The sequence below is a fragment of the Sphingomonas sp. GC_Shp_6 genome (assembly GCF_026540835.1).
Taxonomy (GTDB): Bacteria; Pseudomonadota; Alphaproteobacteria; order Sphingomonadales; family Sphingomonadaceae; genus Sphingomonas.
The window spans coordinates 112587-170102 of record NZ_JALNUO010000005.1; the positions used below are offsets into that span (position 1 = coordinate 112587).

49 protein-coding genes and 1 pseudogene (1 of these 50 cut by a window edge) are annotated in these 57516 nt (G+C 68.5%); 20 read left to right on the forward strand and 30 right to left on the reverse strand.

What is annotated here, in order from left to right:
• The 6 genes from OXQ95_RS08650 to phoU all read left to right on the forward strand — a co-directional run.
• A protein-coding gene (locus tag OXQ95_RS08650) for a hypothetical protein (protein ID WP_267381199.1) crosses the window boundary here: on the forward strand, window positions 1-1608 show its 3' portion. 90 nt of this gene lie to the left of the window's left edge; only the last 1608 of its 1698 coding nucleotides appear in the window; its start codon lies off the left edge, out of view; its stop codon occupies window positions 1606-1608.
• Window positions 1609-1753: 145 nt separating this feature from the next.
• A complete protein-coding gene (gene pstS, locus OXQ95_RS08655) occupies window positions 1754-2788 on the forward strand; it encodes a phosphate ABC transporter substrate-binding protein PstS (RefSeq protein WP_242097182.1) in 1035 nt (344 codons plus the stop codon).
• A 63-nt stretch (window positions 2789-2851) separates the two neighbouring features.
• Window positions 2852-3808: a phosphate ABC transporter permease subunit PstC gene (gene pstC, locus OXQ95_RS08660; RefSeq protein WP_242097181.1), complete on the forward strand. Its 957-nt coding sequence runs from the start codon at window positions 2852-2854 to the stop codon at window positions 3806-3808.
• A gap of 5 nt (window positions 3809-3813) precedes the next feature.
• Entirely contained in the window at window positions 3814-4656 is an 843-nt protein-coding gene (gene pstA / locus OXQ95_RS08665; protein ID WP_242097180.1) for a phosphate ABC transporter permease PstA, read from the forward strand.
• Window positions 4653-5525, forward strand: a complete 873-nt coding sequence (locus OXQ95_RS08670) for a phosphate ABC transporter ATP-binding protein (RefSeq protein ID WP_242097179.1) — start codon at window positions 4653-4655, stop codon at window positions 5523-5525. Before pstA ends, OXQ95_RS08670 begins: the two co-directional genes overlap by 4 nt.
• Before the next feature lie 16 nt (window positions 5526-5541).
• Window positions 5542-6231: a phosphate signaling complex protein PhoU gene (phoU, locus tag OXQ95_RS08675; RefSeq protein WP_242097178.1), complete on the forward strand. Its 690-nt coding sequence runs from the start codon at window positions 5542-5544 to the stop codon at window positions 6229-6231.
• 21 nt (window positions 6232-6252) lie between these two features.
• On the opposite strand, the gene OXQ95_RS08680 is transcribed toward phoU, so the two are convergent.
• Entirely contained in the window at window positions 6253-7245 is a 993-nt protein-coding gene (locus OXQ95_RS08680; protein ID WP_267381200.1) for an inorganic phosphate transporter, read from the reverse strand.
• 6 nt (window positions 7246-7251) lie between these two features.
• Window positions 7252-8367: a DUF47 family protein gene (locus OXQ95_RS08685; protein WP_242097270.1), complete on the reverse strand. Its 1116-nt coding sequence runs from the start codon at window positions 8365-8367 to the stop codon at window positions 7252-7254.
• A 146-nt stretch (window positions 8368-8513) separates the two neighbouring features.
• On the opposite strand from OXQ95_RS08685, the gene OXQ95_RS08690 reads away from it, so the two are divergent.
• The gene (locus OXQ95_RS08690; RefSeq protein ID WP_242097176.1) at window positions 8514-8903 is read left to right on the forward strand and encodes a four-helix bundle copper-binding protein; all 390 of its coding nucleotides are present in this window, start codon (window positions 8514-8516) and stop codon (window positions 8901-8903) included.
• Window positions 8904-8931: 28 nt separating this feature from the next.
• On the opposite strand, the gene OXQ95_RS08695 is transcribed toward OXQ95_RS08690, so the two are convergent.
• The 7 genes from OXQ95_RS08695 to hppD form a co-directional block, all read right to left on the reverse strand.
• The gene (locus OXQ95_RS08695; RefSeq protein WP_267381201.1) at window positions 8932-10365 is read right to left on the reverse strand and encodes an efflux transporter outer membrane subunit; all 1434 of its coding nucleotides are present in this window, start codon (window positions 10363-10365) and stop codon (window positions 8932-8934) included.
• Window positions 10362-11534 carry an HlyD family secretion protein gene (locus OXQ95_RS08700; RefSeq protein WP_267381202.1) on the reverse strand — a complete coding sequence of 391 codons (1173 nt, stop codon included), beginning with the start codon at window positions 11532-11534 and terminating at the stop codon, window positions 10362-10364. Before OXQ95_RS08700 ends, OXQ95_RS08695 begins: the two co-directional genes overlap by 4 nt.
• Window positions 11535-11546: 12 nt before the next feature.
• Window positions 11547-13076 carry an MFS transporter gene (locus OXQ95_RS08705; protein ID WP_242097173.1) on the reverse strand — a complete coding sequence of 510 codons (1530 nt, stop codon included), beginning with the start codon at window positions 13074-13076 and terminating at the stop codon, window positions 11547-11549.
• 96 nt (window positions 13077-13172) lie between these two features.
• Complete coding sequence (locus OXQ95_RS08710; protein WP_267381203.1) at window positions 13173-14048, reverse strand: MBL fold metallo-hydrolase; 876 nt, start codon at window positions 14046-14048, stop codon at window positions 13173-13175.
• A 73-nt stretch (window positions 14049-14121) separates the two neighbouring features.
• Window positions 14122-14499 carry a Rieske (2Fe-2S) protein gene (locus OXQ95_RS08715; protein ID WP_267381204.1) on the reverse strand — a complete coding sequence of 126 codons (378 nt, stop codon included), beginning with the start codon at window positions 14497-14499 and terminating at the stop codon, window positions 14122-14124.
• Window positions 14496-15821: a homogentisate 1,2-dioxygenase gene (gene hmgA / locus OXQ95_RS08720; protein WP_267381205.1), complete on the reverse strand. Its 1326-nt coding sequence runs from the start codon at window positions 15819-15821 to the stop codon at window positions 14496-14498. Before hmgA ends, OXQ95_RS08715 begins: the two co-directional genes overlap by 4 nt.
• A gap of 186 nt (window positions 15822-16007) precedes the next feature.
• Window positions 16008-17072, reverse strand: coding sequence for a 4-hydroxyphenylpyruvate dioxygenase (gene hppD / locus OXQ95_RS08725; protein WP_267381206.1), 1065 nt, complete (start codon window positions 17070-17072; stop codon window positions 16008-16010).
• Window positions 17073-17154: 82 nt separating this feature from the next.
• Between hppD and OXQ95_RS08730 the strand changes: the two genes are divergently transcribed.
• A complete protein-coding gene (locus tag OXQ95_RS08730) occupies window positions 17155-17613 on the forward strand; it encodes a MarR family transcriptional regulator (RefSeq protein WP_267381207.1) in 459 nt (152 codons plus the stop codon).
• A gap of 16 nt (window positions 17614-17629) precedes the next feature.
• Window positions 17630-18100 (forward strand): annotated as a pseudogene (locus tag OXQ95_RS08735) (MaoC family dehydratase); the annotation flags it as partial.
• Here OXQ95_RS08735 and OXQ95_RS08740 read toward each other — a convergent pair.
• Both OXQ95_RS08740 and OXQ95_RS08745 read right to left on the reverse strand, forming a co-directional pair.
• Complete coding sequence (locus tag OXQ95_RS08740; protein WP_267381208.1) at window positions 18085-18990, reverse strand: alpha/beta fold hydrolase; 906 nt, start codon at window positions 18988-18990, stop codon at window positions 18085-18087. The pseudogene OXQ95_RS08735 and the gene OXQ95_RS08740 overlap by 16 nt on opposite strands.
• Window positions 18987-21194, reverse strand: coding sequence for a TonB-dependent receptor (locus OXQ95_RS08745; RefSeq protein ID WP_267381209.1), 2208 nt, complete (start codon window positions 21192-21194; stop codon window positions 18987-18989). Before OXQ95_RS08745 ends, OXQ95_RS08740 begins: the two co-directional genes overlap by 4 nt.
• A gap of 300 nt (window positions 21195-21494) precedes the next feature.
• Here OXQ95_RS08745 and OXQ95_RS08750 point away from each other — a divergent pair, with 300 nt between their 5' ends.
• From OXQ95_RS08750 to OXQ95_RS08765, 4 genes are all read left to right on the forward strand, one after another.
• Complete coding sequence (locus tag OXQ95_RS08750) at window positions 21495-23972, forward strand: TonB-dependent receptor (protein WP_242097165.1); 2478 nt, start codon at window positions 21495-21497, stop codon at window positions 23970-23972.
• Window positions 23973-24138: 166 nt separating this feature from the next.
• Window positions 24139-27111: a TonB-dependent receptor gene (locus OXQ95_RS08755; protein WP_267381210.1), complete on the forward strand. Its 2973-nt coding sequence runs from the start codon at window positions 24139-24141 to the stop codon at window positions 27109-27111.
• On the forward strand, window positions 27111-29576 hold the full coding sequence (gene galA, locus OXQ95_RS08760) for a beta-galactosidase GalA (protein WP_267381211.1): 2466 nt from the start codon (window positions 27111-27113) through the stop codon (window positions 29574-29576). The genes OXQ95_RS08755 and galA overlap by 1 nt, the downstream gene beginning before the upstream one ends.
• Before the next feature lie 24 nt (window positions 29577-29600).
• The gene (locus tag OXQ95_RS08765) at window positions 29601-31367 is read left to right on the forward strand and encodes a DUF885 family protein (protein ID WP_267381212.1); all 1767 of its coding nucleotides are present in this window, start codon (window positions 29601-29603) and stop codon (window positions 31365-31367) included.
• Between the two features lie 57 nt (window positions 31368-31424).
• Here OXQ95_RS08765 and OXQ95_RS08770 read toward each other — a convergent pair whose 3' ends face one another.
• Entirely contained in the window at window positions 31425-32618 is a 1194-nt protein-coding gene (locus tag OXQ95_RS08770; protein ID WP_267381213.1) for a Xaa-Pro peptidase family protein, read from the reverse strand.
• Window positions 32615-33859: an FAD-dependent oxidoreductase gene (locus tag OXQ95_RS08775; protein ID WP_267381214.1), complete on the reverse strand. Its 1245-nt coding sequence runs from the start codon at window positions 33857-33859 to the stop codon at window positions 32615-32617. The genes OXQ95_RS08770 and OXQ95_RS08775 overlap by 4 nt, the downstream gene beginning before the upstream one ends.
• Window positions 33860-33994: 135 nt before the next feature.
• Between OXQ95_RS08775 and OXQ95_RS08780 the strand changes: the two genes are divergently transcribed.
• The gene (locus OXQ95_RS08780) at window positions 33995-34639 is read left to right on the forward strand and encodes a GntR family transcriptional regulator (protein ID WP_267381215.1); all 645 of its coding nucleotides are present in this window, start codon (window positions 33995-33997) and stop codon (window positions 34637-34639) included.
• On the opposite strand, the gene OXQ95_RS08785 is transcribed toward OXQ95_RS08780, so the two are convergent.
• The 11 genes from OXQ95_RS08785 to OXQ95_RS08835 all read right to left on the reverse strand — a co-directional run bounded on the left by OXQ95_RS08785 (window position 34636) and on the right by OXQ95_RS08835 (window position 46578).
• Window positions 34636-36048: an amino acid permease gene (locus tag OXQ95_RS08785; protein ID WP_242097158.1), complete on the reverse strand. Its 1413-nt coding sequence runs from the start codon at window positions 36046-36048 to the stop codon at window positions 34636-34638. The genes OXQ95_RS08780 and OXQ95_RS08785 overlap by 4 nt on opposite strands.
• A 17-nt stretch (window positions 36049-36065) precedes the next feature.
• Window positions 36066-37064 (reverse strand): 4-hydroxyproline epimerase, encoded by a 999-nt coding sequence (locus OXQ95_RS08790; RefSeq protein ID WP_267381216.1) that lies wholly within the window; start codon window positions 37062-37064, stop codon window positions 36066-36068.
• Entirely contained in the window at window positions 37064-37987 is a 924-nt protein-coding gene (locus OXQ95_RS08795; protein ID WP_267381217.1) for a dihydrodipicolinate synthase family protein, read from the reverse strand. The genes OXQ95_RS08790 and OXQ95_RS08795 overlap by 1 nt, the downstream gene beginning before the upstream one ends.
• A gap of 70 nt (window positions 37988-38057) precedes the next feature.
• Window positions 38058-39029 carry an FAD:protein FMN transferase gene (locus OXQ95_RS08800; protein WP_267381218.1) on the reverse strand — a complete coding sequence of 324 codons (972 nt, stop codon included), beginning with the start codon at window positions 39027-39029 and terminating at the stop codon, window positions 38058-38060.
• A 10-nt stretch (window positions 39030-39039) separates the two neighbouring features.
• Window positions 39040-39879, reverse strand: coding sequence for a DUF4198 domain-containing protein (locus OXQ95_RS08805; protein ID WP_267381219.1), 840 nt, complete (start codon window positions 39877-39879; stop codon window positions 39040-39042).
• 11 nt (window positions 39880-39890) lie between these two features.
• On the reverse strand, window positions 39891-40370 hold the full coding sequence (locus OXQ95_RS08810; protein ID WP_267381220.1) for a DUF2271 domain-containing protein: 480 nt from the start codon (window positions 40368-40370) through the stop codon (window positions 39891-39893).
• Window positions 40371-40381: 11 nt separating this feature from the next.
• On the reverse strand, window positions 40382-41074 hold the full coding sequence (locus tag OXQ95_RS08815; protein WP_267381221.1) for a PepSY-associated TM helix domain-containing protein: 693 nt from the start codon (window positions 41072-41074) through the stop codon (window positions 40382-40384).
• Between the two features lie 30 nt (window positions 41075-41104).
• The gene (locus tag OXQ95_RS08820) at window positions 41105-41884 is read right to left on the reverse strand and encodes a M23 family metallopeptidase (RefSeq protein WP_267381252.1); all 780 of its coding nucleotides are present in this window, start codon (window positions 41882-41884) and stop codon (window positions 41105-41107) included.
• 59 nt (window positions 41885-41943) lie between these two features.
• Window positions 41944-42147 carry a DUF2093 domain-containing protein gene (locus OXQ95_RS08825; protein WP_242097151.1) on the reverse strand — a complete coding sequence of 68 codons (204 nt, stop codon included), beginning with the start codon at window positions 42145-42147 and terminating at the stop codon, window positions 41944-41946.
• Between the two features lie 21 nt (window positions 42148-42168).
• The gene (xseA, locus tag OXQ95_RS08830) at window positions 42169-43542 is read right to left on the reverse strand and encodes an exodeoxyribonuclease VII large subunit (RefSeq protein ID WP_267381222.1); all 1374 of its coding nucleotides are present in this window, start codon (window positions 43540-43542) and stop codon (window positions 42169-42171) included.
• 111 nt (window positions 43543-43653) lie between these two features.
• Entirely contained in the window at window positions 43654-46578 is a 2925-nt protein-coding gene (locus OXQ95_RS08835; RefSeq protein WP_267381223.1) for a TonB-dependent receptor, read from the reverse strand.
• Window positions 46579-46849: 271 nt separating this feature from the next.
• Between OXQ95_RS08835 and purD the strand changes: the two genes are divergently transcribed.
• Together purD and OXQ95_RS08845 are read left to right on the forward strand one after the other, a co-directional pair.
• Window positions 46850-48145 carry a phosphoribosylamine--glycine ligase gene (purD, locus tag OXQ95_RS08840; RefSeq protein ID WP_267381224.1) on the forward strand — a complete coding sequence of 432 codons (1296 nt, stop codon included), beginning with the start codon at window positions 46850-46852 and terminating at the stop codon, window positions 48143-48145.
• A 49-nt stretch (window positions 48146-48194) separates the two neighbouring features.
• The gene (locus OXQ95_RS08845) at window positions 48195-48806 is read left to right on the forward strand and encodes a hypothetical protein (RefSeq protein ID WP_267381225.1); all 612 of its coding nucleotides are present in this window, start codon (window positions 48195-48197) and stop codon (window positions 48804-48806) included.
• Window positions 48807-49148: 342 nt separating this feature from the next.
• Here OXQ95_RS08845 and OXQ95_RS08850 read toward each other — a convergent pair whose 3' ends face one another.
• The gene (locus tag OXQ95_RS08850; RefSeq protein ID WP_242097146.1) at window positions 49149-50450 is read right to left on the reverse strand and encodes a hemolysin family protein; all 1302 of its coding nucleotides are present in this window, start codon (window positions 50448-50450) and stop codon (window positions 49149-49151) included.
• A 110-nt stretch (window positions 50451-50560) separates the two neighbouring features.
• Here OXQ95_RS08850 and OXQ95_RS08855 point away from each other — a divergent pair, with 110 nt between their 5' ends.
• Window positions 50561-51238 carry an OmpA family protein gene (locus tag OXQ95_RS08855; RefSeq protein ID WP_242097145.1) on the forward strand — a complete coding sequence of 226 codons (678 nt, stop codon included), beginning with the start codon at window positions 50561-50563 and terminating at the stop codon, window positions 51236-51238.
• Between the two features lie 19 nt (window positions 51239-51257).
• Here OXQ95_RS08855 and OXQ95_RS08860 read toward each other — a convergent pair whose 3' ends face one another.
• Window positions 51258-51686, reverse strand: a complete 429-nt coding sequence (locus OXQ95_RS08860) for a nucleoside deaminase (protein WP_267381253.1) — start codon at window positions 51684-51686, stop codon at window positions 51258-51260.
• A 58-nt stretch (window positions 51687-51744) separates the two neighbouring features.
• Window positions 51745-51963, reverse strand: coding sequence for a hypothetical protein (locus OXQ95_RS08865; RefSeq protein WP_242097144.1), 219 nt, complete (start codon window positions 51961-51963; stop codon window positions 51745-51747).
• Between the two features lie 159 nt (window positions 51964-52122).
• Here OXQ95_RS08865 and rpmB point away from each other — a divergent pair, with 159 nt between their 5' ends.
• From rpmB to OXQ95_RS08880, 3 genes are all read left to right on the forward strand, one after another.
• Window positions 52123-52416: a 50S ribosomal protein L28 gene (rpmB, locus tag OXQ95_RS08870; RefSeq protein WP_242097143.1), complete on the forward strand. Its 294-nt coding sequence runs from the start codon at window positions 52123-52125 to the stop codon at window positions 52414-52416.
• Between the two features lie 203 nt (window positions 52417-52619).
• The gene (locus OXQ95_RS08875; protein WP_242097142.1) at window positions 52620-53018 is read left to right on the forward strand and encodes a glycine zipper 2TM domain-containing protein; all 399 of its coding nucleotides are present in this window, start codon (window positions 52620-52622) and stop codon (window positions 53016-53018) included.
• A 144-nt stretch (window positions 53019-53162) separates the two neighbouring features.
• Window positions 53163-53579 carry a response regulator gene (locus OXQ95_RS08880; protein WP_267381226.1) on the forward strand — a complete coding sequence of 139 codons (417 nt, stop codon included), beginning with the start codon at window positions 53163-53165 and terminating at the stop codon, window positions 53577-53579.
• Here the strand turns inward: OXQ95_RS08880 and phbB are convergent.
• The 3 genes from phbB to OXQ95_RS08895 are packed head-to-tail and all read right to left on the reverse strand — an operon-like array spanning window position 53554 to window position 57511.
• On the reverse strand, window positions 53554-54276 hold the full coding sequence (gene phbB / locus OXQ95_RS08885) for an acetoacetyl-CoA reductase (RefSeq protein WP_242097140.1): 723 nt from the start codon (window positions 54274-54276) through the stop codon (window positions 53554-53556). The two genes, OXQ95_RS08880 and phbB, sit on opposite strands and share 26 nt — an antisense overlap.
• A gap of 29 nt (window positions 54277-54305) precedes the next feature.
• Window positions 54306-55325, reverse strand: a complete 1020-nt coding sequence (gene hemH / locus OXQ95_RS08890) for a ferrochelatase (RefSeq protein WP_267381227.1) — start codon at window positions 55323-55325, stop codon at window positions 54306-54308.
• A complete protein-coding gene (locus tag OXQ95_RS08895) occupies window positions 55322-57511 on the reverse strand; it encodes a molybdopterin cofactor-binding domain-containing protein (protein WP_267381228.1) in 2190 nt (729 codons plus the stop codon). The genes hemH and OXQ95_RS08895 overlap by 4 nt, the downstream gene beginning before the upstream one ends.
• Window positions 57512-57516 lie beyond the last annotated feature (5 nt).

Below are 57516 nucleotides of genomic sequence, written 5' to 3' on the forward strand. Positions count from 1 at the left end.
CCGCACGCCGCACCCTCCGCCACCAAGGCGGAGATCGACGAACTGCGTTCCGAAATCGCGGACCTGCGCCAGCGCTTGTCCGAACAGACCGCGACCCAGAGCCAGGTCCAGGCGCAGGTCGCCACCGCCCAGGCACAGGCCGCGACCACCGAGACCGAGGTGGCCGCCATCTCCGCCAAGCAGGGCAGCGACACCGGAACCTCGCAGCTCGCCGCTGCGCAGGACGAGCTTCGCCGCCGCGTCGAGAAGGACGAGCATCCCGACCATATCGGCTACAAGGGCATCCAGCTGACGCCCGGCGGCTTCGTGGAACTGGCCGGCGTCTACCGCGACCACAACCAGGAAAGCGACATCGCCACCGGCTTCAACGCGATCCCGTTCGCGAACAGCCGCCTCGGCCATACCAGCGAAACGCGCTTCACCGCGCGCCAGAGCCGCGTGTCACTGCTCGCCGAGGGCAATGCGTCCAAGACCGTCCGCCTGTCGATGTACGGCGAGTTCGATTTCCAGGGCGCGGCACAGACCGCGAACTCGAACGAGAGCAACTCGTACAATCCGCGCATCCGCAACCTGTACGGCACGATCGACTGGGCGCTCGCGGGCGGCAGCGATCTGCACCTGCTCGCCGGTCAGAACTGGTCGCTGGTGACGATGAACGCAAAGGGCATCAGCCCGCGCAACGAAGTGCTGCCGCTGGGTATCGACGCGCAGTACGTGCCCGGCTTCGCCTGGACGCGCACGCCGCAGGTCCGCGTGACCGGCGACTTCATGGACAAGCATCTGTGGCTGGCGCTGTCGGCCGAAAACCCGCAGACCACCTTCTACACCACCGGCACGCCGGCCGGCACGACCGCGGGCTCCGTGGGCACTGCGGCCTCCCTGCCGGGCACCTTGGTGTACAACGGCACCGGGGCGTCGGGCTTCAACTCGGCCAACTCGCTGTCGATCAACCACATCCCGGACATCGTCGCCAAGGCGGCCTATGAGACCAAGATCGGCAAGCGCACGCTGCACATCGAGGGCTTCGGCCTCTATCGCGAGTTCAGCGACCGGGTCACCGGCGGCAACTACAACACGTCCGGCTTCTCGGGCGGCGGCAGCATCGCGATGCAGATCGTGCCCGGCGCGATCGACGCGCAATTCTCGGGCATGGCCGGCAAGGGCATCGGCCGCTACGGCAGCTCGCAGCTGCCCGACGTGACGTTCCGTCCCGACGGTTCGATCGCGCCGCTCGACGAATATATGCTGCTCGCCGGCATCATCACCCATCCGACCAAGAAGCTCGACGTGTTCGGCTTCGCGGGCGAAGAGGTCACGAGCCAGCGTTCGTACACGACGGCGGCCGGTCTGGCTTACGGCTATGGCAACCCGCTCTACACCAACACGGGCTGCCTGACCGAAGGTTCGAGCGTCTGCAACGGCAACACCCGCTCGATCCGCCAGGTCGAGGTCGGCTTCTGGCAGCGTCTCTATCAGGGTTCGTGGGGCCGTGCGCAGGTCGGCGCGCAGTATAGCCACACCTCGCGCCACACCTTCGCCGGCGTCGGCGGAGCGCCCGAGGCGGAGCAGGATATCGGCTTCCTCAGCTTCCGCTATTACCCGTTCTGATCGCATCGGGGCCGCTCTTCAGAGCGGCCCCTTTTTTTCAGGCTTCGGACGGCTGCCGCAAAAATCCGCTGTCTTAAAAGCGTAATCAAAGTGTCGCATTGCAGACCATCGCGCGATGTAGAGGTCGCCTCAAGGAGATAAAACAATGTTCAAGACCATCACCCTCGCGGTCGGCGGCCTCGCGCTGGCCGGCACCGCAATCGCCGCCGACCTGTCGGGCGCCGGCGCCACCTTCCCCGCGCCGCTCTATGCGCGCTGGGCGGAAATGTACGGCAAGATGGGCGGCGGTCGCCTCAACTATCAGGCGATAGGCTCGGGCGGCGGCATCAAGCAGATCAAGGCCAAGACGGTCGATTTCGGCGCTTCGGACAAGCCGCTGAAGCCCGCCGAACTCCAGTCGGCCGGCCTCTACCAGTTTCCGACGGTAGTCGGCGGCGTGGTGCCGATCATCAACCTGCCCGGCCTGCGCGCCGGCCGCCTGCGCCTGACCGGCGAGATCCTGGGCGACATGTATCTGGGCAAGGTGACGCGCTGGAACGATCCGCGCATCGTCAAGCTCAACCCGCAGCTCGGCATGCCCAACGTGCCCGTCACCGTCGTCCACCGTTCGGACGGGTCGGGCACCTCGTTCCTCTTCACCAGCTATCTGTCGATGAAGAACGGCGAGTTCGCCAGCAAGGTGGGCGCGAGCGACTCCGTGCAGTGGCCGACCGGCCTCGGCGGCAAGGGCAATGACGGCGTCTCGGCGTTCGTGAAGCAGACGGTCGGTTCGATCGGCTATGTCGAATATGCCTATGCCAAGCAGAACAACGCCTCCTACGCGCTGGTCGCGAACAAGGCGAACCGCTTCCCCGCCCCCGTCGCCGCCAGCTTCGGCGCGGCCGCCGCGGGCGCCAAATGGGCGCAGGCGCCGGGCAATTATCTGCTGCTGCTCGATCAGCCGGGTGCGAACGCCTGGCCGATCACCGGCGCGACGTTCATCCTGCTCTATCGCAACCAGACCGATCCGGCGAAGGGCGCCGCGGTGCTGAAGTTCTTCGACTGGGCCTATAAGTCGGGCGACCAGGCCGCAGCCTCGCTCGATTACGTGCCGCTGCCTGCCGCCGTGAAGGCGCAGATGCGCAAACAGTGGGTGACCTCGGTCACCGCGGACGGCAAGCCGGTCTACACCGCCAACTAAGGCGACCGGCATCGGGCGGGAACGCGTCGTTCCCGCCCGGGCCTCTTGAAGGATGATTTGAACGTGACGTCGACGATGGCCACCCGCCGCGCCTCCAGCGCTGCGACCAGCGAAAGTGCGGATGCCCTGTTCCGCTGGCTGTGCGCGGCGGCCGCCACGCTGCTGCTGTGCACGCTGACCGGCGTCGTCATCAGCCTTGCGATCGGCGGCTGGCCCGCGCTCAAGACGTTCGGCTTCGGCTTTCTCACGCACAGCGAATGGAACCCGGTCGACGAGATCTATGGCGCCGCCGGCCCGATCGTCGGCACGCTCGTGACGGCGATGCTCAGCCTCGCCATGGCGCTGCCGCTGGCGCTCGGCGTCGCGATCTTCCTCGTCGAATTCTGCCCGCCGCGGCTCGCACGGCCGATCGCGATCGCGGTCGAGCTGCTCGCGGGCATCCCCTCGATCGTCTATGGCATGTGGGGGCTGTTCGTCTTCGCACCCTGGTTCGCCGCGCATGTGCAGACGCCGCTGATGATGTCCGCCGCGCCCGGATCCTGGATCGAAAAGCTGGTGCAGGGCGTGCCCAACGGCGCCAACATCTTCACCGCCTCGGCGATCCTGGCGATCATGATCCTGCCCTATATGGCCGCGGTGTTCCGCGAGCTGATGCTCACCGTGCCGCCGGGCGTGCGCGAGGCGGGCTATGGCCTTGGCAGCACCTCGTTCGAGGTGATGAAGTCGATCACCGTGCCCTATGTCGGCCAGGGTATGATCGGCGTCATCATGCTGGGTCTCGGCCGCGCGCTGGGCGAGACGATGGCGGTGACGTTCATCATCGGCAATTCGCACGGCTTCCCGCATTCGCTCTTCGACAGCGGATCGACCATCGCCTCCACCATCGCCAACGAATTCGCCGAAGCGACCAGCGACATGCACACCTCCGCGCTGATCGCGATGGGACTGGTGCTGTTCTTCATCACCTTCGCGGTGCTCGCCACCGCCCGGGCGCTCCTCGCCCGCGCGCAGAGGATCTGACCGCCATGTCGCGCTTCTTCTGGCGTCGGTTCGTCAACGGCCTGTTCGTCGTGCTGTGCGGCGCGGCGACGCTCGTCGCGCTCACCGGCCTCGCGCTCATTCTGTGGTCGCTCACCACGCAGGGCATCGGCGGGATCAGCCTCCACCTCTTCACCATGGACCAGCCGTCGCCGGGGATGCCGGGCGGCCTGCGCAACGCGATCACCGGATCGATCGTCATGTGCCTGATGGCGATGGTGATCGCGGTGATCGTCGGCGTGATGGCGGGCACCTGGCTCGCCGAATATGGCGGCAAGACGCGCTATGGCTATGTCGTGCGCTTCATGAACGACGTGCTGCTGTCGGCGCCGTCGATCCTCGTCGGCCTGTTCGTCTACGAACTGCTCGTGCGCAACACACTGCACCATTTCTCCGGCATCGCCGGCGCCGTCGCCCTGGCGATCCTCGCCGTGCCCGTGGTCACGCGCACCACCGAAGACATCCTGCTGCTCCAGCCGAGCGCATTGCGCGAGGCGGGGATGGCGCTCGGCGCCACCCGCGCGTTCGTCACCCGGCGGATCGTGTGGCGCGCCGCGCGCGCCGGCCTGCTGACCGCGGCGCTGCTCGGCTTCGCGCGCATCTCGGGCGAGACCGCGCCGCTGCTCTTCACGTCGCTCGGCAACAATTTCTTCTCGCTCGACGTGACGCAGCCCATGGGCAGCCTGCCGACCACGATCTTCCAGTTCGCACTGTCCGCCTATGACGACTGGCGCCAGCTCGGTTGGGCCGGCGCGCTGCTGATCGCAGCCGCCGTCCTCCTCATCAACATCGTCGGGCGTGTCCTCGCCCGGGAGAAGACCCGCGCATGACCGATACGCTCGCACCCTCGTCCGAAGAGGCGAGCATCACGCAGCCGCCCGCCGACCGGCTGGTGCTGGAAACGCGCAACCTCGATTTCTTCTACGGCAAGACGCAGTCGCTGTTCGGGATCAACCTGGCGGTCGAGAAGAACCGGATCACCGCGCTGATCGGCCCCTCGGGCTGCGGCAAGTCGACGCTGCTGCGCTCGCTCAACCGCGTGTACGAACTCTATCCGAACCAGCACGCGGTCGGGCGGATCCTGCTTGCCGGCCAAGACGTGCTCGCCGACCGGGCGTCGATCGCACGGCTGAAGACGCGCGACGGCGACGAGGCCGGCATCGCCAGCGCCGCGATCGATCTCGCGCAATTGCGCGCGCGCGTCGGCATGGTGTTCCAGAAGCCCACGCCCTTCCCGATGTCGATCTACGACAATGTGGCGTTCGGCGTGCGGCTCCACCAGCGCACCTCGCGCACCGACATGGACGGCATCGTCGAGCGCGCGCTGAAACGCGCCGCGCTCTGGGACGAGGTGAAGGACAAGCTGACCGCTTCGGGACTCAGCCTGTCGGGCGGGCAGCAGCAGCGGCTGTGCGTCGCGCGCGGCATCGCGGTCGAGCCCGAGGTGCTGCTGCTCGACGAGCCGGCCTCCGCGCTCGATCCGATCTCCACCGCGCGGCTGGAGGAGACGTTGCTCGAGCTGAAGAACGACCTGACGATCGTGATCGTCACGCACAATCTCCAGCAGGCGGCGCGTCTGTCCGACCACACGGGGTTCATGTTCCTCGGCAAGATGGTCGAATTCGGACCCACCGCGGACATTTTCGCGCGGCCGCAGTTGAAGCGCACCCGCGACTATATCACCGGCCGCTTCGGCTGAGCGAGGATCATTTGCAATGACCGGCAACGATTTCACCGATCGGCACACCGTTTCGGCCTTCGACGACGAGCTGCGCGAGCTGCGCGGCCTGATCGCCGAGATGGGTGGCCTCGCCGAGGCTGCGCTCGCGCACGCGCTCGATGCGCTGGCCAAGGGAGACGTCGCGCTGGCCGAGCAGGTCGTCGCCGACGATCGGGCGATCGACGCGCTGGAGGCGCGGGTCGGCCAGCAGGTCGTGACGCTGATCGCCAAACGTGCGCCGCTGGCCGACGATCTGCGCGAGATCCTGGCCGCCTATCGCATCGCCGGCATCGTCGAGCGCACCGGCGATTACGCCAAGACCATCGCCAAGCGGATCCCGGCGATCGACCGCGCCGATGTCGGCGAGCCGATGCGCCTGCTCGCCGAATTGGGCCGCGCGGTGCTCGACATGATGCGCCAGGCGCTCAACGCCTTCGCCGCGCGCGACATCGAGGCTGCCCGTGCGGTCGGCGCGCGCGACCGGGAAGCGGACGATCTCTACAACCGTCTGTTCCTCGCCCTGCTGGCCGCGATGATGCAGGATCCCGCGATCATCCGCCCGTCGACGCATCTGCTGTTCGTCGGCAAGAGCCTGGAGCGCGTCGGCGATCAGGCGACGAACCTGGCGGAACTGGTCTATTTCGCGGCCACCGGCGAGGAACTGGCCGACCGCCACGCGGAATAGGCGCCGCCCTTCCCCCGCCGTTCAAAGCCACTCCGCCAGCCACCAGGTGGCGGCGCCGATCGCGGCGGCGGCGGGCAAGGTGAGCGTCCAGGCGACGAGGATCCCGCTCGCCACGTTCCAGCGCACCGCCGACAATCGCCGCGCCGACCCCACGCCGACGATCGCGCCGGTGATGGTGTGCGTCGACGACACCGGAATGCCGAAATGCGTGGCTGCGAACAGCGCGATCGCGCCGCCCGTCTCCGCGCAGAAGCCCTGGGGCGGCGTCAGCCGCGTGATCTTCGATCCCATGGTGTGGACGATGCGCCACCCGCCCGAGAGCGTGCCGAGCGCCATCGCCGCCTGGCAGGCGAGCATGACCCAGAGCGGCACATGGAAGGCGCCGTGCAGCATCCCCTGCGAATAGAGAAGGATGGCGATCACCCCCATCGTCTTTTGCGCATCGTTGCCGCCATGCCCCAGCGAATAGAGCGAGGCCGAGACGAGCTGGAGCCGGCGGAACCGCCGGTCTACCGCGAGTGGCGTCATCCGGATGCAGGCCCAGGCGACCGCAAGCACGAGGACCAAAGCGAGCGCCAGCCCCACCGCAGGCGAGACGACGATCGCGAGCACCGTCGGGATCACCCCGCCCCACATCACCGCGGCGAACCCCGCCTTGGCGACGCCTGCGCCGATCAGGCCGCCGATCAGCGCATGGCTGCTGCTGGAGGGGATGCCGAGTACCCAGGTGACGAGATTCCAGAGGATCGCACCCATCAGCGCGGCGAAGATCACCTGCGGATCGACCAGATCGGCGGCGATGATCCCGGTGCCGAGCGTCTGCGCGACCTTCAGCTTGAACACCGCGAAGGCGATGAAGTTGAAGAACGCCGCCCACAACACCGCGTGATGCGGCTTCAGCACGCGCGTCGACACCACGGTGGCGATCGAATTGGCGGCATCGTGCATGCCGTTCAGGAAATCGAACAACAGCGCCACGCCGATCAGCGCGACGAGCAGCGGCCACGCGATCATGGCCGATCACGCATGATCGATGACGAGCCCCTGGATCGCGTTGGCGATGTCCTCGAACCGGTCGATCGTCTTTTCGAGGCTGGCATAGATTTCGCGCCCGACGAGGAAGTCCATCGGATCGCCGCCGCGCGACTGGCGGAACAGCGCCTTCATGCCCGCATCGTGGATGTCGTCGGCATCGCCCTCGATCCGGATCAGCCGCGCGGTCAGATCGTGCAACCGCGCCGCATTGGGCCCGAGCGAGCGGAGCAGCGGGATCGCCTCGGCGGTGATCCGCGCCGCCTCCACCACGATCGCGGCCATGTCGCGCATCTGCGGCGTGAATTCCGTCACCTCATAGAGCGCCACCGCGTTGGCGGTGCCGTTCATCTGATCGATCGCATCGTCCATCACCCCGATCAGGTCGGTGATCGCGCTGCGGTCGAACGGCGTCACGAAGATGCGGCGCACGTCCTGGAGCACGTCGCGGGTGATGTCGTCGGCGGCATGTTCCTGCGCGACGATCGCGGCGATCTGCGTGGCGATCTCGCCCTCGCCATGGATCAGCCGGGCGAGCGCGGCGGCACCCGCCACCAGCGTCGCGGCATGCGCGTCGAACAGTTCGAAAAACCGCCCCTGTTTCGGCATCAACGCCTGAAACCAACCCAGCAACGGCACCCTCCTCGTCGCCTCCGTCCGTACCGCGGGAAGCACGCGCTCGGCCAGCGAAACAGGCATCGGCGGTTCGCGAAAGCCGGCGATCAGCCGCTTCAGATCGGGTTCGTCGACCGCATCGGCCGCATCCGGCAGCGAAAACCAGCGCGTCACGCGCTGGGCGCGCTCGGGCCAATCCGCCAGTTGCTCGACAAAGGCAAAGGGATAGACGGCAACGACAAGATCGCGGTCGCCCCGCGTGCGTCGCCGCTTCACATAGGTATATTCGCCGATCGCGGTCGGGCACGGGATGCCGCGGACGCCGGCCTCCTCATACGCCTCCTGCGCCGCCGCCTCGTGGGGCGCCAGACCGGCGATCGGATTGCCCTTGGGAAGCACCCACCGCCCCGTATCGCGCGAGGTGATGAGCATCACCTCGGCGCGGCCCTCCGCGTCAACCCGATAGGGTAAGGCACCGATTTGTCCTATGATTCTCGCTCCCGTCCGCCCGAACCTAGGTGCCGGGCGGACGCGCGTGAAGAGGATATACGCAATATCGGCGCATCGCGCGGCGCCGCGCGCAACCACGCCACGCCCCGGCCGTTCGGTCTGGGACGCAACGAGGAACAGCGACGATGTCGATCAAGAAGATGATGGCGCTCCATCCGAATGCCGGCGACGCGCCGGACGAAACCCGCGCCAAGGCGGCCAAGCATGCATTTTATTGCGCGCTGATGTGCACGTCGTGCGCGGACGCCTGCCTCGCCGAGCCGATGGACATGACGCAGTGCATCCGCACCTGCCTGGACTGCGCCGATATGTGCACCGCGACCGCGCGGCTGGTGGTGCGGCAGACCGGGCAGGACGTCGATATGCTGCGGGCGGCGCTCGAGGCCTGTATCCGCGCCTGCCATCTCTGCGCCGCCGAATGCAGCCAGCACGATCACCCGCATTGCAAACTCTGCGCCGAGATGTGCGCCGAATGCGCGGACGACTGCAAGGCGGCGCTCGCCGCCCTCGGCTGAGCGCGGAGTTCGGTCGGAGGCTAACCGGTCAGCGGGTGGTTGGGTCGGGAACCGCCTGCCACCCGCCGCCCAGCGCGCGGTAGAGGTCGATCAGGCGAAGCGCCATCTGCGCCTGCGCTTGCGCGACCGAATCCTCGCTGCGCAATACTCCTTCCTGCGCGGTGATCACATCCAGCAGCGTGGTGACGCCGTCGTGGTAGCGCTGATCCGCTGCCGCCAGCGCACGGGCATTGGCCTGCGAAGTGGCGACCGCGGCGGCGCGGCTGTGCTGCGCCTCGGCATAGGCGGTCAGCGCATTGTCCACGTCGTGCCAGGCCTGGAGCACGGTCTTGCGGAACTGGATCGCCGCCTCGCGCTGCTGCGACTGGCGGATACGCAGCGTGCCCTTCAGGCGGCCACCTTCGAAGATCGGCAGGTCGATCGACGGCCCGGCCATGAAGGCACGCGAATCGGCATCGAACAGCGATCCGAGATGCAGGCTCTCGAAGCCGAAATTGCCGGCCAGGCTGATGTCGGGATAGAAGGACGCGACCGCGACGCCGGTCTGCGCGGTGGCGGCATGCAGCCGCGCCTCTGCCTCGCGGATATCGGGTCGGCGGCGGGCGAGATCGGCGGGCAGCCCCACCGGAACGCTGGGCGGTACGAGCGGCTGCATCGCCGGTGCGTTCAGCTCGGCGGCCAGCGTGCGCGGCGGTTCGGCGAGCAAGAGTCCGATCGCGTTCACCAGCCGCGCCTGTTGCGCGTGGAGCGTGGGCAGATCCTGCGCGATGGCGAGACCCTGCGCATCGACCTGCGCCACCTCCAGCGTGGTCGCCACGCCGTCCGCGAACCGGCGCCGCACCAGCGCGCGCCGCTGGTCGGCGAGCGCGAGGTTGCGGTGCAGAATCCCCTCTTCCACCTGAAGCTGGCGGAGCTGGCAATAGGTCTGCGCCAGATCGGCGATGGCGGAAAGCGCAAGGCCATGGCGTGCCTCAACCGCCGCTTCGGTGTCGGCGCGCGCCGCCTCCACCGCGCGGCGGACGCGGCCGAACAGGTCCAGCTCCCACGCCGCGCTCAGCATCGTGCGGAACAGGTTGAACTCGAGCGGGGCCCCGGGCGCGGGCTCGGTCAGCGAGGCGGTGCCGTTGGGGCTGATCCGCTCGCGCTGATATTGGCCCTGCCCGTTCAGCCGCGGCAGCCCCTGCGACGCGGCGATGTCGCGCTCTCCGCGGGCCTGCGCGATCCGTTCGGCCGCCGCCTGGAGATCGAGATTCTGCTTGCCGAGCCGATCGACCAGGCTGCTCAGTTCGGGATCGCGGAACGAGTCCCACCAGCGTATGTCCACCGTGCCCGCCACGGTGCGGCTCGCCACGTCGGCGGCGGTCGTGCCGAACGCCGCGGGCGCGTCCACCTGGGGTCGCGTGAAGTTCGGCCCGACGGTGCAGCCGCCGAGCAGCAGCGCCGCCGCGATCCAGCGCCTCATGGCGCGGTCACCCGACCGGCCTGGTGCCGCTGCGCCGCGACGACGTCGTCGAGATTGGTGTCGACCCACACCTCGACCGACATGCCCGCGCGCAGCAGCCGGGCGAGCGGCTGGCCGCGGTCCACCACGATCTTCACCGGCAGACGCTGGACGATCTTGGTGAAATTGCCCGTCGAATTGCTCGGCGGCAGCGGCGAGAAGGTCGCGCCCGATGCGGCCGGCAGGCTGGCCACATGGCCGCGCAGATCGATGTCATACGCATCGACATGGATTCGGGCATATTGGCCGGGCCGCATGTGGCGCAACTCCAGCTCGCGATAATTGGCCATGACATACACGTCGCTGAGCGGCACCAGCATCAGGATCGGCGCACCGGGCGCCACGAAATTGCCGACCTGCACCGTGCGTTCCGACACGGTGCCCGTGATCGGCGCGACGATCCGCGTATAGCCGAGGTTGAGCTTGGCTTGGCGGAGCGACGCCAGATCCTGCTTCACGCGCGCTTCGGCCGCCGAACGATCCGCCACCAGCGCATCGAGCGTATGGCGTTGCGCGTCGAGCCCGGCGCGCGCCTGTTCGAGCGACGCGCGCTGCTGCACCACATCGGTATCGGCCTGCTGGTGCTGCTGGAACGTGCCCGCGCCGGTGCGCGCCAGATCGGCATAGCGCGCCGCATCCGCATCGGACAGGCCGAGCCGCGCGCCGTTGCTCGCCACCTGCGCGCGCGCCTGGCGGATCTGCGAGGGCTGGCGCGCGACCTGCGCCTCGGCCTGCGCCACGCGCGCGCGGTCCGCGGCGAGGTTCGCCGTGGCCTGATCGAGCGTGGTGCGCAGGTCGCGGTCGTCGATCGTCGCGAGCAACTGGCCCGCGCGGACCGGCTGGTTGTCGTCCACGTCGACGGTCGCGATCTGACCGCCGACGCGCGGCGCCACCATCGCGTAATGGCCCGTCACATAGGCGTCGTCGGTCTTCACATTCTCGTGCGGCAACAGGATGATGAGCAGCACGACGACGACGAAGACCGCGACGACGACGGCCGCCACGATCCACGGCCAGCGCGCCTTGGGCTTGGCCTCGTCCTTCTTGTCCTGACCTTGGGAGGAATCGTCCTGCTGGTCGTCATCCGACTTCGCGTCGGGCTTGTCGTCGTCGGGCCGTTCGTCAGCCATGCCTGTTCACCGTCATTGCTTGGCCAGCGCGATGCGCGGCGGATAGGTGCGAGTGGGGATCACCGCCAGCGCGATCATCAGCGCGATCGCGAGCAGGCCCATGATCGCATAGGTGTCGATCGTGGTCAGCGTCGTCACTTGGCGTTCGAGTTCACGGTCGAGCGCCGCATAGACCGTGCGCGCCGCCGGTCCTTGCGTGTCGCGGGGCAGGACGCCCAGCTGTTCGAGCACGAGCCGGTTCTGTCCGAGCAGGTCGGTCAGCCGCACCCGGTGCAGTTCGCCGCGCCACCGCCCGATCAGCGCGATCGCCCACACCCCGATCGCCTCCGCCACCGCGCGCGGCGTGTTGACCAGCGCGGAGCCGTAAGGCCCCTCCTCCGGCTTGATCGTGTTGGTCGCGATCATCAGCAGCGGCATCACGACGAAGGCGAAGCCCAAGGCCTGGAACGCCTCGCCCAGGATGAATTGCTGCGGGCCCCAGGCGCTCGTCACATGCGCATCGAGATAGCAGGCGAACAGGATGGAGGCGAAGCCCACCGCGTTGACCCAGCGCGCATCGACATGGCGGTGATCGAGCAGCACCGCGGTGAGCGGCAGCAGCACGATCTGCGACGCGGCGACGCCCAGGCTCAGCTGGTGGATCTGCACCGGCCGCAGCCCGCGCACCTGCTCGAGGAACGTCAGCGGCACCTGGCTCGCCGACAGCGACACGATCAGGAACACGATCAGCACGATCACCGGATAGGCGAAATTGCGCCGCGCCAGCAGATCGAAGCGCATCAGCGGCAGCGGGGCATAGCGTTCGACGATCACCAGCAGCGGCAGGCTGACGACGCTGACGAGCGCGAGGATGGCGATCAGCGGCGAATTGAACCAGTCGAACCGATCGCCCTGTTCCAGCACGATCGTCAGGCTGCCGAAGCCCGCCGCGACCAGCGCCACGCCCGTCCAGTCGAACCGGCGCAGCCGGTCATATTGCGGCGGCTCCTGCTCCATACCCCACCAGACGCACGCCGCCGCCAGCGTGCAGAAGGGCAGCGGCTGGAGGAAGATCCAGTGATAGTCGCGCAGCCCGTCGACCCACAGGGCGGCGAAGCTGGTCGCCAGATTGGGCGTCAGCGTCGCGGTCATCGCATAGACCGCCAGGCCGTAGAGCCGCACCTCGGGCCCGAGCACGCGAAGCGCCACCGTCATCAGCAGCGGGATCGTGAAGCCCGAGGCGAGCCCCTGGATCAGCCGCAGGATCAGCACCGGCGCCACCCCGCCGCCCAGCGCCATCAGCAGCGTCGGTACGAGGTTCATGAGAATCGCGAACAGCGCGAAGCGGCGGAAGGAAAAGGCGATGCCAAGCGAGGGCGCCATGCACATGCCGACCACCTGCCCGGTGACGAACAGCGTCCGCAGCCAGCTCGCCTGATCCATGCTGAGGCCCATGCCGCCAGCGACGTCGGGCAGGGCGATCGAAAGGACCTGGTCGTTCAGCTGTGCCGCGATCGCGGCGAGCACGATGCCGAGCAGCCCGATCCCTTGCCTGAAATCCATGTCGGGGTTCCGCCGCGGACGGAGCCCATCGCGCCTGCCCTGCCGCCGTGCCTGCCCCGCGGCCTTCGCACTTGCAACAGGAAGTGTCGGTTTTTGCTAGAGTTCGGGCTTCCACACATAAGCAGACCCGCGCTTTTCGATGCGGCCGATGCCGGGAAAGGGAAAATGCGGCGCAAAGACGCGCTCGTGGCTGGCGGCCAGCGTGGCGAGCGTCGTCTCGCGGCGGTCGCGGCCCGCGATCGGATCATTGTCGTAGCCGATGATCCAGCCGGGCTCGGCGAGCGACACGATCGCGCTGTGCGCGGTATCGCCGATGTCGATCAGCCGCTCCTTCCCCGAGACGATCTCATAGCCGACATGACCCGGCGTATGCCCCGCCAGCGGCACGGTGCGGATGCCGGGCACGACGACCGCGCCGGGTGTGAAGGTGCGCACGCGCGGGCCGATCGCGGCGGCGAGCGCCGCGTTCTCGGGCTTGCTGCGCAGCCATTCCCATTCGGCGGCGGCCATGTGGATCGTTGCACCCGCAAAGGCGGGCCGGCCATCGGCGGCGAGCAGGCCGCCGACATGGTCGCCGTGCGAATGGGTGATGAGCACGTCGGTCACGCGCGCGGGCGCAACGCCGGCCAGTGCCAGGCTGCGCGGCAACGCCCCGCCCACCTTGGGCCCCAGGCCGGTATCGATCAGCACGATGCGCCCCGGCATCTCGACCAGCAGCGCATCCACGCCCAGCGGCAGCGTGGCGGTGTCGGCGCCCGCTGCGCCCAGCACCTTGGCCACCGCCTGCGGACCGACATTCTTGCCGAACACGCTGCCGTCGTTCGGCACCGCATTCACCATGTCGCGCAGCGCCACGAGCTTGACCGCGCCCAGCGCGAACGACTTGGCGGCGGGGCCGGCGGGCACGGGCCCGGCGATCGCGGCGCCGCCGATCAGGAGCGCGAGTGCGAAATGGGGGCGAAAACGGGGCATCGGACATCCTCGATACGGAATGGATTGTCGCAGCCTTAATCCGGCCCGCGCCGGATCGCCAGCATGCCCCGCTTCATCCCTGGGTGACGATCATCCCGTCCACGATCCCCACTGGCCAGGACGCCAGCCGCTGCCCGCTGCACGGGCCGCCGACGCAGAGCCCGTCATCGATGCGGAACAGCGCCGAATGCCAGCTGCACGCGATCAGGCCGCCATCGGGCGTCAGATAGCCGTCCAGCGCTTGCGCGAGCGGCACGCCCATATGCGGGCAGCGATCGACATAGCCGACGACCGTGTCGCCGCGCCGCACGACGAAACCGTGGAACCGCCCGGCGCGCATCTGGAGCACGAAATTGCGCGCGGCGCCGTCCGCGATCAGCGCGAGCGGCCCGAGCGTGACGCCGGCGGGCGTCGCCGCCAGCCGCGCGACGGCCGCCTGCGGATCGCTCACCGCGGCAGCCGCGCCTTGGGGAAATCGGCCCAGACCGCATCATAGTCGAGCTGCGCATGGTCCAGCGCATAGGCCGTCGGCTTGTACGGCCAGCAGCTCTCCAGCATGAACGCCATCGTGCCGTCGATCTTGTGCGGCTTCAGCTCGGCCGCGCTCGCGCCCTGCCAGCTCGCCACGTCGGGGCCGTGACCCGACATCAGATTGTGCAGCGAGATGCCGCCCGGCCGGAATCCCTCGGCCTTGGCATCATAGGCGCCGGTGATGAGGCCCATCGCCTCGCTCATCACGTTGCGGTGGAACCAGGGCGGCCGGAACGTGTCCTCCGCCACCATCCAGCGCGGCGGAAAGACGACGAAATCGGCATTGGCGCGGCCCGGCACGTCGCTGGGCGAGGTCAGCAGCGTGAAGATCGAGGGATCGGGATGATCGAAGCTGACGCTGCCGATCGTGTTGAACCGCGCCAGATCGTAGCGCCACGGCGCCAGATTGCCGTGCCACGCCACCACGTCGAGCGGGCTGTGATCGAGCGTGGTGGTCCATAGCGAGCCCATGAATTTCTGCACGACCTCGGTCGGTTCGTCGCGATCCTCGAACCAGGCGACCGGCGTCTCGAAATCGCGCGGATTGGCAAGGCCGTTGGCGCCGATCGGGCCGAGATCGGGCAGGCGGAACAGGCTGCCGTGATTTTCCGCGACATAGCCCGTCGCCGCGCCATCGGGCAGCAGCGCGCGGAACCGCACGCCGCGTGGGACCAGCGCGATCTGGCCGGGCGATACCATCATCCGCCCGAGTTCGGTCCGCAATTCCAGCCGCCCCGCCTGAGGCACGAACAGCAACTCACCATCCGCGTTCATGAACACGCGCGCCGCCATATCGGCGTTCGCCGCATAGACGTGCAGCGCCACCCCCTCCAGATCGGCGGGATCGCGGTTGGCGAGCATCGTCGTCATGCCATCGATCAGATCGGTGCCGGGCGCCGCCGCGGCGACCGGATCCCAGCGCAGCCGGTTGGGCGCCAGCGGCGCGTCGGTCGTGCCGGGCGCGAACCGCTGAGCGCCGTCGTAGCGGACGAACGGCGGATGCTCGGCGGTGGGGCGCATGCGATACAGCCAGGACCGGCGGTTTTCGTGACGCGGCGCGGTGAAGGCGGTGCCCGAGAGCTGCTCGGTGTACAGGCCGAACGCGGGCCGCTGCGGGCTGTTGCGGCCGATCGGCAACGCGCCGGCCACCGCCTCGGTCGACACATGGTTGCCGAAGCCGGGCATATACCCGCCCGGGCCGGCGGTCTCCTGCGTGGCGGCGATCGTCTGGTGATTGGTCATGACATCCTCTTGCCCCACCTTGTCCGATCCCCGCCAGCGACCGCCGGCCCTTCGAAACTCTTCCCGGCGTCGCACCGCCATCGTCACGGCCCCATCGGTCGCGGCCAAGCCGCGCCCTATGGGGCGGCGGCGGGGCCACGCCGGCCGGGCTCGCTCGGGCGCCTGCGCGCCCGCATCGTCCGACGCTTACGCGTCGACCGTGATGACGCCGCGCCGGATCTGGTCCAGCTCGATCGATTCGTACAGCGCCTGGAAATTGCCGTTGCCGAAGCCTTCGTTGCCCTTGCGCTGGATGATCTCGAAGAAGATCGGCCCGAACATGTTCTCGGTAAAGATCTGGAGCAGCAGCCCCTCCTCGCCGACATTGCCGTCGATCAGGATACGGTTGCGGCGCAGGCGCTCCAGATCATGGCCATGGTTCGGCACGCGCTTGTCGACCAGCTCGTAATAGGTCTCGATCGTGTCTTGCAGCTTCACGCCGCGCGCGCGCAGCTTCTCGACCGTCTCGAAGATGTCGTCGGTGGTCAACGCCAGATGCTGGATGCCCTCGCCGTTGTAATCCTTGATGAATTCCTCGATCTGGCTCTTGTCGTCCTGGCTCTCGTTCAGCGGGATGCGGATCGCGCGGTCGGGCGCGATCATCGCCTGGCTGAAGAGGCCGGTCGCCTTGCCTTTGATGTCGAAATATTTCTGCTCTTCGAAGCCGAAGATCTGGCCGTAGAATTCGGCCCAGGTGCGCATCTGCCCCCGCTTCACGTTGTGCGTGAGGTGATCGAGCAGGTCGAGCCCGACATTGTTCGCGGCCTCCGCCTCGGCGGCGCCGGGCACCGCGTTCCAGTCGTCGTAGAGCGAGCCGGCCACGCCGTGGCGATCGACCAGATAGAGGATCGATCCGCCGATCCCCTCGAGCGCGGGAATGCCGTCGAGCGCGGCGCCGGCGGGTGCCGGCCGGGCGCCGCGCGCGATCGCCGCGTCATAGGCGGCCTGCGCATCCTGCACCCGGAACGCCATCGCGCTGGCAGACGGCCCGTGCGCCGCGTGGAACGCCGCGGCATGGCCGCCCGGCTCGCGGTTGAGCAGCAGGTTGATCCGGCCCTGCTTGTAGCGGGTGACCGCCCTGGTCGGGTGGGTGGAGGCGGCGACGAAGCCGAATTGTTCGAGCTGGGCGGCCATCCGATCGGGATCGGGCGAGGTGAATTCGCAGAATTCGAAGCCGTCCAGCCCCATCGGGTTCACGTCCATATGGTCCATCGCGCTGCCCGTCCGTGATTTGGTATCGAATGATACGAACCTGCGCCTTTGCGGTGATCGTGTCAACGGTTACTATCGCCGCATGACCGAACTCGTGCTCGACGATTTCCTGCCCTATCGCCTCTCGATCACCTCCAATCTGGTGAGCGATGCGATCGCGCGCGCCTATGACGTGCTGTTCCGGCTTTCGATCACCGAGTGGCGGCTCGTGGCGGTGGTCGCGGAGACGGGCGGGATCACCCAGGGCGAGATCGGCCAGCGCACCCGGATGGACAAGGTGACGGTCAGCCGCGCCGCGATCGCGCTGGTCGAGCGCGGGCTGCTCGCGCGCGAGGCGAACCCCAGCGATCGCCGGTCGCACCGGCTGGTGCTGACCGACGCCGGGCGCACGCTCTACGCCGCGATCGCGCCCAAGGCGATCGAGCTGGAGCGGCGCATCTTCGCCAGCTTCAGCCCCGACGAGCTGGCGGGCTTCACCGCGATGCTCCACCGGATCGAGGCGGTGACACTCGCGCTGGAGCCGCCCGTCCACCCGCGCTAGGAGCCGGCGAAAGGAGAGCATGATGGCCGGTTTGTGGTTCGAGGAATTCGCGGTCGGGCAGCGCTTCGTGCACGAGATCCGCCGCACCGTGACGGAGGGCGACAACATGCTGTTCTCCGCGATGACGTATAACCCGGCGCCGATCCATATCGATCACGCCTATGCCGCGACCACCGAGTTCGGCCGGCCGCTCGTCAATTCGCTCTTCACGCTGGGGCTGGTGATCGGGCTGAGCGTCCAGGATACGACCTTCGGCACGACCGTCGCCAATCTGGGGATGCGCGAGACGGTCTTTCCCCATCCCGTGTTCGCGGGCGACACGATCCGCGTGGAAACCATGGTCGCGGCGCTGCGCGAATCGTCGTCGCGGCCGGGCCAGGGGATCGTCACCTTCGTCCATACCGGGCTGAACCAGCAGGACGCGGTGGTGTGCCGCACCGAGCGCGCCGCGCTGATGATGGCCAGGCCCGCTCAGGCGGCGGGATAGACCGACCGGCGCCAGCCCGACCGGTCGAACCGCGTCCACCGATCCTCGGGCAGCGCGAGCCGGTCCGCCACCGCGAACCAGACGGCGGGGTTGAACGGCAGGCCGACATGGCTGCCGCGCACGCGGATATTGTCGGTGGTGGCGGAGACCGGCTCGACGCAGTTGCGCCACGCCACGATCCCGTCGCCATGGCTGTAGATCGCGGTGGAGGGCACGGGCGGCGGCGTGCGGCTTTCGGCCAGCATTGCGGCGACGAAGACGTCGTCGATCCGGTCGCCCGACACGCGTTCGTAGAGCCGCGCGATCGAGCTGGCATAGGGGTTGCCGGTGAAGGGCGACCCCAAGGTGACGATCTGCCGCACCGCCTCCGGCACCGCGCGCGCGAGCTGGCGCGCCATCACGCCGCCCAGACTCCAGCCGACCAGGCTCACCGGCCGCCCGGTCGCCGCGCGCAGCGCCTCCAGCCGTTCGAGCAGCCGTTCCGATTCGAGGCCGATCGAACGCCGACCGAAATTGCGGCCGAGCTCCCAGCCGCGCGCGTCATGGCCGAGCGCACGCAGATAGCGGCGGAGCGCCGCGGTCGCATTGTCGTTCGCGACGAACCCCGGCAGCACGAGTACGCCGTGGCCGTCGCCCCGCGGCGCGAGCGCCAGCCAGGGCGCGGCCATCGGCAGCGCGGCCATCTCGGCCAGGGCGCGCGGCCCTTCCGCCAGCGTGAGCCAGCGCGGCGGGGGTCCGATGGCGACGGGAGCGTGGAGCAGCGAAACGATATCCGGTGTAAAGCCAGGGCCGGCGGACGGCGGGCGACCATAACGGAAACGGTCGATCTGCGAAACCGCTCCCGAACCGCCGGCCGTTCGCCGCCGTGCCGCGCGACCCTGCGGCCTCACAGATCCTTGGTCAGCCCCACGAAGAAGCCGCGTCGCGCGCCATATTGCGGGGCGCCCACGCCGATGCCCGATCCGTCGCGGATCTCGTAGACGTGATCGCCGACATTGGCGACGTCGAACCGGATCGCGATCCCCGGCCGATCGAGCCGATAGCTGGTCGACAGGTTCACCACCGCATAGCCCGGCAGTGACCGGCCATTGGGCACTTCGCCATCGGCGCGCAGCCCCGAACCGTAGAGTGCGTCCGCGCCGAAGCGCAGCCCACGCAGCGCCCCGCCCTGGACCTTGTACGAAAAGCCGCCCGACGCGGTGTAGGTCTGGTCGTGATCGAGATAGATATAATGGTTGCGGATATAGTCGAGATCGTCCTGCGAGAAGCTGAACTGGCTCGACACGATGTCCTTGCCCTGGGCCTTGGCATAGGCGAAATTGGCATAGGCGAGCAGCCCGTGCGCGGTGTAGCTCGCATTGGCCTCGACGCCGTGGATCCGGCCGCGATTATAGTTGAACGGCGTCAGCACGATCGGCGCGCCGAACTGGCCCTCGTCGATCAGATAGTGCGAATAGCGCAGATAACCGTCGACACCGAACGAGAAGGCGCCCCCCAGCTTCTGCTGGAAGCCGAGATCGATATAATGCTGGCGCTCGGCGAACGGCGTGGTGTCGGTCAGCGAATTGGCCTGCGCGCTGGTGCCCTGGAAGCTGGCGACCGACGTCGTCGCGACCAGCTCGAACGGGGGCGGCGAGAAATAGCGCGCATAGCCCAGATGCACCGTCGTCCCCGCCTGGCTGTAGACCAGATTGGCGCGCGGGCTGAACTGCTGTTCGCAGCGATAGCCGCAATAATGGTCGAACCGGCCGCCGAAATTGAACGTCAGCACCGGCAGGAGCTTCAATTCGTCCTGCAGATAGACGCTTTCCGTCCACGAGGTCTGGCCGCCATCGTCGGCGAGCGCGAAGGGCTGGCCGGCCTGCGTGCCGTCATTGGCCACGGGAAACACCAAGGTGCTGGTGCGGCTGCTGCCGCGATCGCGGGTAACGACCGCGCCGCCGCGTACCGTGTTCGTGTCGTTCAGCTTATAGGCCGCATCCACCTGGCCGCCGATCGCGAAATCGGTCTTGTACGCCTGCTGCGCCTGGCCGTTGAACAGCAGTTCGCCCAGATCGTCGGGGCGGTAGCGCAGCGAGGAATAGCGCGCGAAGGCGGAGAGCTGATAGGTCAGCCGCTCGTGATCGTGGAGCAGCGCGATCTGGCCGAACGCGGTCTTCTCGATCTGGCGCTCGTTCAGCGAGTCGCTCGGATAGTCGCGGGTGCCGCCCACCGCGTAGGGCGGCGTGGTGGAGCCGGCAAAACCGTCGTTCAGCGCCGTCAGCCCGCGCGGGTTCGGGATCTGGAAATATTGGTTCGAATAGCCGCCCACGAACGAGATCCGGTGGCTGTCGTCGATCGTGTGGTCGATATAGGTGAAGGCCTGGAACTGGTCGGTCTGGTCGTGCAGCGGGGTGCGGCTGTCGTCCACGCCTTCGATGCCGCGGTCGCTGTGGCGATAATCGCCCGAGACGAAGAAATTGGTGTTGCCGCTATGGCCGCCATATTCGACGCTCGGCTGGATCGTGCCGTTCGATCCGCCATAGATCGACGCCGATCCGCCATCGGCGAACAGCCCGCTCTTCGTCGTGATGTCGATGATCCCCGCGGTGCGCAGGCCATATTGCGCCGGCAGCGCGCCGGTCAGCAGGTTGAACCGGTCGATGATCCGCGGGCTCAGCGTCTGGCCGAACACCGCGATGCCCTCGGGCAGGATCGTACCGTTGATTCGATATTGCAGATTGTTGTGATCGTCGCGCACGTGGAACTGGCCGAAGCCGTCCTGCACGACGCCGGGCAATTGCAGGATGATCTGGTTGAAGGGCTGGTTGTCGCCCCCGGGCAGCGCCTGGATCGTGTCGTTGGTGATCGTGTAGCTCGTGGCGCCCAGCGACGGCTGGATCGCGGCGCGCGCCTCGTCCAGCCGGCGTGCGGTGACGACGATGTCCGACGGCGCGTTCGGCGCGGCCCGGCCGGCCGTTCCATCGACGCGCCCCTGCCCCGATACCGCGCCGGTCTGCGCGGTCGCCGGGTCCGCGGTGGTGCTGACCTGGGCCGAAGCCGCGGCGGCGGACATGGCGAGCAGGCTTGCCGTCATGAAGAGGATCGGGCGCATGGCAACTCCTGTCGATGGAAGCCATGCCGTTAGATGCGATATTGTATCATCACCAGCGCGAACGCATCGTCGCCATCGGATTGGATCGGGCTGTCGCAACAATGTCACATCGTATGACGGAATCGACATGCGTGCCCGGCGGCCCGGCGCGGGCGATGCCCGATCCCGCTCTCGCCGGGCCTGCACATCGGTCCATCAAAGTTATAGTACCGTCACACTAGTTTCATCCGATTGTCATGATCGCTGCCTACCGAGCCGGAGCGCGAGCGAAACCGCCGTGCAAACCCGGGGGGACCAATCATGACCATTCGCGCTTCGGCGATCTCGATCGCCGCACTCACACTCGCGCTCGCCGCGCAGGCGCACGCCGATCCGATCGCCGCGCCCGCACGGGCCGCCGCCGCCGATCCGCAGACCGCCGTCTCGACCTTGGTCGCCGAACCGACCGCCGAGGATCAGGGCCTTGGCGACATCGTCGTCACCGCCACCAAGCGCGAGACGAACCTGCAAAAGACGCCGATCGCGATCGCGGTGCTGAGCAGCCAGGCGCTGGCGGACCGCCACGTCCAGAGCCTCTACGACCTCGCCGACGGCGCGGTGCCGTCGCTGCGCGTCGCGACGTTCGAGGCGCGCCAGACCGCGCTCACCGTCGGCATCCGCGGCATCGTGCCGCTCGACGCCAACCAGCCCGCGCGCGAACAGGGCGTCGGCATCTATATCGACGGCGTCTATCTCGGCCGTCAGCACGGCCTGAACGCCGCCCTGTTCGACGTCGACCGCATCGAGGTGTTGAAGGGCCCGCAAGGCACCTTGTTCGGCCGCAACACCGAAGGCGGCGCGCTCAGCATCGTGACCAAGGCGCCGTCGGGCGTGTTCGACCTGCGCGCGACCGGCGGGATCAGCAATTACGGCGGCTATAACGGCGATCTGCACATCGATCTGCCGGAAAAGAACAATATCAGCATCAAGGTGGACGGCGTCGTTCAATATCAGGGCCCGACCACGAAGAACCCGCTCGCGGGGCAGACCGGCTGGAATTACTTCGATCGCCGCGGCGGCCGCGTCGCGGTGCGCTGGAAGCCGATCGACCATTTCACCGCCGATTTCGCGTTCGACGCGGGTTATGACGCGAACAGCGCCTTCTACAGCCAGCTCCTGAACTACAACCCCAATGGCTGCGCCGCCGGTGCCGCTGCGGCCACCCCCAATTGCGTGCTGCCCGGCACGTCGCCCACCGCCTTCACCGGCACCGTCAAGACACTGTCGCCGCTGATCCAGGTGAACGGCACGTCGCGCATGGACGTGGCCGATATCGGCGTTCCGCAGCAGCCGAGCGTCGACAAGACCCGCGGCGTTTCGCTTCATCTGAGCTATCAGGCGGCGCCCTGGATCGAATTCCGCTCGATCACCGCCTATCGCACCGTCAGCTCGGTCCAGTACGACAACAGCGGCGGCGCGCATCGTCCGCCGGTCGTCGCCGCCAACTGCACGGGCACGGGCTGCAACTTCAGCCGCTACAGCCTGGCCGATCTCTACCAGCATCAGTTCAGCCAGGAATTCCAGGCGGTCGGCAGCGTGCCGCAGTTCGATTATGCCGCGGGCCTCTATTATTTCCAGGAACGCGCCAGCGACGATGCCGCGACGCCCAATTCCAACGCGTTCGATGCCACGCGCACGCTCGTCACCGTGCTCGATCCGTGCCGCGGCTCGGCCGGCTTCGGATCGCAGCCCGGCTGTCGCTCGATCGACCGCGCCAGCACCGCCGGCTCGCGCAGCTATGCCGCGTTCGGCCAGGGCACCTATACGCCCGGCGTGCTCGACGATGCGCTGCACGTGACGGTCGGCGGCCGCTTCACGCATGACGACAAGAACGGCAGCCTCTACATCGTCAACAACATCGCCCGACCCTACACCTATGCGGAAAAGACCAGCCGTTTCGATCCGCTGGCGATCGTCGCGTTCGACGCCGCGCCGGGGATCAATCTCTACGGCAAATATTCGACCGGTTACCGCGCCGGCGGCGCCAGCTCGCGGTCGGTGACGTACCGCCAGTTCGGTCCGGAAACGGTGAAGGCCTATGAGATCGGCGCGAAGACCGAATTTCTCGATCATCACGTCCGCCTGAACCTTGCGGGCTACATCATGGACCGCAAGGGCAGCCAGGTCGATTTCAGTTCGGTGTCGTTCGATGCGATCACCGGATCGAACCGCAACACGATCGAGACGATCAATGCCCCCGGCATCACCAAGATCCGCGGCGTCGAGGCCGATCTGACCGTCAACCCGGTCGAGGGCCTGACGCTGACCGGCTCCTATGCCTATACCTACACCAAGATCCCGCCGGTGCTGAACCCGTTCACCGGCTATGTGCAGAACGTCTATATCGTGTTCACCCCGCGCAACGCGGCCAGCGCGGCGCTCGACTATACGCGGCCGTTCGACGGCTTCGATCTGAAGCTGCACCTGGATGCGAATTACAGCCAGTCGACCCAGGCGTTCGACCAGTTCGCGACGCACAACGACGCATCGACGCTGGTGAACGGGCGCCTGTCCATCGCCAATTTCGATCTCGGCCGCGCAGGCGCCAAGCTGACCGTGTCGCTCTGGACGCGCAACATCTTCGACGAGCAGCACGTCTATCGCCGCGACCCGTCGAACAGCCTGGGCGCCCTGCCTGCCGCGGGCACCACGACCAGCAGCGTGAACAACATCCTCGGCGATTACGGCAATTTCAATGCGCCGCGCACCTTCGGCCTCGAGGCGACGGTGAAGATGTAAAAAGGTTGGGAGCGGACGGCGCGCAGGCGTCGTCCGCCACCCCATTCGGCGCGGATGTCACACGCCCGCAACCAATCGATCATACATCGTATATTATATTTGACATTTCATGTCCCGAGTGCTGCTTTGTCCGACAGAAAATGGGCATAAGCCAAAGGGGGACTGAATGAACAATGCGATCGCCATGCGTGCGCGTACGACCACCGCCATTGGTGCCGCCGTCGCTGCGCTGCTCTCGTCCGCGGCCTATGCGCAGGACACGCCGCCGACACTGCCCGTCGACCAGACCCAGGCGACCGCGCCCGCCGACGACGTGGTGGTGACCGGCACGCGCATCCGCCGCCCCGATCTCGCCAGCAACAGCCCGCTGACCGCAGTGAGCGCCGCCGAGATCAAACTGCAGGGCGCGACCACCGTCGAAAGCGTGCTGAACCGGCTGCCGCAGTTCACCGCCGATGCGAACGAAAACGTCTCGAACGGTTCGGACGGCACCGCCAACGTCAATCTGCGCAATCTCGGTTCCAACCGCGTGCTGACGCTCATCAACGGCCAGCGCATGCTGCCGCAGCAGGCTGTGGACATCAACTTCGTGCCTTCGGCACTGATCGAGCGGATCGACGTCGTCACCGGGGGCGCCTCGGCGGTCTATGGCTCCGACGCCTTGTCGGGCGTGGTCAACTTCGTGCTTCGCGACAATCTCGATGGCCTGCGCCTCGACGTTCAGAACAGCATCGACGATCACACCAACGGCAACAGCTACATCCGCAACATCATATCGCAGCGCGGGTTCGCCAATGCGGCCAGCCACACGGTCGACGGCGGCAAGCTCGACGTGAACATCGCAGGCGGGAAGAATTTCGCGGATGGCCGCGGCAACATCACTGCCTATGCCGGCTACCGGCATTTCAATCCGATCCTCCAGTCCGATCGCGACGTGTCGGCCTGCGCGCTCCAGAATGCCGACGATGCGGCAACCAACCTGTCCTGCGGCGGTTCGAGCAACACGCCTTACGGTACGTTCAACCTGCGCACCGGGCCAAACGCCGGCACCCGCGTGACGAACACGATGGATGGGACGAAGACATGGGTGCCCTACGACGCCAGCCAGTTCGCGTATAACTACTCGCCGACCAACTATTTCCAGCGTTCCGACCAGCGCATCACCGCCGGCGCCTTCGCCAAGTTCCAGATCGCGCCCATCGCCGAGGCTTATGGAAGCTTCATGTACATGCGCGATCACAGCTTCTCGCAGGTCGCACCGTCCGCGCTGTTTCTCGGCACGCAATTCCAGATCGGGTGCAACAACCCGCTGCTGAGTGCGAGCCAGGCGACCACGCTGTGCGGCGCCAACGCGGGCACGGCGACGCAGTCGACCGTCGAGATCGGTTACCGGCTTTCGGGCAACGGGATCCCGCCGCGCCGCGATTATCTGCGCCACAACGACTTCCGTTACACCGCCGGCGTCCGCGGCGATCTGGGCAGCGGCTTTTCCTACGACGTCAGCTATCTCTATTCGCTCGTCCGCTACGACGAAACCTATCTCAACAACGTCGACAATGTGAAGGCGCAGAAGGCGCTGAACGTCGTCAATGTGAACGGCGTGCCGACCTGCCAATCGGTGGTGGACGGCAGCGATCCGGCATGCGTACCCGCCAACGTATTCCAATATGGCGGATTGTCGGCGGCAGCGGCGCAATATCTGTTTTCGCCGAGCAACACGATGGGGCGCAATTCGCAGCAGGTGATCGCCGGGACGCTCAGCGGGGATCTGGGCAAGCTCGGGATCACCAGCCCCTGGGCCACGCAGGGCCTGGGCATCGCGATCGGCGCCGAGCGACGCCGCGAGACGCTGCTGTTCACCGGTGATGCGATCGCGATCCAGAACGGCACCACCAACGCCGATGGCATCATCGCCGCGACCGAGGGTTACGGCGAACTCGAGGTGCCGATCGTTCAGGACAAGCCGTTCTTCAAGGCGCTGACGATCAACGGCGGCGTACGCTATTCGACCTATGACAACCGGCAGAACTCGACGGGTCTCCATTCCTCGTACGACGCCTTCACCTACAAGGGCGAGCTGAGCTGGCAGCCGGTCAGCGATATCCGGCTCCGCGCCAGCTACAACCGCGCCTTCCGCGCGCCGCAGGTCGGCGAATTGTTCGGATCGCAGAGCGTCGGCAACGTCTCGGCGCAGGATCCGTGCGCGGGCAATAGCGCCAAGCGGCCCTCGCTGGCCGCGTGTCAGGCGAGCGGCGTGACCGCAGCGCAGTATAACGCCGGATCGATCTTCGATTGCCCGGCCGATACGTGCAGCGCGCTTTACGGGGGCAACATCAACGTGAAGCCCGAAAAGGCCGACACCTACACGGCCGGCATCGTGCTCACGCCGCGGATGGTCCGCAACTTCACCCTCACGGTGGATTATTTCAACATCAAGGTGAACGGCTATATCAGCTCGGTGCCGGCCGATCTCATCATCAGCCAGTGCCTGACAGGAGGCGTCGCCTATTATTGCAGCCTGTTCCACCGCGATCCGCAGAACGGCCAGCTCTACGGCGCGAACGGCTATGTCGTTTCCACGACGTTCAACACCGGCTACCTCCAGACATCGGGCATCGACGTCAACGCCGACTATACGGTGGGGATCGGCAATCTGGGCAAGGTGAACCTCAACATGGTCGGCACCTGGCTCGCCAGTTCGGTGTCAGAACCGCTGCCGGGCCAGGGTTCCTATGACTGCAAGGGGCTTTACGGCTTCAGCTGCGGCCAGCCGAACCCGATCTGGCGCCACGTCGCCCGTGCGACATGGCTGGCGCCCAATGGCATCACCGCATCGCTGTCGTGGCGGCACTTCGGTGCGGCGGGGCTGTCGAGCCTGTCGTCGCAGGCCCAGCTCAACGACGGTTCGCAGAACACGATCAACGCCCGAATCCCGACCTATGATTATTTCGATCTGGCGGGGACGATCGCGGTGGGCAAGCGGCTGTCGCTGCATGCGGGCATGAACAACATGCTCGACAAGGATCCTCCCGCGATCGCGGCCGGCTCGCTCGCATCGTTCGGCAACGGCAACACCTATCCGGGCGTGTACGACGTCGTCGGCCGGTATCTGTTCATCGGCGGAACGCTGAGCTTCTGATGCGGCACGGGATCGGGCGCCGCGGTCTGTTGAAAGGCGCGGCGCTGGCATCCTGTGGCGCTGCGCTCGGCAGCGGCGAAGGGGCGACGGGGGCGACGGTGCCTCGCGCCGCCCCGTCGCCCCGGACGATCGTGCCGCTCGATCGCGGATGGCGCTTCCATCTCGGCCATGCCTGCGATCCGGCGCAGGATTTCGGCTTCGGCGCCAGCCACGACACCTATGGCAAATCGGGCGATGTCGGCACGCCCGCGGCCACGATCGGCTTCGACGATGCCGGCTGGCAGACGGTGGACCTGCCGCACGACTGGGCGGTCGATCTGCCCTTCGCCCGCTCGGGAGCACCCGGCAGCGACGCGGACAAAGCCGGTGCCGCGCAGGGGTATAAGCCGCTCGGCGGGCTCTGGCCCGCCACCAGCGTCGGCTGGTATCGCCGGCCGATCGCGATCGAGGCGGCCGATGCCGGGCGGCGGCTGTCGCTCGAATTCGACGGCGTCTCGCGCGATTGCCTGGTGATGCTGAACGGCTTCGTCGTGGGATCGAACGAGAGCGGCTATGCGCCGTTCCGCATCGACATCACCGATTTCGCCAAGCCCGGCGAACCCAACATCCTCGTCCTGCGCGGCGACATGAGCCTGGGCGAGGCCTGGTCGTACGAGGGCGCCGGTCTCTATCGTCATGTCCGCCTGGTGAAGACCGCGCCCACGCATGTCCGCCAATGGGGTGCGGCGGTGCGCACCACGGTGACGCCCGCCGGCGCGCAGATCCGCATCGCGACCGAGATCGACAATGACGGTCCGGCCGCGACGGCGGCGCTCCGCTCGATCCTGCTCGGCCCTGATGGCGTGGAACGGGCGCGGTGCGTCGATCCGGTGGCGCTGCCCGCCTGGGATGCGGCGACCGTTGCGCAGACCACGCTTCTCGCGGAGCCCGCTTTGTGGTCGCTCGAAACGCCGCATTGCCACCGGCTGGTCAGCGAGATCCTGATCGACGGCCGCGTGGTCGACCGCGACGAGACGGTGTTCGGCATCCGCACGATCGTCTTCGATCCCGATCGCGGGCTGTTCCTCAACGGCGTCCACACCGTCGTCAAGGGAACGTGCAACCATCAGGATCATGCCGGCGTCGGCTTCGCGGTGCCCGAAAGCCTGCACGTCTGGCGGCTGGAGCGATTGAAGGCGATGGGATCGAACGCCTATCGTTCGACGCATCATCCGCCCGCCCCCGCCATTCTCGACGCCTGCGACCGGATGGGCATCCTCGTCCTCGACGAGACGCGCCAGATGTCGAGCGATGCGGAGGGAATGAGTCAGCTGGAACGCATGGTGCGGCGCGACCGCAACCATCCATGCGTGTTCCTGTGGAGCATCGGCAACGAGGAGATTCACCGCGGCACGCCCACCGGCGCGCGCATCGCCACCACGATGAAGCGCCGGGTGAACACACTCGACGGCACACGGCTGGTGACCGAAGCGATGAACGGACAGTTCGGCAAGGGTGCAAGCGACGTGCTCGATGTCGTCGGCTTCAACTATTATCTGGGCGAGATCGACGCCTTCCACGCGTCGCATCCCCGCCAGCCGACGATCGGCACCGAGACCGCCAGCACGGTGATGACGCGCGGCGTCTATGCGCGCGACGATGCGGCGCAGCTCGTTCCCGCCTATGACACCGAATTCCCGCGCTGGGCGAGCACCGCCGAACGCTGGTGGACCTTCTATGCCGAACGGCCGTTCATCGCCGGCGGGTTCGTCTGGACCGGCTTCGATTACAAGGGCGAGCCGACGCCGTTCGACCGCTGGCCGAGCAACGCATCCAATTTCGGCCAGCTGGACAGCTGCGGCTTTCCCAAGGACGATTACTGGTATTACCGCGCCTGGTGGGGCGACGCGCCGGTGCTTCACCTCTTCCCGCACTGGAACTGGGCGGGGCGCGAGGGCAAACCCGTATCGGTGTGGGTGCACAGCAACCTGGAGGCGGTCGAGCTGCTGGTGAACGGCGTCAGCGTCGGCCGCAAGCCGGTGGTGCGCAACCGCCATCTCGAATGGTCCGTCCCCTATGCGCCCGGCGCGATCGAGGCCCGCGGCTTCCAGGATGGCCGCCATGTGACAACCGCGCGCCGCGAGACGACCGGGCCGGCGCATGCGGTGGCGGTGTCGAGCGACCGGCGCGTGCTCGCGCCCGGCGACGTCGCCGTGGTGCGCACCGCGATCGTCGATGCACAGGGCCGCGAAGTTCCGACCGCATCGAACCGGGTCCGCTTCGCGCTATCGGGCGACGCGCGGCTGCTGGGCGTCGGCAATGGCGATCCGCGCAGCCTCGAACCCGATCATGCGACCGAACGATCCGCGTTCAACGGGCTGTGCATGGCGCTCGTCCAGGCGGGCGACCATGGCGGTACGATCCGGCTGGTGGCACAAGCCGACGGGCTGGTGCTGGCGATGCTGCCGCTGGCGACACGAACCTGACGAACCGACCCATGAGGAACCGCCATGCGCCGATCGACCCCCGGATTGCTGCTCACGCTCGCCCTGGCCGGGCTGTCGATCGGGTCCGCGCCCGCCCGCGCCGCCGAGACCGATGCCGATCGGCGATTCCGCGCGATCTACACCAAGGAATGGGCCTGGCGGAAACGCCAGATGGCTGACAACGAGGATAGCGGCGACCATGTCGCGGCGCATCTGCCCGACGAAGGTCCCGCCGCGCAGGCCGAACGGCTGAAGACCTGGGCCGAGGTCGACGCCCAGCTCGCCCGGATCGCGCCCGCCGATCTGTCGCCGGCCGCACGCGACGATCTGGTCGTCTATCGCAACCAGATCGCCACGCTGCTCGCCGCGCAGCGGTTCCGCGATTACGAAAAGCCGCTGAACGCCGACAGCAGCTTCTGGAGCGACGTGGCGGAAAGCGCGCGCGGGCGGCTGCGCACCGAGCAGGATTATCGCAGCTATCTGTCGATGCTGCACGACATGCCGCGCTATTTCGCGCAGCAGATCGCCAATATGCGCGCCGGGCTCGCGCGCGGTTTCACCCCGCCGCGCGTGACGCTCACGGGCCGCGACGCGGGCGTGGCGGCGATGGTCGATGCGCCCACGATCGAGGCGAACCCCTATTATGCGCCGTTCGTGACCATGCCCGCCGCGATCCCCGCCGCCACACAGGCCGAGTTGCGCGCCGCAGGCAAGGCCGCGATCGCGAACGACGTGATCCCGGCGCACCGGCCGCTGCTCGCCTTCCTGCGCACCGAGTATATCCCGCACGCGACCGTGGCGCTGGGCGCCGACGCGCTGCCCGACGGCCGCGCCTATTACCAGTCCAAGATCGCCGAATTCGCCACGGTGGATCTCACCCCGGCGCAGATCCACGCGATCGGCCTCAGCGAAGTCGCGCATCTCCACGACGAGATGCTCGCGGTGATGCGCGCGGTGCGGTTCGAAGGCGACCTGCCCGCGTTCCTCACCTATCTGCGCACCGACCCGCGCTTCTATGCCACCAGCCCGCAGGATCTGCTCAACCGCGCCGCCTGGATCGCCAAGACGTTCGACGGCAAGGCCAAGGACTGGTTCGGCCACCTGCCGCGCAGCCGCTTCGCGATCAAGCCGGTGCCCGCCGAGATCGCGCCTTTCTACACCAGCGGGCGCGGGGGGCCCGGCATCTATCTGGTCAACACCTATGATCTTAAATCGCGCGCGCTCTATGCGCTGCCCGCGCTGACGCTGCACGAAAGCGCGCCCGGTCACGCCTTCCAGATGCCGCTGGCCGCCGAGAACAAGGATCTGCCCGCGTTCCGGCAGGACAGCTATATCTCGGCCTATGGCGAAGGTTGGGCGCTCTATTGCGAACGGCTGGGCGACCAGATGGGCATGTACGAGACGCCCTATGACCGGTTCGGCATGCTGAGCTATCAGGCGTGGCGCGCGGCGCGGCTGGTGGTCGATACCGGCATCCACACCATGGGCTGGACTCGCCCGCAGGCGCAGGCCTATCTCCACGACAACACCGCGCTCGCCGATCACGAGATCGAGACCGAGGTGGATCGCTACATCGCGTGGCCGGGTCAGGCGCTCAGCTATTATCTGGGCGAGATGGCGATCGTGCAGGCGCGCGCGAAGGCGGAAAAGGCGCTGGGCGCGAAGTTCAACATCCGGGCCTTTCACGATACCGTGCTGCAACTCGGCTCGGTGCCGCTGCCGCTCGTCACTGCGCGGATCGACCGCTTCATCGCGGAGGGCGGCAAGGGCCCCTATCCCGACGAGGAGTGACGAGCCCCAGGGTTTGATGACGTTACCCCGATCCGGTCAAGCTAACGTCATCAGGCCCTAGCCGAACGGCCGGTCCATCGCGGGCTGCGGCTCGGTGAACCAGACGGGGCCGTCCGCGGTCATGTGGAAATGATCCTCCAGCCGCACGCCGAACCGATCGGGCACGACGATCATCGGCTCGTTCGAAAAGCACATGCCAGTCTCGAGAGGCGTAGTATCGCCGCGCACCAGATAGGCGGGTTCGTGGATCGATAGCCCGATCCCGTGGCCGGTCCGGTGCGGCAGCCCGGGCAGGCGGTAATCCGGGCCGAGGCCCGCCTCCACCAGCACCGCACGCGCCGCGGCATCCACCGCCTCGCACGGCACGCCCGGCCGTGCGGCCGCGAACGCGGCGGCCTGCGCTTCCTTTTCAAGCGCCCAGATCGCGTGCACCTCGGGTTCGACCGAGCCGAACGCATAGGTGCGCGTGATGTCCGAATGATAGCCCCCGACCAGGCAGCCGGTATCGACGAGCACCAGCTCGCCCTCCGCCAGATATTGTTCGCCGGGCAGGCCGTGCGGAAACGCCGTCGCGCGGCCGAACTGGACGATGCAGAAGCTCGAGCCCGCCGCGCCCAGCGCTCGGTGCGCGGCATCGATGAAGCGCACCACGTCGCTCGCGGCGATGCCCGGCGCCATGATCCGCGCGGCGCGGCGCTGCACCTCCAGCGTCATCGCCTTGGCCTGCGCGAGCAGCGCGATCTCGGCGGGCGACTTGCGCATCCGGCAGCCGTCGATCACCCGCGCGCCGTCGCGCAGTTCGACGCCCGAGGCCGCCGCGCGCAGCCGCTCGCCGGCCTGGAACGACAGCGCGGGATCGACCGCGAGCCGGCGCACACCCCATCTCGCCAGCGCATCGGCCACCAAGGCATGGGGATCCGCGTCCTCCTGCCACAGCCGCAGGTCCGCCGCGATCGCCAGATCCGCCTCCAGCGTGCCGCGTTCGAACGCGGGGCAGACCAGCACGGGATCGCCGGTGGGCGGCAACAGCATCGCGACCAGCCGCTCGCTCGCCCCCCATGGCACGCCGGTGAAATAGCGCAGGCTGGCCCCTGCCCCGACGATCAGCGCCTCCACCCCGGCGTCCGCCATCAGGGCACGAGCGCGCGCGATCCGGGCGTCATATTCCGCGGGCGCGATCGGCGGCGCCCGGTGGGTCCAGGGCGACAGCGCCGCCAGTTCCGCCTCTGCGGTCGATCCCCCGATGGTCATGCGCGATCTCCTCTGGCAAAACGCTCCACGTCGAACGCGGCGAGCGGGATGGTCGGCCGGCCGGCCATGAGCGCCGCGACGATCTGCGCGGTGGTGGGGGCGAGCGTCAGTCCCAGATGCTGATGGCCGAAAGCATAAGCGAGGTTGCCCGCGCGGCGGCTGAGGCCGATCGCGGGGCGGTAATCGGGCAAGGTCGGCCGCGCTCCCATCCAGCGCGTGAACGGCGCGCGGATCGGCAGGCCGAGTTCGGCGATCCGCGCTTCGAGTCGTGCCCATTTCGCCGGATCGGGCGGCGCATCGGGATCGCCCGGCTCGACGAAACTCGCGACCTGCACGCAATCGTCGTAGCGTGTCACGATCAGCGACCGATCCTCGAACGCCACCGGCGGCAGCCCCGCGGGCCAATCGTGATCGGCGCTGCGCAGATGATAGCCGCGCTCCCCCACGATCGGCACGCGGTGGCCGATCGGCGCGAGCAGCCCGCCCGACCGGGCACCGCCCGCGACCAGCACGCGCTCGCTCTCGACCCGCTCGCCATCGACCGTCACGATCGCGCGTTCGTCCTCCAGCGCGAGCGAGGCCCGGCCGCCGGTGATCGTGCCCCCCGCCGCCACGATGCCAGCGCGCAACGCCGCGCGCAGGCGGCGGAGATCCGTGACCTGGGCGCTGTTCTCGAAGCGGATCGCACCCGCGGCACCCCCGATCCGGCGGAGCAGCGCGCGTTCGTCGGCATCGGCATCGCGGAACCGCGCGGTGCCCGTATCCGCCGCCGCCCAGCCTGCCCGGCCGCGCGCGGCCGAGGCCGGATCGCCCCAGGCGACGAAATGCCCGTCCTCGCGCAGCAGGTCGGTCGCACCCAGCCCGGCCACCAGGGCACGCCATGCGGGTACCGCCTCCGCCATCAGCGTCTTCAGCGCATCGCGCCCCTCGGCGAAACGCGCCGGCGCGGCTGCGTGCGCCATGCGCAGCGCGAAGGGCAGCCACCACCCGATCTGCCGCGGCGGCAGCGCCAGCGCGCCGCCGCGCACGAACAGCCGGCCGGGCGCGGAGCGGATCATCGGCCAGGAGGCGAGCGGCGCGACCTGCTCGATCGCGATATGGCCGGCATTGCCCCAGGATGCCGCCGCGTCGTCGTCATGGCCCGCATCGACGATCCGGACGTTCCAGCGGTCGCGTGCCAGCGCCAGACCGCTGCACAGCCCGACGACGCCCCCGCCGATGATGGTCACCCGTCCGGTCATGCACGATCCTCGATCGCGGCGGCTATCGTATACGATATGGACACGCAACCCTATGCGACTATTATGCTGCCAGGGAGTGTCGCGGCGCGGCGCGATACGCTAAACTGACGGGTCTACTCGGAGTATCGCCTGCCCATGAGCATCGTCGTTCGGACGCTTTCCGACCAGATCTTTACCATCGTTCGCGAGCGGATCGTATCGGGCAAATTGTTGACCGACCAGCCGATCCGACAGGATGCGCTGGCCAACGAACTGGGCGTCAGCAAGATTCCGCTGCGCGAGGCGCTGGGCCGGCTGGAGCATGAAGGGCTGCTCTTCAACCACGCCAATCGCGGCTATTTCGTCCGGCCGATGTCCGCGGAGGAAGCCGAGGAGATCTTCGCACTGCGGCTGTCGATCGAGCCCGAGGCGGTGGCGATGGCGGCGGTCGCGGCCACCGACGAGGAACGCCAGGCGGCGCGCGACGCGCTGACCGCGCTCGACATCGCCGCGGCCGACCATCTCGACCATGTCGCCGCGCGCAACCGCGATTTCCACATGGCGCTCGTCCGACCCGGCCATCGTCTGCTCACCACCCAACTGATCGAGCGGCTGCAGGTGCTGTCCGAACGCTATGTCCAGAAGCATCTCGAGCCCGCCGGGCGCGAGCACCGCGCGCATGCGGAACATCAGGTGCTGCTCAATGCCTGGATCGCGGCGGACGGCGCGCGTGCCAAGCAGCTGGCCAGCGCGCATATCCAAGCGACGCTGGAGGATCTGCGCCGCCAGCTCCGGGGCTAACGCCCCGGAGCGAGCAGGCTGTGCCGGCGGCCATAGGCCAGATAGGCCACCAGCCCGATCGCGTTCCACAGCACGAAGCGCACCAAAGTCTTCTCGGGCAGGCTGACCAGCAGATAGAGGCAGCCGAGGATTGCGAGCGTGCCGACGACGAACGGCGCCGGGCAGCGGAACACGCGCTTCAGGTCCGGCGCGCGGCGGCGCAGGATCATCATGCAGGCGGCCACCGCGATGAACGCGATCAGCGTGCCGGCATTGGCGAGCTCGGCGATCTCGTCGAGGCGGAAGAACCCCGCGACCGCGGCGACGAACAGGCCGGTGATGCCGGTGATGAGCACCGGCGCGCCGGTCCGGGGCGACACTTTGGACAGCACGCGCGGCAGCAGCCCGTCGCGCGCCATCACGAAGAACACGCGGCTCTGCCCGTACATCATCACCAGGATGACCGAGGGCAGCGCCACCAGCGCGGCGCCCGCCACCAGATAGGAGGCGCCGGGATGACCGAGCGTGCGCAGCACCAGCGCCAGCGGCTCGGGCGATCCGCCGAGCGTGGTGTACGACATCGCGCCGATCGCGGCGACCGCGACGAGGATGTAGATGGTGGTGCAGAGCGCCATCGACCCGACGATGCCGATCGTCAGGTCGCGCCCCGGATTGCGCGCCTCCTCGGCCGAAGTCGCCACCGCATCGAAGCCGTAAAAGGCGAAGAACACGATCGCCGCCGCCGCCATCACGCCGCGCGTCTCGCCGCCGATCACATGGCTTCCGAAGCCGTAGGGCATGAACGGGTGGAGGTTGGCCGCGTGGAAGCCCGGCAGCGCGATCGCGACGAACGCGGCGAGCGCGACCAGCTTGATGACGACGAGCACGATGTTGAGCGTCGCGCTTTCGCGCGTGCCGAGCATCAGCATCCCCGCGATCGCGAGCGACACCAGCACGGCCGGCAGGTTGACGATGCCGCCGGCATGCGGGCCCGCAAGCAGCGCATGCGGCAGATCGAGCCCGGCCGATTGCAGCCAGCCGACCAGATAGCCCGACCAGCCGACCGCCACCGTCGAACAGGCGAGCGAATATTCGAGGATCAGGCTCCACCCGACCACCCAGGCGAGCGTCTCGCCGATCACGCTATAGGTATAGGTATAGGCGCTGCCCGCCGCCGGAATCGCGGTCGCGAGTTCGGCATAGGCGAGCGCCGCGCAGGCACACACCGCCCCGGCGATGGCGAAGGCCAGGATCACCGCGGGCCCCGCGCGCTCGGCGCCTACCCCGGTCAGCGTGTAGATGCCGGTGCCGACGATCGCGCCGACGCCCAGCGCGATGAGGTGCGGCCAGCTCAGCGTCTGGCGCAACCGGTGCGCCGCATCGGGCGCCGCCGCCCCGCCGATCGGCTTGATCGGTCCCCACATCGCCATGGTCGTTCCCCCTGCAATCAGACGACGGTGAATCCCGCCCAGAAGGGATCCGCGCGATCGATCCAGATGGTGTTGAACCCCGTCGCGATCGCCGATCCCTCGATCGAGGGCACGATACCGGGAATGCCGCCCACGTCCACCGCCGCTTCGACGCGCCCGACGAAACGGCTGCCGATATAGCTTTCGTGCACGAAGGCGTCGCCCACCGCGAGCCGCCCTTGCGCCACGAGATGCGCGAGCCGCGCCGAAGTGCCCGTGCCGCACGGGCTGCGATCGATCGCGCGTTCGCCATAGAAGACCGCGTTGCGCCCGTCCGCCCCCTCGCCGCGCGGCACATCGGCCCACAGCACGTGCGTGACGCCGCGGATCCGGTCGTCCAGCGGGTGGACGGGTTCGTACGCCGCCTGCACCAGCGCGCGCACCGTGCGGCTCAACTCCACGATCCGCGAGGCGCCGAGCGTATCGAGCCCGGCATAGGCGCCCTGCGGCTCGACGATCGCGTAGTAATTGCCGCCATAGGACACGTCGATCGTGAGCGGCCCGAAGCCCGGCACGTCGATCGCGATGCCAGTGGCCGCGACATAGGCGGGCACGTTGCGGATGCGCACCGCGCGCACGCGGTCGCCTTCGGTCTGGTAGGTGACGTCGATCACGCCCGCGGGCACCTCGATCCGCAGCCGGCCGGGTTCGCGCGGGGTGACGAGGCCGTTCTCCAGCGCGAAGGTCACCATGCCGATCGTGCCGTGTCCGCACATCGGCAGGCAACCGCTCGTCTCGATGAACAGAATGCCGCAATCGGCATCGTCGCGCGTCGGTGGATAGAGGAACCCGCCCGACATCATGTCGTGCCCGCGCGGCTCGAAGCACAGGCCGGTGCGGATCCAGTCGAAGCGTTCGAGAAAATCCGCGCGGCGCTCGCCCATGTTCGCGCCGCGCAGCAGTGGCGCCCCGCCCGCGACGAGCCGCACCGGGTTTCCCGCGGTGTGGCCATCGATGCAGAAGAAGCTGTGCCGCATCACGCGTCGGCGAGCGCGCGCTTGCTCGGCTGCGTTTCGGCGCAACGCTCGACCCAGGCGATCACCTCGGCGCGGCGCGCCCCCGTCAGCGGCATGCGCGGCATGCGCACGCGCTCGGTGCCGCGACCCATGATCGTCTCGGCCAGCTTGATCGACTGCACCAGATCATGTTCGGCATCGAGGTGGAGCAGCGGCATGAACCAGCGATAGATCGCGCGCGCCTCCTCCCATTTGCCCTCGGCCACCGCCGCCACCAGCCGCACCGATTCGACCGGAAAGGCGCTCGTCAGCCCCGAGACCCAGCCGCTGGCGCCCAGCAACATGCCCTCGAGCGCGATATCGTCCAGCCCGGCCATCACGCTGAACCGGTCGCCATAGCGGTTTATCATGTCGGTGAAGCGGCGCGGATCGGGCGCGCTTTCCTTTACCGCGACGATGTTCGGCAGGTCGGCCAGCGCATCGAGCGTCGCATAGTCGATGTTGACGCGGTAGGCCGGCGGATTGTTGTAGAGCATGATCGGCAGACCGGTGGCGCTGGCGATCGCGCGGAAATGCGCGGTCAGCTCCTCGGGCCGCGGCACATAGACCATTGCGGGCAGCACCATCAGCGCATCCACCCCAATCGCCTCGGCATCGCGGGCATAGGCGATCGCGCGCTCCGTCGTCATCTCGGAGACGCCCGCGACCAGCGGCACGCGGCCACCGACCGCCTGGACCGCGCCCTTCAGCACCGCGCGCTTCTCGTCGGGCTCCAGCGAGTTGTTCTCGCCGCAGGTGCCGAGCAGGATCAGCCCGGTGACACCGTCGTCGACCAAAGCGGTCTGCACGCGCTGCGTCGCGTCATGGTCGATCGCGCCGCTTTCCGCGAACTGCGTCGTCGCCGCAGGATAGACCCCGGTCCACAGCGCCGTCGTTGCCGTCATCATATCACCCCGTTATCGTTCGATTGGTATACGGTATTATACGGCGGCGAGGGATGCAAGCGCGCGGGCATCAATCGTCCGCGAGCATCGCGGCCAGCGCAGGGCTGAGATACTCGCGCGCTTCGCCATCGCACATGGCCACGATCCGGCCCGCGATTTCGGCATTCCGCGCCAGCGCCAGCCCCGCCGCCGGACCCGCCACGCAGAGCGCGGTCGCCCAGGCGTCCGCCACCAGCGCGGAGGCGTGGACGACGCTGGCGGCGACCGCGCCGTTCGCGATCGGACGCCCGGTGCGCGGATCAAGCGTGTGGGCGCCACGGACATAATCGCCCGAAGTCGCCACGGCGAGACCATGGAGCGCAATGCGCAAGGGCGCGATGTCGGTGCCCGGCGGCACCTCCAGATCGACCCACCAGGGCTGGCCGTCCGGGCGAACGCCGCGCCCCACCAGCTCGCCGCCGATCTCGACCAGCGCATCCGTCACGCCCATCGCCGCCAGCAGATCGGCCACCGCATCCACCGCATGGCCCTTGGCGATCCCCGACAGATCGAGCCCCAGCCCGCCGGGCTGGCGCAGCCATCCGTCCGCCAGCGTCAGCCGCCGCCAGCCCGACGAAGCGCGCGCCGCCGCGATCCTGTCACCGGCCGGCGGCCCAGCCACCGGCACCGGCCCGAAGCCCCAGAGATCGACCAGCCGCCCAATCGCCGGATCGAACGCGCCGTGCGTCGCCGCGGCGATCGCCAGCCCCTGCGTCATCACCCGCAGAAAGTCGGGCGGCAGCCGCGTCCAGCCGCCCGCCGCCTGCCGGTTGAACCGGCTCAGCAGCGATCCCGGCTCCCAATGGCTCATCGCCGCGACGATCGCGTCCAGCCGTGCGACGATCGCCGCGCGCACCGCCGCCGGATCGCACCCGGCGGGCGCCACCAGCCGCACGTTCCACCGGGTGCCCATCGTCTCGCCGCCCAGCGCGGTCACCGCGGCGTCCGGATCGCGCCCGACGAGCGCCGTGGGCGCGATCGTCGCGGGCAACGCGATCCTCACGCGCGGCGGATCACGGCGTCATCACCTCCAGCGTCGTGGCATAGCTCATCCGCCGTTCGGTCGCGCGCGGGGCGCTGGTCTTCGCGTCATTCGCGGTGGCGTTCAGCCAGTACATGCCGGCGCCGGGCCAAATGACGCTCACCACGCCGTCGGCGCCCGTCGTCAGGTCCATCCCCCCCTCGGCATCGCGGTAGCGTTTGCCGCCGGGGATCACCGTCACCTTCAGCCCCGGCGCCGGCTTGCCGTCGATCAGGAAGCGGAACCGGGCCGGCTGACCCGCGACGAGTTCGTCGGGGTGCGTGACCGGCACGAATTCCAGCCCCTTGCCCGTCGGCGCGAACACGGTGGTGGTCGGCGCCCCCGCGGTGAGGAACACCTCGTTGCGCGCCGCCATCTCGAACAGCTTCACGTTCGTGGCGTTCGCCGGGATGTCGGCGACGGTCAGCGGCGCGGGCTGGCCCGGTCGCGGCGGACCACCCCGGTTGCCGACGCGCTTTTCGACGCCGTCGACGGTGAAGCTGCCCATCACGCCCGTCATCTGCGTGCCAACCTTCCACGTGCCGGGCTTGTCGAGCTCCACGTCGAACACCGATCGGTAATGGCCGGTCATGGCGTTCTGCAACTTGCCCTCGGTGCCGTCGGGCTGCCACACCTTCATGGCGTCGAGGCGGAGCGGCTGGTGGTCGGCGAAGAACAGGTCGTTCGACACCGCGGCATCGATCGTCACCCAGCTATCCGTCCCCGAGAAGACGGTGGCCGATGGCAGCAGCCACATCCGGTGTGCCGACAGCATGGCGGGAACCGAGGCGAGCAGCGCGCCCAGCATCAGGCGTTTGGCGAAGGGCTTCATGGCGACGATCCTCAGCGCGCAGAGACGGTGGCGGCGCCCAGCTCGGTCTTGCCCGCGCCATGCGCGGTGCCGGCGGGGACGGTGATCGGCAGCGTGACGAGCTCGCGCCCGCCCGTCTCGCGCGCGGCCTCGACGTTCAGCACATAGGCGCCGGGCTTCACATTGTCGGGCAGCTTCACGCTATATTGCCCGGGCGGGCGGGTGGCGCCGCTGATGCCGTCGGCGGGCACCGTCATCGAGCGGCCGCCCTGCCGCCACCAGGCGCGCAGCTCGGCCAGATATTTGGTGCCGGCGTCCTTGCCCGTCTTGTGCGTCTCGTACCACAAGGCGATCGTCCGCGCTGGCCCGCCGCCGGCGGGCGTCAGCCAGATCGCGACATAGGGCTTATGATATTCGGCGACGTCCAGCCGGGGCACGGTGACGGTAACGGTGCCGGCCGCGGCGGGCGCGGCGATCGCCCCGCCGATCAGCGCGAAGATGGGGGTTCGCATGGTTGGGCTCCTCAATGCACGAACAGGACGATGACGACGATCGGGATCACGAAGCCGGCCGCGACGATCGGCCAGGTCGCGCGGCGATTGCGGGCGTGGAGCTGCAGCAGCAACAGCCCGGTGAGCGTGAACAGGATGCACGCCACCGCGAAGATGTCGATGAACCAGCCCCAGCCGGGCCCCGCATTGCGGCCCTTGTGCAGGTCGTTGAGATAGGCGATCCACCCGCGCTGCGTGACTTCGGAGGTGATCCGGCCGCTCGCGCGATCGATGCTCACCCAGGCATCGCCGCCCGGCCGGGGCATCGCGACGGAGACGTCGGTGTCGGACCATTCGCCCGGCCGTCCCGCCGGATCGAGGCCCACCGCGCGTGCCACCGCCGCCGCGACGGGCGCGGGCAGCGGCGCGTCCGACGCGGGTGGCTTTCCAAGCTGGCGGCGCAACGCAGGCGGCAGCGTCGCCGCGCGATCGGTGACGACCGGCGTCGCGCCGATCGTCGCGGCATGGTTGAGCGTGATCCCGGTGATCGCAAAGGCCAGCATGCCGATGAGCGAAACGCCCGCGCTCATCCAGTGCCAGGTGTGAAGCTGCTTCATCCACCAGCTCCGCCATTTGCGCCGGGCCTGGCGCGGCGGGGAGGCTGAGGGGGATCGGGCGTTCGTCACGAGTCGCCGCCTAGCCCGGCCCGCGGCGAAATTCAACATATTGCGAATGCCTCGCATAAGCGGTTGAACTCAGGGCATCGGCCCTGCCACCAGCAGCGGATCGAGCTTCGCCGCCTGCCAGCGCAGGCTCCAATGGAGATGCGGCCCCGTCACGCGGCCGGACCGGCCGACCAGCCCGATCGGCTGGCCCTGTCGGACATGGTCGCCCATCGCCACGTCGATGCGCGACAGATGGAGGAACGCGCTGTTCAGCCCCATGCCGTGATCGATCATCAACAGGTTGCCCTCCAGCGTGAAGGGATGATCCGCCGCCAGTATGACCACGCCATCGGCGGGCGCGACAACGACGGTGCCGATCTCGCGCGCGATGTCGATCCCGGAATGATAGCTGCCTGCCTCGCCATTCTGGTAGATGCGTTGCGATCCGAAGAGCGTCGAGATCCGCCCGGTCGTCGGCCAGCGTAGCGGCTGCCGCCAGCCCGCGGCATCGGTGGGGGTCGCCCGCGCCGCGGCGATCTGCGCGAGTTCGGCGGGGCGGAGCCGGTCGAACTCGGGCTCGGGCAGCGGGATCTTGGGCAAGCTGTCGAGCCGCGACACGTTCCAGGCGCGCGGGGCGATCGCGAGCGGCTGCGCCACGGTGCGGCCGTCCGCCATCGTCGCCACCAGCGTCGCGCTCGGCGGCGCGTCGCGGTCGAACCCGGCGATGAAACTTCCGTCCGGCGCCAGCGTCACGGGCGTGCCGTCGAGCGCGAGCGACCGCGTTCCCACGGGCACCGTGCCGCGGATCAGCCCGCCCTGTTCGAGCGCGCCCGTCCAGCGGATCGCCTGCGCCTGCGCCACCGCGACGATCGGCCACGGCGCCGCGACCGCCACGGCGCCGAGCGCCAGCAGCCATGCCGCGCGCACGCTCACCGCGGCGGCGCCATCGCCTCGCTCGCGATCGCGGCGGTGGCATAGGGCTGCTGCCGCGCGACGCTCCAATAGCGCAGATCCTCCAGCACGATCCGCGCGCCCGACACGGCGCACACCACATGATCGCCGGTGGCCAGCACGCGGAAGCCATTGGCCATATAATGGAGGCGCGCGGGCCGATCGGTGTTCGACATCAACATGGGGTTCGCGTCCTGGCGGGGTTACAGCAGCGAGGGCTGTTCGGGCTTGGCACGACTATAGCCCTTGGCGGCCGGCTTCTCAACGCGCGCGTCGATGGCACCGTCGCGGAAGTGGAGCGTTACCGCGCCCGCCTCGCGCGTGGCTGCGGCGGTGGCGAGCGTGGCGCCGTCGCCGCGGACCGTCACCCGGGCATAGCCGCGCTCGAGCACGCGATCGGGATTGAGCGACACCGCGAGCCGCCACGCGCCGTCCAGCCGCGCGCGCGCCGCCTCCCACTGGCGGACGAGCACCGCGGGGCGCAGCGCCCCCGCCGAGCGATCGAGCCCGCCGCGCGCCGCCGCGATCCGCCGCTCCAGCGCGCGATCGAGCCGCGCCGCCGCATCGTCCGCGCGCTGCCGCTGGGGGCCGAGCAACTGGTCGCGCCGGGGCAGCAGCCGCGCGAGCGCCTCGGCCCGCTCGCGTCCGCGCGAAACGTACCGGCGCGCGCATCGCTCGGTGCGCTGCACCTGGGCCTCCAGCATCAGACGAAGGTCGGCGAGCACGGGCACCGCCATCTCGGCCGCCGCCGTGGGCGTCGGCGCGCGCAGATCGGCGGCATGGTCGCACAGTGTCGTATCCGTCTCATGGCCCACTGCCGAGATGATCGGGATCGAACAGGCCGCCACCGCGCGCACCACCTGCTCGTCGTTGAACGACCAGAGATCCTCGATCGAACCGCCGCCGCGCGCGACGATCACCAGATCGGGCCGCGGCACCGCGCCCTCCGCGGGGAGCGCGTCGAACCCGCGGATCGCGCCCGCGATCTCGGCCGCCGAGCCCTCCCCCTGCACCTTGACCGGCCAGACGAGCACATGGCTGGGGCAGCGATCCTCCAGCCGGTGGAGGATGTCGCGGATCACCGCGCCGGTCGGCGAGGTGACGACGCCGATCGTGCGCGGCAGGAACGGCAGCGGCTTCTTGCGCGCGCCGTCGAACAGCCCCTCGCCCGCCAGCGCCGCGCGCAGCTTCTCGAACAGCGCCATCAGCGCGCCCGCCCCCGCCAGCTCCATCCGCTCGATCACGATCTGGTATTTGGAACGGCCGGGATAGGTGGTGAGCCGCCCCGTCGCGATCACCTCGATCCCGTCCTGCGGCACGAAGGCGAGGCCGCTCGCCTGCCCCTTCCAGATCACGCCGTCGATCACGGCCTTGTCGTCCTTCAGTGCAAGATAGGCATGGCCTGACGCGACGCGCTTATAGCCCGAAATCTCGCCACGCAGGCGGACATGGCCGAACTCGCCCTCCACCATCCGCTTCAGCCGCCCCGCCAGATCGCTGACGGACACGGCGGCTGCGTTGTCGCCGGGCATGTCCTCGGCGATCAGGCGCGCGGGTTCGGGAAGAAGATCAGGCATATCCGTGCGATACGCGCTGCACCGGGCGGGACAAGCCCCACGCGCCGCGCGCATGAAAAAGGGGCGAGCCTGACGGCCCGCCCCTTATCGGTTGCGTCGAGACGAACGCGACTAGAACTTGAAGTTCGCACCGGCGCGGAAATAGCGACCGACGATCCCCCCCTGCGACCAGGTGGGGTTGTAGTTGACCGCGGCGTAATTGGCCGGATTCAGCGGCGGATGCGCGTCCAGGATGTTGAGCGCGTTGATGTAGAAAGTGAACTTCGCGTTCACCTTCACCTGTCCGACGAGATCGAGCTGGAAATAGCCCTTGGTGTGGCAGAAGCTGTTGCCGAGGCTCGGATCGTACAACTGATCGCTGCACGTCGTCGCGCCCGATCCGTTGTAATCCACCGCCACCGACTTGTAGCCGCTGGTGTAATAGCCCGTCGCGCTCAGCGAGTAAGGGCCGTATTCCGCCGTATTCTGCCAATTGGCGCGCCAACGCGGCGTGCCGGCGCCCGACGACGTCTGATACGGTGCCTGCGTTCCCACATAATTGTCGGTGGGCGAGTCATCCGAAGCCTGGAACTTATAGTCCAGGATTTCCGTGCCCTCGAAGCGGCTGGTGAAACGGAACCCGTTGTCCATGCGGAAATTGGCCTGGATCGAGGCGTCGATGCCCGACGTCTTCAGCGACGCGGCATTCTGGTAGAGCGAATTGACGATCAGCACCTTGCGGATGGCGTTGGGCGCCAGCGGATCGGCATCGTCGAGCGTCACCGTGTAACCGGCCGGCAGCGCCGTACCGGCATAATAGTTGGCGACGGCGGTCGCGGCGAGCGGACCGCCGGTAATGACCTGGGTCTTTTTGATGTTGTAGTAATCGGCCGTCATGCTGAGCCAGCTCAGCGGCTGGAGGATCACACCGCCCGTGAAGCTGCGCGACAGTTCGGGCTTCAGATTGGGATTGGATGCGGTGTTGTAGCCGAACGAATACTGGCTGACGTACGGATCGCCATTGTGTGCGGCGATGACCGAGGCCGGCGGCGTCGCGTTGACGTAGCCGATGACCGAACCACTCTGCGATTCAGCGAAGCTCGGTGCGCGGAACCCTTGCGAATAGGTGCCGCGGATCGCCAATTGCTTGAACGGCTGGAACTTGGCGCCGACCTTGGGCGAAAAGCGGCCATAGCCCTCCGAATAATGGTCGTAGCGGCCCGACCCGGTAAGCTCCAGCTGCGTGAGCACCGGTGCGTCGATTTCGAAATAGCCCGCCGTCACCGTCTGCGAGCCTCGCGCGGTTACCGCGTTCAGCCCGAGATACGCCAGATTGGCGTTCGCATTGGGGTTGTTGAGGCTTTCGTGACGGACCGCCCCGCCGATGCCGACCTGCAACGGACCACCCGGCAGCTGGAACAGCTCCTTGGTGATGTTGCCCTGGAGCATGTACAGCTCGGACGACGCCTTCGTCACGACGGGCTGCGAGATCGAATCCCGCAAGGCCTGGCTGTTCTGCGACGGATCGATGAAGTTGTAGGTGCCGTTGTTGATCGCCGCGGTCAGCCCCGCGATGTTCAGATAGCCGCGGTTGGTGCCGGTCAGATCGCTCTTGGCGTAGCTCGCGTCGGCGGAATAGGACCATCCAGTGCCGAACTTCCCGCTGATCCCAGCGGCCGCACGGTAGAGATCGTTGTCGGTCGTCGAAGACACGGGAATGTCGCCGAACGCATAGGAAATCTGCGCGCCGAGCCCTTCTGCAGCATAGGGATTCTGCGGGTTCAGCCGGCCGTTGGCGAGCAGCGCGGGCAACAGGATGTTGCTCGTCGAGATCGGATTGGTCTGCCGGATCGAGAACGGCGCTGCGGTGGAGAAGACGCTGCTGTGATAATAGGTGCCGTTGAAATACGCCTCGGCATTGTCACCGATCTTCACGGTGCCGTGCGCGGTGAAGCCATAGCGGGTCTGCTGCGGCTGGATCGTACCATAAAGCGTGGCATTCTGCTCGCAGAACGCGCCGCTCGAATCGTTCCGCGCGATCGTGCCGACCGCGCAGCCGCCGGGCGCGAGCACCTGTGTGGGCACACCGACCACGGGCTGGCCCGAGAAGATGTTGCCGGGCACCGTCTGGATCGCGGGCTGGACGACCGCGCTGATCGAAGCCGTCCGGTTGCCGAACGCACCCAGCGCCGCGCTGTTGTTGTTGTTGCCGCCGATCGAGGTCAGATCGTTCGTGTTGTAGGGAAAGCCGCGGTCGGACACCTGGATCAGATTGTCGCGCTCATATTCGCCGTTGATATAGACGTTGAACCGCTGCTCGGTCAGGTCGCCATAACCCGCGGTCAGCGTCGCGCGGCGCTCGCCGCCGTCGCCCCGCTCCGAGATACCGCCCTCGACCGTGCCCTCGATGCCCTTGATCTCCTTGCGCGTGATGATGTTCACCACGCCGCCGATCGCGTCGGCGCCATAGGTGGAGGACGCGCCGTCCTTCAGCACCTCGATGCGGTCGATCGTGCTCTTGGGGATCGAGTTCAGATCGACGAAGGCGCGCTGGCCGTCGTCGGAGAAGGGATAGTTCGTCGTGCGCACGCCGTCGATCAGCACGAGCGTCGAGTTGACCGAGAGGCCGCGCAGCGACACCGCCGCCGAACCCGAACCGAAGCCGGCCGAAAACGCCGTCGGGATCGAGCCGCTGTTGTCGGCCGAGATCGAACGGATCGCATCGGCCACGTTGGTGATGCCGGCGCGCTGCAGATTCTCGGTGGTCAGCACGGTGACCGGGGATGCCGTCTCCGTATCGGCGCGGCGGAACAGCGAACCGGTGACCACGATGTCGGCCGGTGCGCTGGTGCCCTGGCTCGTCGCGGTGTCGGGGCTGGTCTGGCTGTTGTTCAGCGTGGCCGCGCCGGTGACGGTGGAGGCCGGCGGGTTCTGCGTCGTGGCGTCCTGCGCCAGCGCGGGTGTGGCGAGCATGGCGCCGGCGCCGAACAGCGCGAGCGCGGGAAGCGCCGATCCGCCCTGGAGGATCGTGCGTGCGATACGAAACGATGTCGTCATGATGGAGCCCTTTGAACAGACCGCATCGACCGTTGCCCCCAAGCGGGCGACGCGGTGTCGTTGATCCGATCGACCCTGAATCGACCGGAGACGGCGTCTGAATGGATCGTGGCCCAGCGGCTGTAAAGCGACCGGGCAGCAACGATGTCGTAATCGTAATGCGCTGTAGCAACCATGTCACATTAGGACGCCATCGGACGCATTTCCGCGCGTTGCCGCTGACCCAGCCTGTCGCTAGGGACAGGATATTCCATCACACGAGGGTTTGCGCATGAACGTCCTGCTGCTCGGTTCGGGAGGGCGCGAGCATGCGCTGGCGTGGCGGCTGCGCCGCGCGCACGGGCTGGGCACGCTCTATGCCGCGCCGGGCAATCCGGGGATCGCCGCGCATGCCACGCTGGTGGCGCTCGACGTGCGCGATCACGCCGCCGTCGTCGCGTTCGCGCGCGATCGGGCGATCGGGCTCGTGGTGATCGGACCCGAGGCGCCGCTGGTCGACGGGCTGGCCGACAGCGTGCGTGCGGCGGGCATCGCGGTGTTCGGCCCCGGCAAGGCGGCGGCCCGGCTCGAAGGGTCCAAGGGTTTCACCAAGGATCTGTGTGCGCGCGCCGGTATCCCGACCGCCGGCTATGCGCGGGTCCGCTCGCTAGCCGAGGCGCAGGCCGCGCTCGACCGGTTCGGCGCGCCCGTAGTGGTGAAGGCGGACGGACTCGCCGCTGGCAAAGGCGTCACCGTCGCGATGACGCGGGGCGAGGCCGAGGCGGCGATCGCCGACCTGTTCGACGGCACGGCCGGCGCCGAGGCGGTGATCGAGCAATTCCTGGAGGGCGAGGAGGTCAGCCTGTTCGTGCTGACCGACGGCACCGCGCTGATGCCATTCGGATCGGCGCAGGATCACAAGCGGATCGGCGACGGCGACACCGGCCCCAACACCGGCGGGATGGGCGCCTACAGCCCCGCGCGCGTGCTCACCCCCGAACTGGAGGCGCAGGCGATCGGCGCAATCGTGATGCCGACGATCGCCACGCTGGCACAGGAGGGAACGCCGTTCAGCGGCGTGCTCTATGCCGGGCTGATGCTCACCGCGACCGGGCCGCAGCTGATCGAATATAATGCGCGGTTCGGCGATCCCGAATGCCAGGTGCTGATGGCGCGCTTCGAAGGCGATCTGCTCGAGACAATGCTGGCGGTGGCGCAGGGGCGGCTCGCCGACTGCCCGGCCGCTGCCTTCGCCCCCGACACCGCGCTGACGGTGGTGATCGCGGCGCGCGGCTATCCGGGCACGCCCGTCGCGGGCGGCGCCATCGGCGGGATCGACGCGGCGGAAGCGACCGGCGCTATGGTGTTCCAGGCGGGCACGCGCGACGCGGGCGAGAGCCTCGTCGCGGCGGGCGGTCGCGTGATCGCGGTCACCGCGCTCGGCGCGGACACGGCGGCGGCGCAGGCGGCGGCGTATCGCGGCGTGGCGGCGATCGATTACGCCGATGCGCTCTACCGGCGCGACATCGGCTGGCGCGACGTGGCACGCGCCGCCGGACCCTCGACTTCGCCCGGAACGAACGCGTAGGACAGGCGCTGGTGCGACCATCCGCCACGGCCGCCCGGGAGACGAGACGATGATGACCACGGGTGCACAGACGTTCACGGCGATCCATCTGGTCGTCATCGCGATCCTCGCGCTCATCGTGATCGCAGGGATCGTCTGGGGTGCGCGCCTGCGCCGCGAACGCCGCACCGCGATCGACCATGTCGAAGAGCATCGCGCCGAAGCAGAGGCCATGCCCGCCCCCGTATTGCGCGAGGCGGAGCGCCCAGTCGCCACCCAGGCCCAGTGGCAGGCACAGACGCAGCGCCCGCCCGAACCGCAGAACGATCCGCTGCCCGAGACCGACCGGCTGGCGGACGAACCGATCGCCGCCTCCGCCCCGATGGAAGCGAGCCCTGCCACCGAAGCGGTGACCGCCGCTGCCGACGGGGCGCCGGCCGCTGACGATCAGCCGGTAACGATGCTGAAGGGCCTGGGCCCGAAGCTCGCCACCCGGCTGGGCGAACTGGGGATCGTCACCGTCGGCGATATCGCTGCGCTGTCGCCCGCCCAGGCCGAGGCGCTCGACGCACAGCTCGGCGCCTTCACCGGCCGCATGGCGCGCGATCGCTGGATCGAACAGGCGCGCCTGCTGGCGGCCGGCGATCGCGCCGGGTTCGAGGCGGCCTTCGGGAAGTTGTGATGCGGGGCCGCAAGGGCGGGTTCGCGCTAAGACGCTAAGAAGTGGCGGCATCTGGGCCGGGACGACGAAGGTGTGATAGAGGTTCCTGACATCACCCCTATCCGTTCGCCCGGAGCTTGTCGAAGGGCCTGCGGCCGCATGAAAACGCGCACGTGCGCAGCGCATGCTTCGACAAGCTCAGCACGAACGAAGTGAGGAATGGGATCGCCTCAGATCATCAAACGCCGGCGAAGCCCCGCAAATCCTGTACGTCGGAGCCAGGACTTCCGCTCCAAGCAGGGCATCTTCGCCTTAGCGTCGTAGCGCGAAACCAACGTCCCCCACACCACCAAGGCCGAAGGTTCAGATCGCGCTGACGAGCAGCTTGTCGATCCGCCGCCCGTCGAGATCCACGATCTCGAACCGCCAGCCCTGCTCGACGAAGCTCTCGCCCTCGCCCGGCAGATGGCGGAACACCGCGAGCGCAAGGCCGGCGACGGTCGCATAGTCGCGGTCCTCGGGCAGCTCGATGCCCAGCCGCTCGGCGAGCATGTCCGCCGCCATCGTACCCGCCACCAGCAGCGATCCGTCGTCGCGCACCACCACCGATGGCGCTTCGTCGGGATCGGTATCGGACACGAACTCGCCCGCGATCGCCGCCAGCAGGTCCGCCGGTGTCACGATCCCCTCGAAATGCCCATATTCGTCGTGGATCAGCGCCATCGGCACGTCCGCCTCGCGCAACGCGATCAGCGCATCCATCGCGTCAATCTGGTCGATCACCACCGGCGCCTTGCGCATCAGCACGTTGAGGTCGAGCGCCTCGCCGCGGAACAGCGCACCGGCGATGTCGCGCGCCTGCACCACGCCCTTCACCGCATCGATCGATCCCTCCGCTACGGGCAGCCGGGTGTGCGGGGTGGCGAGCAGCTTGTCGCGGATCCGCGCCGCATCCCAGGTGCAGTCGAGCCAGTCGACATCGGTGCGCGGCGTCATCACCTCGCGCACCGGCCGGTCCGCCAGCCGCACCACGCCCGAGATGATCGAGCGCTCATGCTCCTCGATCACGCCCGATTTCGACGCCTCGGCCACGATCAGGTGCAGCTCCTCGGCGGTCACCTGCTCGTCCGATTCGCGCGTCAGGCCGATGATTCGGAAGATCGCGCCGCTGGTGTTGTCGAGCAGCCAGACGAGCGGTGCGGTGAGGATCGCGATCCAGCGCATCACCGGCGCCATCGTCGCCGCGATCGGCTCGGGCGCACGCAACGCGAACTGCTTGGGCACGAGTTCGCCGACGATCAGCGAGGCGAAAGTGGTGAGCCCGATCACCAGCGCGATCCCCATGCTGTGCGCGGTGGAGGGCGCGAGCCCCGCCGCCTCCAGCCGCGCCGCGGTCGGCTCGCCGAGACTCGCGCCCGAATAGGCGCCCGCGATCACGCCGATCAGCGTGATGCCGATCTGCACCGTGGAGAGGAACTTGCCCGGATCGGAGGCGAGCAGGATCGCCGCCCGCGCGCCCTTGCGACCGGTGCGCGCCATCGCCTCCAGCCGCGCCTTGCGCGCCGAGACGATCGCGAGCTCGCTCATCGAGAACACCCCGTTCAGCGCGACGAGCGCCAGGATGATGAGGATGTCGATCCAGGGGAAGGGGGGAAGCTGAGCCATCGGCGCAGCCCCCTCTTGCCGCACATCGCCGCGCGCCACAACGATTCTGCGTCAGCGCGCGTTCAGTTTCGTTCGGGAAGACGAAACGCCGTCACTCCGGGGAGCCATCCATGATCCGTTCGAAGCCCATCGCCGCCGCCACGCTTGCCGCGTTGCTCGCCACCGGGGCCTGCACCACCGATCCCGAAACGGGCCAGCGCACTCTGTCGAAGACCGGGATCGGCGCGCTGGGCGGGGCGCTCGGCGGTGCGCTGATCGGCGACGTGGTGGGCGGTCGCCACGATCGCGGTGCCGCGCTGCTCGGCGCGGGCATCGGCGGCCTCGCCGGTGCCGGGATCGGCGCCTATATGGACAGCCAAGAGCGTGACCTGCGCGCGCGCACCGCGGGCACCGACGTGCAGGTGATCCGCCGCGGAGACGACCTGCTGCTCAACATCCCGTCGGGAATCACCTTCGCCACGGGCCGCGCCGATGTGGAGCCGCAGTTCCGCCGCACGCTCGACCAGGTGGCCGATACGCTGGCGCACTACAACCAGACCTATGTCGACGTGTACGGCCACACCGATTCGGTCGGTGGCGACGCGTTCAACCAGCGCTTGTCGGAACAGCGCGCGACGGCAGTCGCGGATTATCTCGCCGGCCACGGCGTGACGCCCGCGCGGATCGGCACGCGCGGTTACGGCAAGACGATGCCGATCGCCTCCAACGACACCGAGGCCGGCCGCGCGGCGAACCGGCGCGTGGAGATCAAGATCGTGCCCGTCCAGCGCGACGATTCGCGCGGTTGAGCTTCGCCGCGCCGCCCCGTCATCGCCTTTCCCTGAAAAAGGCGCGGAGCAGGTCGGCGGCCTCGCCTTCGGCGATGCCGGCATAGATTTCGGGGCGGTGGTGGCAGGTCGGCTGCGCGAAGATCCGGCCGCCATGCTCCACCGCACCGCCCTTGGGATCGTCCGCCGCATAATAAAGCCGGGCGATCCGGGCGTGCGCGATGGCGCCTGCGCACATCGCGCAGGGCTCCAGCGTCACCCAAAGGTCGCAATCCTCCAGCCGGTCGCGGCCGAGCGCCGCGGCCGCGGCCCGGATCGCGCGGATCTCGGCATGTGCGGTGGGGTCGCACAGTGTACGCGGCGCGTTCGCCGCGACCGCCAGGACGGCACCGCCCCGCATCACCACCGCGCCCACGGGCACCTCGCCCGCCTCGGCCGCCCCGCGTGCGGCATCGAGCGCCAGGCGCATCGCGGGGGGCACGGGGATCACCCCGCCCCCGTGCCCGCGCCGTGCCGATCGGTAAAGCCTATTGCGGCGCCTGCGTGTTGCCGGGCTTCTGCACGTTGATCGTCGGCACCGAGACCGTCTTGTTCTCCGTGCCGACCGACACGCGCGCCACGTCGGCGTGGAAGGTGGGCGCCTGGACGATGCCGGGGCGGGTCTGATCGATGTTGATGATGCCGAAATACATCAATGCGACGACGACCAGAGCGGCGATGCCGACGAGTACGAGCAAGGTGCGCATGTTTTCCCCTTTGGCGAAACCGGTTCGATCGCGTAACAACGCGGGGCCCGCAATGAGGTTGCACGTCCCCCGGGACTCGTGAATCGGTTGACGCCGGGCGCCTCCCGCGTTAGTCGCGCGGCCTTTCGGGGCTCATTCCCAAACTTTAAGGTACAAGCGATGTCGCGCATTTGCGAGCTGACCGGCAAGGGCCGGCAGGTGGGTCACAATGTTTCCCACGCCAACAACAAGACCAAGCGCACCTTCCTGCCCAACCTGCAGAACGTGACGCTGATGTCCGATTCGCTCGAGACGAGCGTCCGTCTGCGCGTGTCGACGCACGGCCTGCGTTCGGTCGAGCATAATGGCGGGCTGGACAATTGGCTGGTGAAGACCGCCGACGACAAGCTGTCGCTGAAGGCACGCCGCCTGAAGCGCGACGTCGTGAAGAAGCTGGCGACCGCCGCCGCCTGATTCGGCCGGATGGACGAACGACCGGGCCCGCCCTTCCACGGAAGGTGCGGGCCGCGGTCGTTTATGCCCCATCGGTTCGCGTGCGCAGGCTGAACCCGCGATAACGGACGCATTCAGCATCGGTTCGATGCGAATCACCCATAAGCCTCCCATCGACGGACGCACGGCACTTCGCCGGGCCCAGCCGAGACGGGAGACGAACGATGTTCAAGACGCTTTCACTCGCCGGTGCCGCCCTCCTCGTGAGCGCGACCGCGCTGGCCCCCGCCGCTGCCGACGCGCAGCGCTATGGCGGCTATGATCGTGGCTATTCTCAGGGCTACGACAATGGCTACGGCCGCGGCGGCTATTCCAATTACAACGGCTATGACGGCTATCGCGACAATGGCCGTGGCAGCTACCGGGGCGACGCGCGCGGCTATGCCCGGTGCAACAACGGCACCGGCGGCACGATTATCGGCGCGATCGCCGGCGGGCTGCTGGGCCGCACCATCGACACGCGCGGCGATCGCACGCTCGGCACCGTGCTCGGCGCCGGCGCCGGCGCGCTGGCGGGCAATGCGATCGGCCGCTCTGGAAATCCCGGATACTGCCGCCGGTGACGGCGCAGTTGCCCTCGCGTAGCGTATCGAGGGTGGAGCCGGCCTTTCCGCAAGGAAGGTCGGCTCCGTTGTTTTTGCCGATGTGCTTCAAATAACGGTGGTTAATCGCGGAACGGGTCAAATCGACCAGGTGTTGTGTGTCGCATGACCGTCATAAATCCCGTCGTCCTCATCGTGGAGGACGAGCCGTTGATCCTGATCCACTCGCGCCTCGCTCTCGAGGATGCGGGCTTCGACGTCATCGTTGCAGGCGATTCGGACGAGGCGCTGGCCGTGATCGGCCGCCGCCCAGACGTCACCACGCTGTTCACCGACGTGAACATTCCCGGTGCGCTCGACGGCCTCGCGCTGGCCGAGGCCGCGCGCCGGCACCATCCTGCCATGGCGATCTTCGTTACGTCCGGCATCTACCGGCCCGAGAGCGTCGCCTTGCCCGCCGGCGCTCATTTCCTGCCAAAGCCCTATACCGGCGCGCAAGTCCTGCGCCTGATGCGTGCCGACGCTGGAACCGAAGACGGTGCGGATGGGCACACTGTCAATACATATGCTGCCCGCCATTGATGCTGAGCGTCGACCCGGTGACGAAGCCGCCCTCCTCCGAACACAGAAACACCACGCCACGCGCGATCTCGTGCGCCTGGCCCAGCCGCCCGACCGGGATGCGCGCCACGATCTTGTCGAGCACGTCGGCCGGCACCGCCGCCACCATGTCGGTATCGATATAGCCGGGCGCGATCGCGTTCACGGTGACCCCGATCTTCGCCCCCTCCTGCGCCAGCGCCTTGGTGAAGCCGTGGATGCCCGATTTCGCCGCCGCGTAGTTGACCTGGCCATATTGGCCCGCCTGCCCGTTGATCGAACCGATATTGACGATCCGCCCCCATCGGCGCGCACGCATGCCGGGGAAGGTCGCCTTGGCCATGTTGAAACAGCCGCCCAGATTGGTGTCTATCACCGCCTTCCACGCTTCGTAGCTGAGCTTCATCAGCGTGCCGTCGCGCGTGATACCGGCATTGTTGACGACGATGTCGATCGGGCCCAGCGCCGCCTCCACCTCGGCGCAGCCCTGCTGGCAGGCCGCGTGATCGGCCACGTCCCAGCAAAACGCGCGAATGCCGGTGCGTTCGGTGAAGTCGGCGGCGCGAGCCGCATTGCCGGCATAGGTGGCCGCGACCGCCACCCCCGCATCCTGCAACGCCAGGCAGATCGCCTCCCCGATTCCGCGCGTTCCGCCCGTGACGATCGCCGTGCGTGCCATATCGCTCTCCCGTATCTTGGACGGGAAGTCTAGAATCCGGCGATCCAACCTTCAAGCTCGCGTGCAAGAATGCTGCGCAGCATTTCGATGCCGACGGGCGCGTCGTTGAGGCAGGGCAGATAGGCGAAATCAGTGCCGCCGGCGCCGATGAAGCTCTCTCGCCCGCGGATCGAAAGCTCCTCCAGAGTCTCGAGGCAATCCGCCGAGAAGCCGGGGGCGAGGATCGCGACGCGGGTGATGCCACGGCCGGGCAGCGCCTCCAGCGTCGTGTCGGTCGCCGGTGTCAGCCACTTGGCGCGCCCGAAACGCGACTGGAACGCGACGATCAGCTCGCGGCCGCCGAGCGTGTCGGCCAGCGCTTCGCCGAGCAGCCGCGCGGTCTTGCGGCAATGGCAATGATAGGGATCGCCCAGCTCCAGCGTCCGCTGCGGCATGCCGTGGAAGCTCGCGACGATCGCCTGCGGTTCGAACGGCAGCGCCGCCAGCCCCGCCTCGACCGACGCCTTGAGCGCCCCGATATAGGCGGCATCGTCGTAATAGGGCGGCAGCGTCCGGATCGCGGGCTGCCAGCGCATCCCGGCCAGATGCGCGAACGCCTTGTCGTTCGCGGTCGCCGTCGTTGCTGCGCAATATTGCGGGTAGAGCGGTGCGAGCAGGATCCGCTCGCAACCCGCCGCCTTCATCGCGGCGAGCCGCTCCGCGATCGACGGATTGCCGTAGCGCATCGCCCAATCGACCAGCACCTCCGGCCCGAATGCGCCCTGCAACGCCTGCGACTGGAGCCGGGTGATCGCGGCGAGCGGCGAACCGTCCTCGCGCCACACCAAGCCGTACGCATGCGCGGATTTCTTCGGCCGGGTGTTCAGGATGATCCCGCGCAGGATCGGCTGCCAGGCGATCGCCGGCAGCTCCACCACCCGCCGATCCGACAGGAACTCGCCCAGATAGCGTTTCACCGAACGCGCATCGGGGCCCTCGGGCGTACCCAGGTTCATGAGCAGCACGCCGATTTTCGGCGCGGGGATCGGGGGATGGCCGGCGGGGATCATGGCCCCGGCCTTAGCGGAAGCGTACGGCAGCGATAGCCCGTCGCCGAAAACAACGCGTTGGCGATCGCCGGCGCTACCGCGGGCACGCCCAATTCGCCGACGCCGCCCGGCGCCTCGTCGCTGCGGATCACCTCCACGGTGATGTCGGGCGTGTCGGCCAGCGCGGGGATTTCGATCCGATCGAAGCCGCGCGCATCGGCCAGGTTGGCGGTATAGCCCGTCGTCGCGCCCAGGGCGGCCGCCATGCCGAAGACGAGCCCGCCCTCGATCTGCTGGCGCACCAGATCGGGGTTTACCTGCCGCCCGCAATCGACCGCGGCGACGATCCGGTCGACGCTGATCCGCCGGTCCGCGGCGACATGCGCCTCCACCAGCACGGCGATGAAGCTGTCGCGGAACGCATGGCACGCGATTCCCTGCCCGCTGCCGCTCACGCCGCCGTCCCAGCCGCCCAGCGCCGCGACCGTCGACAGGCACCGCGCGAGCCGCGGAGTTCCGCCCAGCATGCCGATGCGGAACGACAGCGGCTCGTTGCCGCCGGCGCGCGCGATCTCGTCGACGAAGGATTCGGTGAAGAAGGCGGTATAACCATGCGCGCCGCCGCGGACATGGCCGGTGGGCACGCCGATCGCGGCGGGGTGATGGTCCACCGCCAGATCGGGAATGCGATAGGGCGGCACCGCCCCCGCGACGGCATAGGCATCGCCGCGGTGAAGCGCGAGCGCCGCCTCGGTCGCCACCCCCGGCACCAGGCGGCGCGCCAGTTCGTGGCCGGTGGCGGGCGCCGCGATCCGCGCGCTCCAGCCGAGGATCGCGCCGTTGGCCGCGATCCGCGCGGTCATCGCCGCCCGCGCGGGCGCCCGCACCCGGTCGTGCAGCGCATCCTCGCCGCGCGACCAGACGAGGCAGACGGGCCGCCGCAGCTTGACCGCCAGCACCGCGACCTGCGCCACCGCATCATTTTCCAGGTTCGCCCCGAACGATCCGCCGATCGGCATCGGATGGACGATCACCCGGTCGACGCTCATTCCGGCGGCGGCGGCGGCCACGTCGCGTGCGCGCGCGGGCATCTGGGTCGGCAGCCAGAGTTCGAGCTGACCGTCGGCCAGTTGCGCGGTCGCGCTGCGCGTCTCGATCGCGGCATGAAGGCCGGGTGCCACGCGGTAATCCGCCTGCAGCCGCCGCGCGCCGGCGAACGCGCCTTCGGGATCGCCGGCCTTGGCGACGCGGTGCCCCGGTGCCGCCAGCGCCTGCGTCAGCGCGTGGTCGATCGACGCATCGTCGATCCGCGGCGGCGGCGTTTCGAACACCGGCGCCAGTGCGTCCAGCGCCGCTTGCGCCGCCCACCAGGTCGTGGCCGCCGCGGCGATCCAGCGTGGGTTCTCGATCACCGCCACCACGCCACGCACCCGGTTCGCCGCATCGTGGTCGGCGCTCACCAGCCGGCCGGCGCCGATCGGCGCCTGGCGGATCGCGGCGTGGACCACGTCCGCCAGCCGCACGTCGCCCGCGAAATTGGCCGATCCGTCCGCCTTGGCCGGCGCGTCGATCCGCGGCACGCTGCGCCCCATCAGCGAACCCGCGCCCTGCACGCCGATCGCGACACGCGCGGGCAGTGTGCCGCGCGGGGCGTCGGCGGCGAGCTCGGCAAAGCGGAGGCGCCGGCCGCCATGGACGACGAAGCCGGCCTGCGTCGAGCAGGCGTGCCAGTCCGCATCCCAGCGCGCCGCCGCCGCCATGCACAGCAACGTCCGCGCCGCCGCCCCCGCGCGCCGGCACGGCTCTTCGAACTGGCGCACGCTGCTGGAGCCGCCGGTGAGCATCGGCGGCGTCGCGAACCGCGCGGGCACCGCATCGAGCATCCCCTCGAACAGCGCGCTCAGGCCCAGCGGATTGGCGTAGAGCGGGTTGAGCGGCGCGGGCTCCACGCCCACCGTCCGCCAGTCCGCGCCGAGCTCGTCCGCGACGATCTGCGCGATGGCGGTATAGGCGCCCTGGCCATGCTCGGCCTGCGGCACGGCGACGCTCACATGGCCGTCGGTACCGATCTTCAGCCACGCGCCGAATCCAGTCTCGCCGGGCGCCGTGACGAGGTTCGCCGCGTAACGCCGCGGCCAGAACGCCCAGGCCACCACCAGCCCCACGCCTGCGCCGCCGCCGACCAGCAGCTCGCGCCTGTTCACCATCGCTG

Excerpts from the sequence above, each read along its gene's own strand:
- pstA (WP_242097180.1), top strand. The coding sequence starts at position 3,814 with ATGTCGCGCTTCTTCTGGCGTCGGTTCGTCAACGGCCTGTTCGTCGTG.
- OXQ95_RS08860 (WP_267381253.1), bottom strand. The coding sequence starts at position 51,686 with ATGCGCCTGGCGCTCGATGCCGCACGCGGGGCGGCCGAGGCGGGCGAG.
- OXQ95_RS08700 (WP_267381202.1), bottom strand. The coding sequence starts at position 11,534 with ATGGCTGACGAACGGCCCGACGACGACAAGCCCGACGCGAAGTCGGAT.
- OXQ95_RS08770 (WP_267381213.1), bottom strand. The coding sequence starts at position 32,618 with ATGACCATCGGGGGATCGACCGCAGAGGCGGAACTGGCGGCGCTGTCG.
- OXQ95_RS08855 (WP_242097145.1), top strand. The coding sequence starts at position 50,561 with ATGATCCGTTCGAAGCCCATCGCCGCCGCCACGCTTGCCGCGTTGCTC.
- OXQ95_RS08850 (WP_242097146.1), bottom strand. The coding sequence starts at position 50,450 with ATGGCTCAGCTTCCCCCCTTCCCCTGGATCGACATCCTCATCATCCTG.
- galA (WP_267381211.1), top strand. The coding sequence starts at position 27,111 with ATGCGGCACGGGATCGGGCGCCGCGGTCTGTTGAAAGGCGCGGCGCTG.
- OXQ95_RS08710 (WP_267381203.1), bottom strand. The coding sequence starts at position 14,048 with ATGCCCCGTTTTCGCCCCCATTTCGCACTCGCGCTCCTGATCGGCGGC.
- hmgA (WP_267381205.1), bottom strand. The coding sequence starts at position 15,821 with ATGACCAATCACCAGACGATCGCCGCCACGCAGGAGACCGCCGGCCCG.
- OXQ95_RS08705 (WP_242097173.1), bottom strand. The coding sequence starts at position 13,076 with ATGGATTTCAGGCAAGGGATCGGGCTGCTCGGCATCGTGCTCGCCGCG.
- OXQ95_RS08680 (WP_267381200.1), bottom strand. The coding sequence starts at position 7,245 with ATGATCGCGTGGCCGCTGCTCGTCGCGCTGATCGGCGTGGCGCTGTTG.
- OXQ95_RS08690 (WP_242097176.1), top strand. The coding sequence starts at position 8,514 with ATGTCGATCAAGAAGATGATGGCGCTCCATCCGAATGCCGGCGACGCG.
- OXQ95_RS08750 (WP_242097165.1), top strand. The coding sequence starts at position 21,495 with ATGACCATTCGCGCTTCGGCGATCTCGATCGCCGCACTCACACTCGCG.
- OXQ95_RS08730 (WP_267381207.1), top strand. The coding sequence starts at position 17,155 with ATGACCGAACTCGTGCTCGACGATTTCCTGCCCTATCGCCTCTCGATC.
- OXQ95_RS08895 (WP_267381228.1), bottom strand. The coding sequence starts at position 57,511 with ATGGTGAACAGGCGCGAGCTGCTGGTCGGCGGCGGCGCAGGCGTGGGG.
- pstS (WP_242097182.1), top strand. The coding sequence starts at position 1,754 with ATGTTCAAGACCATCACCCTCGCGGTCGGCGGCCTCGCGCTGGCCGGC.
- OXQ95_RS08805 (WP_267381219.1), bottom strand. The coding sequence starts at position 39,879 with ATGAAGCCCTTCGCCAAACGCCTGATGCTGGGCGCGCTGCTCGCCTCG.
- OXQ95_RS08880 (WP_267381226.1), top strand. The coding sequence starts at position 53,163 with ATGACCGTCATAAATCCCGTCGTCCTCATCGTGGAGGACGAGCCGTTG.
- OXQ95_RS08755 (WP_267381210.1), top strand. The coding sequence starts at position 24,139 with ATGAACAATGCGATCGCCATGCGTGCGCGTACGACCACCGCCATTGGT.
- OXQ95_RS08865 (WP_242097144.1), bottom strand. The coding sequence starts at position 51,963 with ATGCGCACCTTGCTCGTACTCGTCGGCATCGCCGCTCTGGTCGTCGTC.
- OXQ95_RS08670 (WP_242097179.1), top strand. The coding sequence starts at position 4,653 with ATGACCGATACGCTCGCACCCTCGTCCGAAGAGGCGAGCATCACGCAG.
- OXQ95_RS08785 (WP_242097158.1), bottom strand. The coding sequence starts at position 36,048 with ATGGCGATGTGGGGACCGATCAAGCCGATCGGCGGGGCGGCGGCGCCC.
- phbB (WP_242097140.1), bottom strand. The coding sequence starts at position 54,276 with ATGGCACGCACGGCGATCGTCACGGGCGGAACGCGCGGAATCGGGGAG.
- OXQ95_RS08795 (WP_267381217.1), bottom strand. The coding sequence starts at position 37,987 with ATGACGGCAACGACGGCGCTGTGGACCGGGGTCTATCCTGCGGCGACG.
- OXQ95_RS08695 (WP_267381201.1), bottom strand. The coding sequence starts at position 10,365 with ATGAGGCGCTGGATCGCGGCGGCGCTGCTGCTCGGCGGCTGCACCGTC.
- OXQ95_RS08875 (WP_242097142.1), top strand. The coding sequence starts at position 52,620 with ATGTTCAAGACGCTTTCACTCGCCGGTGCCGCCCTCCTCGTGAGCGCG.
- hemH (WP_267381227.1), bottom strand. The coding sequence starts at position 55,325 with ATGATCCCCGCCGGCCATCCCCCGATCCCCGCGCCGAAAATCGGCGTG.
- OXQ95_RS08765 (WP_267381212.1), top strand. The coding sequence starts at position 29,601 with ATGCGCCGATCGACCCCCGGATTGCTGCTCACGCTCGCCCTGGCCGGG.
- hppD (WP_267381206.1), bottom strand. The coding sequence starts at position 17,072 with ATGGACCATATGGACGTGAACCCGATGGGGCTGGACGGCTTCGAATTC.
- OXQ95_RS08790 (WP_267381216.1), bottom strand. The coding sequence starts at position 37,064 with ATGCGGCACAGCTTCTTCTGCATCGATGGCCACACCGCGGGAAACCCG.
- purD (WP_267381224.1), top strand. The coding sequence starts at position 46,850 with ATGAACGTCCTGCTGCTCGGTTCGGGAGGGCGCGAGCATGCGCTGGCG.
- OXQ95_RS08835 (WP_267381223.1), bottom strand. The coding sequence starts at position 46,578 with ATGACGACATCGTTTCGTATCGCACGCACGATCCTCCAGGGCGGATCG.
- xseA (WP_267381222.1), bottom strand. The coding sequence starts at position 43,542 with ATGCCTGATCTTCTTCCCGAACCCGCGCGCCTGATCGCCGAGGACATG.
- phoU (WP_242097178.1), top strand. The coding sequence starts at position 5,542 with ATGACCGGCAACGATTTCACCGATCGGCACACCGTTTCGGCCTTCGAC.
- OXQ95_RS08825 (WP_242097151.1), bottom strand. The coding sequence starts at position 42,147 with ATGTTGATGTCGAACACCGATCGGCCCGCGCGCCTCCATTATATGGCC.
- OXQ95_RS08845 (WP_267381225.1), top strand. The coding sequence starts at position 48,195 with ATGATGACCACGGGTGCACAGACGTTCACGGCGATCCATCTGGTCGTC.
- OXQ95_RS08745 (WP_267381209.1), bottom strand. The coding sequence starts at position 21,194 with ATGCGCCCGATCCTCTTCATGACGGCAAGCCTGCTCGCCATGTCCGCC.
- OXQ95_RS08810 (WP_267381220.1), bottom strand. The coding sequence starts at position 40,370 with ATGCGAACCCCCATCTTCGCGCTGATCGGCGGGGCGATCGCCGCGCCC.
- rpmB (WP_242097143.1), top strand. The coding sequence starts at position 52,123 with ATGTCGCGCATTTGCGAGCTGACCGGCAAGGGCCGGCAGGTGGGTCAC.
- OXQ95_RS08815 (WP_267381221.1), bottom strand. The coding sequence starts at position 41,074 with ATGTTGAATTTCGCCGCGGGCCGGGCTAGGCGGCGACTCGTGACGAAC.
- OXQ95_RS08780 (WP_267381215.1), top strand. The coding sequence starts at position 33,995 with ATGAGCATCGTCGTTCGGACGCTTTCCGACCAGATCTTTACCATCGTT.
- OXQ95_RS08775 (WP_267381214.1), bottom strand. The coding sequence starts at position 33,859 with ATGACCGGACGGGTGACCATCATCGGCGGGGGCGTCGTCGGGCTGTGC.